The organism is Blattabacterium punctulatus (genome assembly GCF_003226695.1).
Taxonomy (GTDB): domain Bacteria; phylum Bacteroidota; class Bacteroidia; order Flavobacteriales; family Blattabacteriaceae; genus Blattabacterium; species Blattabacterium punctulatus.
On record NZ_CP029808.1, the window covers coordinates 230,686 to 288,356 of the forward strand.

61 protein-coding genes, 4 tRNA genes and 3 rRNA genes (2 of these 68 only partly in view) are annotated in these 57,671 nt (G+C 25.4%); 52 read left to right on the forward strand and 16 right to left on the reverse strand.

The genetic code is table 11. From position 1 onward, the window contains the following. The 32 genes in view from rpsG to DM780_RS01290 are tightly spaced (at most 60 nt apart) and all read left to right on the forward strand, a layout consistent with a single transcriptional unit that may run on beyond the window. On the forward strand, positions 1-126 hold the final stretch of the coding sequence (rpsG, locus tag DM780_RS01135) for a 30S ribosomal protein S7 (protein ID WP_110548649.1). Its footprint begins 351 nt before the window's first position; 126 of the gene's 477 nt are visible here — the last part of the coding sequence; its start codon lies off the left edge, out of view; the stop codon is at positions 124-126. 4 nt (positions 127-130) lie between these two features. Continuing rightward, the gene (fusA, locus tag DM780_RS01140; protein ID WP_110548650.1) at positions 131-2,257 is read left to right on the forward strand and encodes an elongation factor G; all 2,127 of its coding nucleotides are present in this window, start codon (positions 131-133) and stop codon (positions 2,255-2,257) included. A 10-nt stretch (positions 2,258-2,267) separates the two neighbouring features. Next, entirely contained in the window at positions 2,268-2,573 is a 306-nt protein-coding gene (gene rpsJ / locus DM780_RS01145; RefSeq protein WP_110495206.1) for a 30S ribosomal protein S10, read from the forward strand. A 5-nt stretch (positions 2,574-2,578) separates the two neighbouring features. Next, on the forward strand, positions 2,579-3,220 hold the full coding sequence (gene rplC, locus DM780_RS01150) for a 50S ribosomal protein L3 (protein ID WP_110548651.1): 642 nt from the start codon (positions 2,579-2,581) through the stop codon (positions 3,218-3,220). Next, positions 3,211-3,840, forward strand: coding sequence for a 50S ribosomal protein L4 (gene rplD, locus DM780_RS01155; protein WP_110548652.1), 630 nt, complete (start codon positions 3,211-3,213; stop codon positions 3,838-3,840). The genes rplC and rplD overlap by 10 nt, the downstream gene beginning before the upstream one ends. A gap of 8 nt (positions 3,841-3,848) precedes the next feature. Beyond that, on the forward strand, positions 3,849-4,139 hold the full coding sequence (gene rplW, locus DM780_RS01160) for a 50S ribosomal protein L23 (RefSeq protein WP_110548653.1): 291 nt from the start codon (positions 3,849-3,851) through the stop codon (positions 4,137-4,139). Continuing rightward, positions 4,140-4,964, forward strand: coding sequence for a 50S ribosomal protein L2 (gene rplB / locus DM780_RS01165; protein ID WP_110548654.1), 825 nt, complete (start codon positions 4,140-4,142; stop codon positions 4,962-4,964). 12 nt (positions 4,965-4,976) lie between these two features. Further along, positions 4,977-5,261, forward strand: a complete 285-nt coding sequence (gene rpsS / locus DM780_RS01170; protein WP_110548655.1) for a 30S ribosomal protein S19 — start codon at positions 4,977-4,979, stop codon at positions 5,259-5,261. A gap of 16 nt (positions 5,262-5,277) precedes the next feature. After that, positions 5,278-5,643, forward strand: a complete 366-nt coding sequence (gene rplV, locus DM780_RS01175) for a 50S ribosomal protein L22 (protein WP_110548656.1) — start codon at positions 5,278-5,280, stop codon at positions 5,641-5,643. An 11-nt stretch (positions 5,644-5,654) separates the two neighbouring features. After that, positions 5,655-6,368 (forward strand): 30S ribosomal protein S3, encoded by a 714-nt coding sequence (gene rpsC / locus DM780_RS01180; RefSeq protein WP_110548657.1) that lies wholly within the window; start codon positions 5,655-5,657, stop codon positions 6,366-6,368. A gap of 50 nt (positions 6,369-6,418) precedes the next feature. Next, a complete protein-coding gene (gene rplP, locus DM780_RS01185) occupies positions 6,419-6,838 on the forward strand; it encodes a 50S ribosomal protein L16 (protein WP_110548658.1) in 420 nt (139 codons plus the stop codon). Continuing rightward, a complete protein-coding gene (locus tag DM780_RS01190; protein ID WP_110548659.1) occupies positions 6,835-7,035 on the forward strand; it encodes a 50S ribosomal protein L29 in 201 nt (66 codons plus the stop codon). The genes rplP and DM780_RS01190 overlap by 4 nt, the downstream gene beginning before the upstream one ends. Next, entirely contained in the window at positions 7,022-7,315 is a 294-nt protein-coding gene (gene rpsQ / locus DM780_RS01195) for a 30S ribosomal protein S17 (RefSeq protein ID WP_110548660.1), read from the forward strand. Before DM780_RS01190 ends, rpsQ begins: the two co-directional genes overlap by 14 nt. Position 7,316: 1 nt before the next feature. After that, the gene (gene rplN, locus DM780_RS01200; RefSeq protein ID WP_110548661.1) at positions 7,317-7,688 is read left to right on the forward strand and encodes a 50S ribosomal protein L14; all 372 of its coding nucleotides are present in this window, start codon (positions 7,317-7,319) and stop codon (positions 7,686-7,688) included. A gap of 28 nt (positions 7,689-7,716) precedes the next feature. After that, complete coding sequence (gene rplX / locus DM780_RS01205; RefSeq protein ID WP_110548662.1) at positions 7,717-7,962, forward strand: 50S ribosomal protein L24; 246 nt, start codon at positions 7,717-7,719, stop codon at positions 7,960-7,962. Then, positions 7,943-8,503, forward strand: a complete 561-nt coding sequence (gene rplE / locus DM780_RS01210) for a 50S ribosomal protein L5 (protein ID WP_172540211.1) — start codon at positions 7,943-7,945, stop codon at positions 8,501-8,503. The genes rplX and rplE overlap by 20 nt, the downstream gene beginning before the upstream one ends. After that, on the forward strand, positions 8,504-8,773 hold the full coding sequence (gene rpsN, locus DM780_RS01215; protein ID WP_110478041.1) for a 30S ribosomal protein S14: 270 nt from the start codon (positions 8,504-8,506) through the stop codon (positions 8,771-8,773). 26 nt (positions 8,774-8,799) lie between these two features. Then, a complete protein-coding gene (rpsH, locus tag DM780_RS01220; protein ID WP_110548663.1) occupies positions 8,800-9,189 on the forward strand; it encodes a 30S ribosomal protein S8 in 390 nt (129 codons plus the stop codon). Positions 9,190-9,203: 14 nt separating this feature from the next. Further along, positions 9,204-9,749 (forward strand): 50S ribosomal protein L6, encoded by a 546-nt coding sequence (rplF, locus tag DM780_RS01225; RefSeq protein WP_110548952.1) that lies wholly within the window; start codon positions 9,204-9,206, stop codon positions 9,747-9,749. A gap of 5 nt (positions 9,750-9,754) precedes the next feature. Beyond that, on the forward strand, positions 9,755-10,093 hold the full coding sequence (rplR, locus tag DM780_RS01230) for a 50S ribosomal protein L18 (RefSeq protein ID WP_110548664.1): 339 nt from the start codon (positions 9,755-9,757) through the stop codon (positions 10,091-10,093). Between the two features lie 7 nt (positions 10,094-10,100). Further along, positions 10,101-10,634, forward strand: coding sequence for a 30S ribosomal protein S5 (rpsE, locus tag DM780_RS01235; protein ID WP_110548665.1), 534 nt, complete (start codon positions 10,101-10,103; stop codon positions 10,632-10,634). Positions 10,635-10,660: 26 nt separating this feature from the next. Then, positions 10,661-11,116 carry a 50S ribosomal protein L15 gene (gene rplO / locus DM780_RS01240; protein ID WP_110548666.1) on the forward strand — a complete coding sequence of 152 codons (456 nt, stop codon included), beginning with the start codon at positions 10,661-10,663 and terminating at the stop codon, positions 11,114-11,116. Between the two features lie 19 nt (positions 11,117-11,135). Continuing rightward, complete coding sequence (gene secY / locus DM780_RS01245; RefSeq protein WP_110548667.1) at positions 11,136-12,548, forward strand: preprotein translocase subunit SecY; 1,413 nt, start codon at positions 11,136-11,138, stop codon at positions 12,546-12,548. 60 nt (positions 12,549-12,608) lie between these two features. Next, a complete protein-coding gene (gene infA, locus DM780_RS01250; RefSeq protein ID WP_014246190.1) occupies positions 12,609-12,824 on the forward strand; it encodes a translation initiation factor IF-1 in 216 nt (71 codons plus the stop codon). A 26-nt stretch (positions 12,825-12,850) separates the two neighbouring features. Further along, complete coding sequence (gene rpmJ, locus DM780_RS01255) at positions 12,851-12,967, forward strand: 50S ribosomal protein L36 (RefSeq protein WP_014246191.1); 117 nt, start codon at positions 12,851-12,853, stop codon at positions 12,965-12,967. 30 nt (positions 12,968-12,997) lie between these two features. Beyond that, positions 12,998-13,375, forward strand: coding sequence for a 30S ribosomal protein S13 (rpsM, locus tag DM780_RS01260; protein ID WP_110548668.1), 378 nt, complete (start codon positions 12,998-13,000; stop codon positions 13,373-13,375). Between the two features lie 20 nt (positions 13,376-13,395). Then, positions 13,396-13,782 carry a 30S ribosomal protein S11 gene (rpsK, locus tag DM780_RS01265; RefSeq protein WP_110548669.1) on the forward strand — a complete coding sequence of 129 codons (387 nt, stop codon included), beginning with the start codon at positions 13,396-13,398 and terminating at the stop codon, positions 13,780-13,782. 13 nt (positions 13,783-13,795) lie between these two features. Further along, the gene (gene rpsD / locus DM780_RS01270) at positions 13,796-14,404 is read left to right on the forward strand and encodes a 30S ribosomal protein S4 (protein WP_110548670.1); all 609 of its coding nucleotides are present in this window, start codon (positions 13,796-13,798) and stop codon (positions 14,402-14,404) included. Positions 14,405-14,415: 11 nt separating this feature from the next. Further along, positions 14,416-15,420 carry a DNA-directed RNA polymerase subunit alpha gene (locus DM780_RS01275; protein ID WP_110548671.1) on the forward strand — a complete coding sequence of 335 codons (1,005 nt, stop codon included), beginning with the start codon at positions 14,416-14,418 and terminating at the stop codon, positions 15,418-15,420. Positions 15,421-15,433: 13 nt separating this feature from the next. After that, positions 15,434-15,868, forward strand: a complete 435-nt coding sequence (gene rplQ / locus DM780_RS01280) for a 50S ribosomal protein L17 (RefSeq protein WP_110548672.1) — start codon at positions 15,434-15,436, stop codon at positions 15,866-15,868. Next, positions 15,868-17,160: a phosphopyruvate hydratase gene (eno, locus tag DM780_RS01285; RefSeq protein ID WP_110548673.1), complete on the forward strand. Its 1,293-nt coding sequence runs from the start codon at positions 15,868-15,870 to the stop codon at positions 17,158-17,160. The genes rplQ and eno overlap by 1 nt, the downstream gene beginning before the upstream one ends. Before the next feature lie 36 nt (positions 17,161-17,196). Beyond that, a complete protein-coding gene (locus DM780_RS01290; protein WP_110548674.1) occupies positions 17,197-18,471 on the forward strand; it encodes an SLC13 family permease in 1,275 nt (424 codons plus the stop codon). Here the strand turns inward: DM780_RS01290 and DM780_RS01295 are convergent. Next, entirely contained in the window at positions 18,445-18,855 is a 411-nt protein-coding gene (locus tag DM780_RS01295; protein ID WP_110548675.1) for a hypothetical protein, read from the reverse strand. The genes DM780_RS01290 and DM780_RS01295 overlap by 27 nt on opposite strands. Positions 18,856-18,918: 63 nt before the next feature. On the opposite strand from DM780_RS01295, the gene menB reads away from it, so the two are divergent. From menB to DM780_RS01320, 5 genes are read left to right on the forward strand one after another with little or no spacing between them, the layout of a single operon-like run. Next, entirely contained in the window at positions 18,919-19,743 is an 825-nt protein-coding gene (gene menB, locus DM780_RS01300; protein WP_110548953.1) for a 1,4-dihydroxy-2-naphthoyl-CoA synthase, read from the forward strand. Next, entirely contained in the window at positions 19,740-20,654 is a 915-nt protein-coding gene (gene menA, locus DM780_RS01305) for a 1,4-dihydroxy-2-naphthoate octaprenyltransferase (RefSeq protein WP_110548676.1), read from the forward strand. The genes menB and menA overlap by 4 nt, the downstream gene beginning before the upstream one ends. Positions 20,655-20,696: 42 nt before the next feature. Beyond that, the gene (locus tag DM780_RS01310) at positions 20,697-21,395 is read left to right on the forward strand and encodes a metal-dependent hydrolase (RefSeq protein ID WP_110548677.1); all 699 of its coding nucleotides are present in this window, start codon (positions 20,697-20,699) and stop codon (positions 21,393-21,395) included. A 59-nt stretch (positions 21,396-21,454) separates the two neighbouring features. Continuing rightward, a complete protein-coding gene (locus DM780_RS01315; protein ID WP_110548678.1) occupies positions 21,455-22,528 on the forward strand; it encodes an enolase C-terminal domain-like protein in 1,074 nt (357 codons plus the stop codon). Next, entirely contained in the window at positions 22,504-23,592 is a 1,089-nt protein-coding gene (locus DM780_RS01320) for an AMP-binding protein (protein ID WP_110548679.1), read from the forward strand. The genes DM780_RS01315 and DM780_RS01320 overlap by 25 nt, the downstream gene beginning before the upstream one ends. Here the strand turns inward: DM780_RS01320 and DM780_RS01325 are convergent. After that, positions 23,584-24,831: an NADP-dependent isocitrate dehydrogenase gene (locus DM780_RS01325; RefSeq protein ID WP_110548680.1), complete on the reverse strand. Its 1,248-nt coding sequence runs from the start codon at positions 24,829-24,831 to the stop codon at positions 23,584-23,586. The genes DM780_RS01320 and DM780_RS01325 overlap by 9 nt on opposite strands. A 1,227-nt stretch (positions 24,832-26,058) precedes the next feature. Between DM780_RS01325 and DM780_RS01330 the strand changes: the two genes are divergently transcribed. From DM780_RS01330 to DM780_RS01340, 3 genes are all read left to right on the forward strand, one after another. Beyond that, the gene (locus DM780_RS01330) at positions 26,059-26,862 is read left to right on the forward strand and encodes a serine O-acetyltransferase (protein ID WP_110548681.1); all 804 of its coding nucleotides are present in this window, start codon (positions 26,059-26,061) and stop codon (positions 26,860-26,862) included. Positions 26,863-26,924: 62 nt separating this feature from the next. Next, the gene (gene cysK, locus DM780_RS01335) at positions 26,925-27,836 is read left to right on the forward strand and encodes a cysteine synthase A (RefSeq protein ID WP_110548682.1); all 912 of its coding nucleotides are present in this window, start codon (positions 26,925-26,927) and stop codon (positions 27,834-27,836) included. 233 nt (positions 27,837-28,069) lie between these two features. Beyond that, complete coding sequence (locus DM780_RS01340; RefSeq protein WP_110548683.1) at positions 28,070-29,755, forward strand: diflavin oxidoreductase; 1,686 nt, start codon at positions 28,070-28,072, stop codon at positions 29,753-29,755. 1,387 nt (positions 29,756-31,142) lie between these two features. Here the strand turns inward: DM780_RS01340 and DM780_RS01350 are convergent. The 3 genes from DM780_RS01350 to DM780_RS01360 form a co-directional block, all read right to left on the reverse strand. Next, complete coding sequence (locus DM780_RS01350) at positions 31,143-32,114, reverse strand: NAD(P)-dependent oxidoreductase (RefSeq protein ID WP_110548684.1); 972 nt, start codon at positions 32,112-32,114, stop codon at positions 31,143-31,145. A gap of 25 nt (positions 32,115-32,139) precedes the next feature. Continuing rightward, a complete protein-coding gene (locus DM780_RS01355) occupies positions 32,140-34,413 on the reverse strand; it encodes a transglycosylase domain-containing protein (RefSeq protein WP_110548685.1) in 2,274 nt (757 codons plus the stop codon). 68 nt (positions 34,414-34,481) lie between these two features. Next, positions 34,482-35,537, reverse strand: coding sequence for a PSP1 domain-containing protein (locus DM780_RS01360; RefSeq protein ID WP_110548686.1), 1,056 nt, complete (start codon positions 35,535-35,537; stop codon positions 34,482-34,484). An 86-nt stretch (positions 35,538-35,623) separates the two neighbouring features. On the opposite strand from DM780_RS01360, the gene coaD reads away from it, so the two are divergent. Further along, positions 35,624-36,106, forward strand: coding sequence for a pantetheine-phosphate adenylyltransferase (gene coaD, locus DM780_RS01365; RefSeq protein ID WP_110548687.1), 483 nt, complete (start codon positions 35,624-35,626; stop codon positions 36,104-36,106). Here coaD and rnr read toward each other — a convergent pair. Next, positions 36,103-38,040, reverse strand: a complete 1,938-nt coding sequence (rnr, locus tag DM780_RS01370; protein WP_110548688.1) for a ribonuclease R — start codon at positions 38,038-38,040, stop codon at positions 36,103-36,105. The genes coaD and rnr overlap by 4 nt on opposite strands. Positions 38,041-38,319: 279 nt before the next feature. On the opposite strand from rnr, the gene DM780_RS01375 reads away from it, so the two are divergent. Together DM780_RS01375 and glmS are read left to right on the forward strand one after the other, a co-directional pair. Further along, a complete protein-coding gene (locus DM780_RS01375) occupies positions 38,320-39,138 on the forward strand; it encodes a glycogen/starch synthase (protein ID WP_110548689.1) in 819 nt (272 codons plus the stop codon). A gap of 45 nt (positions 39,139-39,183) precedes the next feature. Beyond that, positions 39,184-41,022: a glutamine--fructose-6-phosphate transaminase (isomerizing) gene (gene glmS / locus DM780_RS01380; protein ID WP_110548690.1), complete on the forward strand. Its 1,839-nt coding sequence runs from the start codon at positions 39,184-39,186 to the stop codon at positions 41,020-41,022. Between the two features lie 6 nt (positions 41,023-41,028). Here the strand turns inward: glmS and DM780_RS01385 are convergent, their stop codons facing one another. From DM780_RS01385 to DM780_RS01405, 5 genes are all read right to left on the reverse strand, one after another. Continuing rightward, complete coding sequence (locus tag DM780_RS01385) at positions 41,029-41,769, reverse strand: uroporphyrinogen-III synthase (RefSeq protein ID WP_110548955.1); 741 nt, start codon at positions 41,767-41,769, stop codon at positions 41,029-41,031. Between the two features lie 397 nt (positions 41,770-42,166). Beyond that, positions 42,167-42,237: transfer RNA gene (locus DM780_RS01390), tRNA-Cys, on the reverse strand. Between the two features lie 4 nt (positions 42,238-42,241). Next, positions 42,242-42,601 carry a dihydroneopterin aldolase gene (folB, locus tag DM780_RS01395; RefSeq protein WP_110548691.1) on the reverse strand — a complete coding sequence of 120 codons (360 nt, stop codon included), beginning with the start codon at positions 42,599-42,601 and terminating at the stop codon, positions 42,242-42,244. A 4-nt stretch (positions 42,602-42,605) separates the two neighbouring features. Further along, a complete protein-coding gene (locus DM780_RS01400) occupies positions 42,606-43,223 on the reverse strand; it encodes a superoxide dismutase (RefSeq protein ID WP_110548956.1) in 618 nt (205 codons plus the stop codon). Between the two features lie 83 nt (positions 43,224-43,306). Then, a complete protein-coding gene (locus DM780_RS01405) occupies positions 43,307-44,527 on the reverse strand; it encodes a phosphoglycerate kinase (protein WP_110548692.1) in 1,221 nt (406 codons plus the stop codon). 114 nt (positions 44,528-44,641) lie between these two features. Between DM780_RS01405 and DM780_RS01410 the strand changes: the two genes are divergently transcribed. Beyond that, positions 44,642-45,094: an RpiB/LacA/LacB family sugar-phosphate isomerase gene (locus tag DM780_RS01410; protein ID WP_110548957.1), complete on the forward strand. Its 453-nt coding sequence runs from the start codon at positions 44,642-44,644 to the stop codon at positions 45,092-45,094. After that, a tRNA-Asn gene (locus DM780_RS01415) sits at positions 45,085-45,158 on the forward strand. The genes DM780_RS01410 and DM780_RS01415 overlap by 10 nt, the downstream gene beginning before the upstream one ends. A 51-nt stretch (positions 45,159-45,209) precedes the next feature. On the opposite strand, the gene gmk is transcribed toward DM780_RS01415, so the two are convergent. Continuing rightward, a complete protein-coding gene (gmk, locus tag DM780_RS01420; protein WP_110548693.1) occupies positions 45,210-45,794 on the reverse strand; it encodes a guanylate kinase in 585 nt (194 codons plus the stop codon). Positions 45,795-45,936: 142 nt separating this feature from the next. Here gmk and DM780_RS01425 point away from each other — a divergent pair, with 142 nt between their 5' ends. After that, positions 45,937-46,929, forward strand: coding sequence for an aspartate-semialdehyde dehydrogenase (locus DM780_RS01425; RefSeq protein ID WP_110548694.1), 993 nt, complete (start codon positions 45,937-45,939; stop codon positions 46,927-46,929). 5 nt (positions 46,930-46,934) lie between these two features. Here DM780_RS01425 and rsmI read toward each other — a convergent pair whose 3' ends face one another. Then, positions 46,935-47,600, reverse strand: coding sequence for a 16S rRNA (cytidine(1402)-2'-O)-methyltransferase (gene rsmI, locus DM780_RS01430; RefSeq protein ID WP_110548695.1), 666 nt, complete (start codon positions 47,598-47,600; stop codon positions 46,935-46,937). 261 nt (positions 47,601-47,861) lie between these two features. Here rsmI and DM780_RS01435 point away from each other — a divergent pair, with 261 nt between their 5' ends. Then, on the forward strand, positions 47,862-48,284 hold the full coding sequence (locus tag DM780_RS01435; RefSeq protein ID WP_110548696.1) for a hypothetical protein: 423 nt from the start codon (positions 47,862-47,864) through the stop codon (positions 48,282-48,284). On the opposite strand, the gene topA is transcribed toward DM780_RS01435, so the two are convergent. From topA to queA, 3 genes are read right to left on the reverse strand one after another with little or no spacing between them, the layout of a single operon-like run. Then, positions 48,281-50,386: a type I DNA topoisomerase gene (gene topA, locus DM780_RS01440; RefSeq protein ID WP_110548697.1), complete on the reverse strand. Its 2,106-nt coding sequence runs from the start codon at positions 50,384-50,386 to the stop codon at positions 48,281-48,283. The genes DM780_RS01435 and topA overlap by 4 nt on opposite strands. Before the next feature lie 24 nt (positions 50,387-50,410). Next, positions 50,411-51,391, reverse strand: coding sequence for a polyprenyl synthetase family protein (locus DM780_RS01445; protein ID WP_110548698.1), 981 nt, complete (start codon positions 51,389-51,391; stop codon positions 50,411-50,413). A 57-nt stretch (positions 51,392-51,448) separates the two neighbouring features. Next, entirely contained in the window at positions 51,449-52,492 is a 1,044-nt protein-coding gene (gene queA, locus DM780_RS01450; protein ID WP_110548699.1) for a tRNA preQ1(34) S-adenosylmethionine ribosyltransferase-isomerase QueA, read from the reverse strand. 249 nt (positions 52,493-52,741) lie between these two features. Here queA and DM780_RS01455 point away from each other — a divergent pair. The 5 genes from DM780_RS01455 to rrf form a co-directional block, all read left to right on the forward strand. Next, positions 52,742-54,279, forward strand: a 16S ribosomal RNA gene (locus tag DM780_RS01455). A gap of 140 nt (positions 54,280-54,419) precedes the next feature. After that, positions 54,420-54,493: transfer RNA gene (locus DM780_RS01460), tRNA-Ile, on the forward strand. A gap of 30 nt (positions 54,494-54,523) precedes the next feature. Beyond that, a tRNA-Ala gene (locus tag DM780_RS01465) sits at positions 54,524-54,597 on the forward strand. A gap of 54 nt (positions 54,598-54,651) precedes the next feature. After that, positions 54,652-57,549: ribosomal RNA gene (locus tag DM780_RS01470) — 23S ribosomal RNA — on the forward strand. Positions 57,550-57,602: 53 nt separating this feature from the next. Then, positions 57,603-57,671 (forward strand): 5S ribosomal RNA (gene rrf / locus DM780_RS01475); it runs 43 nt beyond the window's last position. The 16S, 23S and 5S rRNA genes sit together here with 2 tRNA genes alongside, the layout of an rRNA operon.

The window sequence follows — 57,671 nt, forward strand, 5'->3', positions numbered from 1 at the left end:
ATGTCAAGTAAATTAGCTTTTGAAATATTAGATGCACATAAAGAACAAGGAGAAGCAGTAAAAAGAAAAGAAAATATCCATAAAATGGCCGAAGCTAATAAAGCTTTTTCTCATTTTAGATTTTAGAAAAATGGAAAGAAACTTAAAATATACAAGAAATATAGGAATTGCGGCACATATTGATGCAGGAAAAACTACAACTACAGAAAGAATTTTATTTTATACTGGAATAAATCATAAAATAGGTGAAGTACATGATGGTGCTGCAACAATGGATTGGATGTTACAAGAACAAGAACGTGGAATTACTATTACTTCTGCTGCTACATTTTGTGAATGGATTTACAAAAATAAAAAATACCAAATTAATATTATTGATACTCCAGGTCATGTTGATTTTACGGTAGAAGTAGAAAGATCATTGAGAATATTAGATGGAATGGTAGTTTTATTTAGTGCAGTAGATGGCGTAGAACCTCAATCAGAAACAATATGGAGGCAAGCAGATAAATACAATATTCCTAGAATAGCTTTTGTAAATAAAATGGATCGTCAAGGATCAGATTTTTTTAATGTTTGTTTACAAATGAAAAAAATGTTGGGGGCTAATTCGATTCCATTACAAATCCCTATTGGATATGGAGATAATTTTATTGGAGTTGTAGATTTAATATCTAATAAAGCTATTATATGGGATGAAAATAATTATGGTATTACTTATCAAGAAGGTCCTATCCCATTTGAAATGAAGAATATTGTAAAAAAATATCAAAATAAGATTATTGAATCTTTATCGGAGTATGATGATGTTATTATGGAAAAATTTTTGTATAATTCTTCTTCTATTTCTGAAGAAGAAATTATAAATTCTTTGCAAAAGAATACAATAAATATGAGAATAATTCCTGTATTTTGCGGTTCTTCTTTTAAAAATAAAGGAGTACAAGCAATGTTAGATGGTGTATGTCGTTACCTACCTTCTCCTCTTGAAGTTAAAGATATTGTAGGAGTTAATCCTATTAATCAAAAAATAGAAACGAGAAAAGCTAGTGAAAAAGAGCCCTTTTCTGCTTTAGCGTTTAAAATATCTAGTGATCCATTTGTAGGGCGATTAGCTTTTTTTAGAGTATATTCTGGTAAAGTTCATGCTGGCTCATATAGTTTAAATACAAGATCTGGAAATAAAGAACGTATTTCTAGAATATATCAAATGCATGCTAATAAACAAAATCCTATTTGTAGTATAGAAGCAGGAGATATTGCTGCTATAGTTGGATTTAAAGATATTAAAACAGGGGATACATTATGTGATGAAAAATTTCCAATACTTTTAGAAAGTATATCTTTTCCAGATCCGGTTATTGGTATAGCTATTGAACCTAAATTTAAGTCAGATATAGATAAAATGAGTTTTGCACTATCTAAATTAATGGAAGAGGATCCAACTTTTCAAGTACGAACGGATAATTATACTGGACAAACTATTATTTCTGGTATGGGGGAATTACATTTAGAAATTCTTGTAGACCGTATGAAAAGAGAATTTAAAGTAGAAGTAAATCAGGGTAAACCACAAGTAGAATATAAAGAAGCTTTAACAGATTTAGTAAAACATAGAGAAATTTATAAAAAACAAACAGGGGGTAGAGGAAAATATGCAGATATATTATTTCAAGTAGAGCCAGGTAATATAGGTACATCTGGATTAGAATTTATTAATAAAATAAAAGGTGGAAATATACCTAAAGAATATATTCCTTCTATAGAAAAAGGATGTAAAGAAATGATGAAAAATGGACCTTTATTAGGATATGAAATTGACAGTGCAAAAGTTACAGTATTAGATGGATCTTATCATTCTGTGGATTCTGATCAGTTATCTTTTGAAATAGCGGGTAAACTTGGTTTTAGAGCTGCCGTAAAAAAATCTAATCCTGTTTTATTAGAACCAATTATGAAGTTAGAAGTAATAATTCCAGAAGAAAATATGGGAGATATTATAGGAGATTTAAATCGAAGAAGAGGTATGATTAGAAATATGGATAATCGAAAAAATATAAAAGTGATTCAAGCATTAGTTCCTTTATCTGAAATGTTTGGATATGTTACTATATTACGTACACTTTCTTCTGGAAGGGGAAATTCAGTTATGGAATTTTCTCATTATAATATAGTTCCAAAAAATATTACGGATAATATTATTATGGGAAATAATTGTGTAACTAATAAAGAAAAAAAAATAATAAAAAATAAATAGTATTGACAATATGGGTCATAATATAAAAATTAAATTAAAGTCTTACGATTATAATTTATTAGATAAATCTGCTGAAAAAATTGTAAACTCTGTTCTACCAACAGGAGTTATTTTGAATGGGCCAGTACCATTACCTACTGAAAAAAAAATATTTACAGTTTTACGTTCCCCCCATGTAAATAAAAAATCTAGAGAACAGTTTATGCTACCAACTCATAAAAGACTGTTACAAATTCATAATGCATCGTCTAAAACAGTAGATGCTTTGATGAAATTAGAATTACCAAGTGGAGTTGAAGCTGAAATTAAAGTATAAATAAAATGAATGGATTAATAGGTATCCATCTTGGTATGAGTAGTATTTTTTCCAAAGATGGAAAAAATATTCCATGTACTATTATCAAAATTGGTCCATGTTATATAGTACAGATAAAAACTATAAAAAAAGATGGTTATTCATCTATTCAATTAGGAATAGAAGATAAAAAGAAAAAACATACGACTAATTCTTTAAAAGGACATTTTAAAAAAGCTGGGATTACCCCTAAAAAAAAACTTATAGAAATTAGAAATATTTTTTTTATAGATAAAAAATCTTTTAAATTAGGTAGTAAAATAAATCCAGATTTCCTTATAGAAGGAGAATTAGTTGACGTACAAGGAATTTCTAAAGGTAAGGGATTTCAAGGTGTAGTAAAAAGACATAAATTTTCAGGAGTTGGAGAAAGAACTCATGGTCAACATAATCGTTTAAGATCACCTGGATCTGTTGGAGCTGGATCTGATCCCTCACGTATTTTTAAAGGAAAAAAAATGGCTGGAAGAATGGGGGGAGTAAATATAACTATTCAAAATTTGAAAATATTAAAAATAGATATATCTCAAAATATTTTAATATTAAAGGGGTCTGTTCCAGGAAATAAAAATTCATATTTAAGGATAAAGAAAAAAAAATGGAATTAAAAATTTTGGATATTAAAGGAAATTATACAGATCGAAAAATTGAATTTAATGAAAAATTTTTTGGTAAAAAGTCTTATGATCATTCTATTTATTTAGAAATAAAAAGATATTTATCTGCACAGCGTCAAGGAACACATAAATCTAAAGAAAGAGGAGATTTATCTGGAAGTACTAGAAAATTACATAGGCAAAAAGGGACTGGTGGGTCTAGAAAAGGTGATATTAAAAATCCTCTATTTAGAGGAGGTGGAAGAATTTTTGGACCACGTCCTAGACATTATTTTGAAAAAATAAATAAATTAACAAAAAATTTAGTAAAAAAAACAATTATAGGATATAAACTAAAGGAAAATAAAGTAAAAATTATAGAAGATTTTCAATTGAAAATTCCAAAAACTAAATTTATATTAAAAATATTAAAATTTTTGAAATTAGAAAATAAAAAATCATTAATGATAATTGGAAAACCAAATAAAAATTTATATTTATCATCTAGAAATTTAAAAAATTTTAAATTATTAAATGTCAATGAAATAAATAGTTATTCTTTATTAAATTCTTTATATATTATTTTTTCCGAAAATTCAATGAAAAAAATTTATGAAATATTGAATAATTAGTTATATATATGATTTTAATCAAACCTGTTATTACGGATAAATCTTCTATGAATGAAGAGCATGCTTGTTATACTTTTTTTGTATGTATAAAAAGTAATAAAAATCAAATAAAAAAAGAAATAAATAAAGTATTTGGTGTTACTATAAAAAAAATTCGAACTATGATTTATCCTAGAAAAGATAAATCTAAATATACTAAAAAAGGATTTTTATATGGAAAAACAATTAGATTGAAAAAGGCTATTATTCAATTAAAAGAAAATCAAAAAATTGATTTTTTTAATCAAAAAAAAATTTGAATGTCAATAAAAAAAATAAAACCTACAACACCTAGTCAACGATTTAAAATTATTAATAATTTTGATGAAATTACAAATTTTAATCCTGAAAAGTCTTTAACAAAAGGAAAATGTAAATCTGGAGGTAGAAATAATTTTGGAAGAATGACTATGCGTTATTTCGGAGGTGGGCATAAAAAAAAATATAGAATAATTGATTTCAAAAGAAGAAAATTTGGAATCTCAGCTATTATAAAATCTATAGAATATGACCCAAATCGATCTTCTTTTATTTCTCTTTTACATTATAAAGATGGAGAAAAAAATTATATTTTAGCTATAAATGGATTTAAAATAGGACAAAAAGTTATATCTGGAAAAGAAGTGCCTTTTAATATAGGAAATTCAACTTTTTTAAGTGAAATTCCATTAGGATTAAATATTTCTTGTATAGAATTAATTCCTGGACAAGGGGCTAAAATAGCTAGAAGTGCAGGATCTTATGCACAATTATTTGCAAAAGAAGGAAAATATGCAACTATAAAATTTCCTTCTGGAGAATTAAGAATAGTTTTAGTTTCTTGTATGGCTACTATTGGTATAGTTTCTAACTTAGATCATCAATTAGAAATATATGGAAAAGCAGGTAAAAATCGACATCTTGGAAGAAGACCTAGAACTAGAGGAGTGGCTATGAATCCAGTGGATCATCCTATGGGAGGAGGAGAAGGAAAAGCTTCTGGAGGGATACCTAGAAGTAGAAAAGGAATACCTTCTAAAGGATTTAGAACACGGATTAAAAATAAATATTCAGATAAATATATTTTGCAAAGAAGAAAAAAATAAATTTTTTATATTATGGCAAGATCTTTAAAAAAAGGACCATTTGTTTCTCAAAAATTGTATAAAAAAGTTTTGAAAAATATTAAACTTGAAAAAAAATCTATTATTAAAACATGGTCTAGACCATCTACAATTATTCCAGATTTTGTAGGACAAACTTTTGCAGTTCATAATGGAAGACAATTTATTAATGTGTATATTACAGAAAATATGATTGGTCATAAATTAGGTGAATTTTCTCCTACTCGTACTTTTAGAGGACATACTGGTTCTAAAAATAAATTAAAAATAAAAAGTTAGAATTTTCTTAAAACAAATGAATTTTAAAGAAAAAACTATTGTTTCAGGATCTTTAAATAAAATTCGAAGTTCTCCCAGAAAAATAAGATTAGTAGTTGATATTATTCGTAATAAAGAAATTAAAAATGCTTTGGATATATTAAAATATAGTAAAAAACATAGAATTTCTATTTCATTAAGAAAATTATTAATTTCTTTATTATCTAATTATAAAAAAAAATATATAGAAGATAATATTGATGAAAAATCTTTATATATAAAGGAAATTAGAGTTGATCAAGGAAAAACTTTAAAAAGATTACGTCCTGTACCTCAAGGTAGAGGTCATAGAATTAGAAAAAGATCAAGTAATGTAGTAGTTACTTTAGGAAAGAGAAAATAAATGTAATATATATGGGACAAAAAACTAATCCAATTGTCAATCGTTTAGGAATTGTGATGGGCTGGCAATCTAGTTGGTGTAATAATTATAAGGATAGAATACAAGAGGATTTTAAAGTTAGAAGGTATATAGAAACTCGTTTACTTAAAGGAATTGTTTCTCGAATTTTTATAGATAGAACTCTGAAATTTATAACGATAACTATTAGAACATCGAGACCGGCTCTTGTTATAGGAAAAAGAGGAGAAGAAGTGGATACTATTAGAAAAAAATTAAGAAAATTTACTAAAAAAGAAGTTCAAATTAATATATCTGAAGTAAGAAGACCAGAGTTAGATGCACCTTTAGTAGCTAAAGGATTGGTTAGACAATTGGAAAATAGAATATCTTATAAAAAAGTAATTAAATTATCTATTATTTCAGCTATGAGAATGAATGCTCAAGGTATAAAAATTCAGATTTCTGGAAGATTGAATGGATCTGAAATGGCGAGACGAGAATCTTATAAAGAAGGTCGAATTTCTCTTGGAACTTTTCGGGCAGATGTTGATTATCATATGGCAGTTGCTCATACAGTTTATGGAAGTATTGGGGTAAAAGTTTGGATTATGAAAGGAGAAATATATGGAAAAAAAGAATTATCTCCATTATTTGGATTACAACAAAAAAAATCACGTTTTTATAATAATAAATTTTCTTCTTTTAATAAAAAGAAAAAAGTATAATTTTTTTTATAATATAATATCTAGTTAATATTTAGTTATTATTTTTATGTATGTTACAACCAAAAAAAACAAAATATAAAAAAAATCAAAAAGGTAGAATCCGTGGGAATGCTTCAAAAGGACTTATTCTTTCAAGAGGATTATATGGAATAAAAGCGATGGAAGGTGCGTGGATTACATCTAGACAATTAGAAGCTGCTCGTGTAGCTGCTACTAGATATATGAAAAGAGAGGGAAGATTGTGGATAAATATTTTTCCAGATAAACCAATCACAAAAAAACCACAAGAAGTTCGTATGGGAAAAGGAAAAGGCCCTGTAGAATTTTGGGTATCTATTGTTAAACCTGGAAGAATATTATTTGAAATAGATGGTGTAGAAATGATAATTGCTAAGGAAGCATTAAGATTAGCTTCTCAAAAATTTCCTATAAAGATGAAATTTATTTTTTCAAAAGAATTTGTAAAATGAAAAAATATTCGGAAATTCAAATTTTATCTATTAATGATATTAAAATAAATATAAAAATTCAAAAAAAAAATTATCAAAAAATGAAATTTGATCAAGTTTTGAATTTTAAAAAAAAATTTGTAAAAATTAGGATTTTGAGAAGATATATCGCTAAATTAAAAACTGAATTAAATAAAAAAATAAATGATAATAAATAAGGAAAGTAGTAGAAGTATTACTGTTCCTAGAAAAAATAGTAGAAAACAAAGAATAGGAATAGTAGTTAGTAATAAAATGAATAAAACAATTATTGTTTCTGAAACCAAAAAAGTAAAACATAAATATTACGGAAAAAGTATTATAAAAAAGAAAAAATATATGGTTCATGATGAAAAAAATATATCCAAAAATGGCGATCAAGTAAAGATTATGGAAACAAAACCTATTAGTAAAAATAAATGTTGGAGATTAATTTCAGTTTTAGATAAAATAGGATAATATGTTACAACAAGAATCTAGATGTAGAGTTTCTGATAATTCAGGAGCAAAAGAAGCTTTAATTATTCGTGTTTTAGGAGGATCTAAAAAAAGATATGCTTTTTTAGGTGATTCAATAGTTGTTACAATAAAATCTGCTATTTCTAGTGGTGGTATAGTAAAAAAAGGACAAATTGTTAAAGCAATAATAATTAGAACAAAAAAAAGAACGAGAAGAAAAGATGGATCTTATATAAGTTTTGATGATAATGCTTGTGTTTTGATTAATCCTTCTGGAGAAATAATGGGAACTCGAGTTTTTGGACCAGTAGCAAGAGAATTAAGAGATTTAGAATATATGAAAATTATTTCTTTAGCTCAAGAAGTTTTATAGAGTTATATATAATAAAAGTTTATTTAAAATGATAAAAAAAGGAGATAAAATTTCGATTTTATCAGGAAATTATAAGGGGTTAAAAGGAGTAATTTCAAAAGTTTTTCCTAAAAAGAAAAAAGTTATTGTATTTGGAATAAATATGATTCAAAAACATATTAAACCTAATGCAAAAAATCCTAAAGGAGGAATTATAAAAAAAGAAGTTCCTATACATATATCTAATTTAAAAAAAGAAGAAAAAAAGAAAATAGATGATTCCTTATCAGTCTAGATTAAAAAAATTATATAAAGAAAATATAGTTCCAAAATTAATAAAAAAATTTGATTATAGTTCTATTATGGAAGTGCCTAGACTTAATAAAATAATTGTACATCAAGGTATTGGAAAAGCAACATTAGATAAAAAACTCATAGATTTTTCTATGAATGAAATAACATCTATTGTAGGGCAAAAAGCAGTTTTTTGTTATTCAAAACATGATGAATCTGGATTTAAATTAAGAAAAGGTATGCCAATAGGAGTAAAGGTTACCTTACGAAGGACAAAAATGTATGAATTTTTGGAAAGATTAATTACGGTTTCTTTACCTAGAGTAAGAGATTTTAATGGAGTAAAAATAAATAGTTTTGATAGATTTGGAAATTATAATATGGGGATTAGGGAACAAGTAATTTATCCAGAAATTAATATTGATAAAATTAAAAAAAATATGGGGATGAATATTTCATTTGTTACTTCCGCAAAAAGTAATTTAGAAGCTAAATCTCTTTTATTTTATTTTGGAATACCATTTCAAAAAAATGATAAATAAATGGCTAAAGAATCTGTAAAAGCAAGACAAATAAAAAGAGAAAAAATTGTATTAAAATATGCAAAAAAAAGAGAAAGTTTAAAAAAATCTAAAAGTTATGAATTATTGCAAAAACTTCCCCGAAATGCATCCCCGGTACGTTTAAGAAATAGATGTTCAATAAGTGGAAGAAGTAGAGGATATATGAGATTATTTGGAATTTCTCGTATTGTTTTTAGAAATATGGTTTCTCAAGGTCTTATTCCTGGAGTAAAAAAAGCAAGTTGGTAACTGATATTATTATAAAAAAATAAAATATGAATACTGATCCTATTGCAGATTTTTTAACTAGAATTAGAAATGCTTGTTTTGCAAAACATAAAATATTGAAAATTCCCTCTTCTAAATTAAAAAAAGAACTTTCTAAAGTGCTATTAGAAAATGGTTATATTTTAGATTATAAATTGGAAAAAAAGGATAAGGAAATAATTAAAATTGCTTTAAAATATTTTAAAAATAATTCCGTAATTCAACGATTAATTAGAATAAGTAAACCAGGATTAAGGAAATATACTAAATATAAAAATTTACCTCGGGTTTTAAATGGATTAGGAATTGCAATTATTTCTACTTCTTATGGTGTAATAACAGATAAACAGGCAAGAAAAAAAAGATTAGGAGGTGAAATTTTATGTTATGTCTATTAAAAACTTTTTTGATTATGTCTAGAATTGGAAGAATCCCTATATCTATACCTAAGAATGTTAATATAAATATTATTGATAATAAAATAATTATAAAAGGAAAATTAGGAATTTTAAGTCAAAAATTTTCCGAAAAAATAAAAATTATTTTTAAAAATGATAAATTATTTTTAAGTAGAATACAAGAAGATAAAAAAACTAAATCTTTACATGGATTATATCGTGTATTAATTGATAATATGGTAAAAGGAGTTACTAATGGATTTCAAAAAGAATTAGAATTAGTTGGAATTGGATATAGAGTATCTTATTATGAAGAAATATTAGAATTTAATTTAGGTTTTTCTCATAAAATTATGATGAAAATTCCTAAAGAAATTCGTGCAGAAATAAAAATAAATAAAGGTAAAAATCCAATTCTTATATTAAAATCTTACGATAAACAACTTTTAGGTATGATAGCTTCTAAAATTCGTTCATTAAGAGTACCAGAACCATATAAGGGAAAAGGAATAAAATATTTAAAAGAATCTATTCGTAAAAAAACTGGAAAATCTGTTTAAATATTATGAAGGGAAATAAAAAAAAAATTAAAAAATTTTTAGGAACTAAAAAAAAACCTAGAATTACCGTTTTTAGAAGTAATAGAGCTATTTATGCACAAATAATTGATGATTTATCGGGAAAAACTTTAGTATCTTCTTCTTCTAGAGAAAAAATATTTAGAAATAATATGAAAATAAAGCAAACAAAAATAAAATTATCTAATGAAGTTGGAAAATTATTAGGAGAAAGAGCAAGTTTATTAAAAATAAAAAAGGTAATTTTTGATAGAGGAAGGTATTTATATCATGGTAGGATAAAATCCTTAGCAGAAGGGGTAAGAGAAATGGGTTTAGATTTTTAATTAAATTATGGTAATATTTTTAGAAAAAAAAGGGAAACATTCAGGATTAGAACTAAAAGAAAAATTAGTTGGAGTTACAAGAGTGTGTAAAGTTACTAAAGGAAGAAGATATTTTAGTTTTAGTGCTATTGTTATTAAAGGAAATGAAGATGGAATGGTAGGATATGGATTTGGAAAATCTAAAGAAGCTGCTGATGCTATTCGTAAAGCTGGAGAACATGCTAAACGAAATTTATGTAAAGTTTGTATTTATAATGGAACTATACCGCATGAACAAGAAGCTAGATATGGTGGTGCTCATATTCTTATTAAGCCAGCATCTGAAGGAACTGGTATTATAGCAGGGGGGCCTTTAAGAGCAGTTCTTGAAACTGTAGGATTGAGAGATGTTTTATCAAAATCTAAAGGATCATCCAATCCCCATAATATAATTAAAGCAACAATTAAAGCTTTAAAATATATGAGAGATGTTCAGATAATTTCTAAAGAAAGGGGAATTTCTATTGAAAGAGTATATAATGGAGTGGAATATGTAAAGTAGATAAAAAAATATAAATAAATTTTATTATGAAGTTAAATTTTTTGATTCCAAGAAAAGGATCTAAAAAAAAAAAATTAAGATTAGGTAGAGGACAAGGTTCTGGAAAAGGGGGGACTTGTGGTAGAGGACATAAAGGATCAAAATCTCGTTCTGGATATTCTAAAAAATTAGGGTTTGAAGGTGGCCAAATGCCAATTCAAAGAAGAATTCCTAAATTTGGATTTAAAAATCCTAATAGAAAAAAATATTTTATAATTAATTTAGATTCTTTACAAGAATTAGTAGATAAGGGAAAAATATCGGATATTATTAATCAACAAACATTATTAAATAATCGGTTAATAAATAAAAAAAATGGATTAATAAAAATTTTAGCAGGAAGAAAAATATTAAAAATTTCATTAAAAATTACTGCATCTAAATTTAGTAAAAAAGCTATTTTTCATATAGAGAGAGCAGGCGGAAAGGTTTTTTATATATGATATATATAGATTATTATTTATGAATAATTTTTTAATTATATTTCATAATATTTGGAATGCAAAAGAATTACGGAAAAAAATAATAATAACTTTAAGTTTTTTATTAGTATATCGTTTTGGTGCATATATTCCTATTCCTGGAATTAATCCTTTAGGAATTGTTGATTTTATGAAGTCAATGAATTCAGGATCTAAAGGATTAATGCAAATTCTTTCTTCTTTTACGGGAGGTGCTTTTAATCGTGCTTCTATTTTGGCTTTAGGAATTATGCCATATATATCTGCTTCTATTATAATACAATTAATGTGTATTGTAATTCCTTATTTACAAAAAGTACAAAGAGATGGAGAAAGTGGAAAAAGACATATCAATTTTATAACAAGATGGTTAACTGTTGGAATATGTTTAATTCAAGCTCCTTTATATCTTATTTCTTTAACTAAACAATTTAATCCTATTAATGATTCATCATCTTCTTTTTTATCCAATACTTATCTTTTAAATATAAATACTTTTCATGGAAAAATTTTATTTTGGACAATTGGAATAATCATATTAACTTCAGGTACAATGTTTACTATGTGGTTAGGAGATAAAATAACGGATGAAGGGATAGGAAATGGAATTTCTTTAATAATTATGTCTGGAATTATAGTTCGTTTTCCAGATTCTATTGTAAAAGAAATTTATAATAAATTAAATATTAAAAATGGAGGAATGATTATTTTGTTTTTTGAATTTTTATTATGGTTAATAGTAATTCTTTTTTGTATTGTAATTATTCAATCTATTAGAAAAATACCCATCCAATATGTTTCTCATTATAAATCTTTAGGATTAAGTTCTAAATTGATTCATAAAAAACATCAGTATATCCCATTAAAAATGACTTCTGCAGGGGTAATGCCAATTATTTTTTCTCAAGCAATTATGCTTTTTCCATTAACTTTTTTTAATTACGTAAATAATGAAAAAATTAAAAATTTTTTTTATTTATTTCAAGATATTTATGGTTTATGGTATAATTTAGCTTTTTCTATATTGGTGATGATATTTACTTTTTTTTATACAGCAATTACTATTCCAGTAAATCAAATAGCTGATGATTTAAAAAGAAATGGAGGACATATCCCGAAAATAAAACCAGGGAAAGAAACTGTAGAATATATAGATTCTATCTTATCAAAGATAACACTACCTGGGGCAATATTATTAGCTATAATTGCAATACTTCCATCTATAGTTTTTCGTATAGGGATCACTCAAAATTTTTCTTTATTTTATGGGGGGACTTCTTTATTAATAGTTGTAGGAGTTACGTTAGATCTTATACAACAAGTAGATATATATTTATTAAATTATTATTATGACGATTTAATGATGATAAAAAATCGTAATAATAATAGATATATTTCTAATAATAAAATATAGTAATTTTATGTTTATTTTTTATGTATATTATATTTATTATTATGTAATATTTGTATTTTTATGTCTAAACAAAAGCATATCGAAGTAGATGGTATAATTATAGAATCTTCTCCAAATGCTATGTTCCGTGTTGAATTGGAAAATGGTTGTATTGTTAAGGCTCATATTTCAGGAAAAATGAGAATGCATTATATAAAAATTTTACCTGGTGATAAGGTAAGATTAGAAATGTCTTCATATGATTTAAATAGAGGTAGGATTACCTATAGATATTAAAAAATAATTTAAAAATTATTATATATATGAAAGTAAGGACTTCTTTAAAAAAACGAACAGATAATTGTAAATTTATTAGAAGAAAAGGACGTTTACGTATTATTAATAAAAAAAATCCTAGATTTAAACAAAGACAAGGTTAATTTTAATATTAAAAAAATGTATATTATTCTATGGCTAGAATTTCAGGAATAGATATTCCAAAATATAAAAGAGGAATTATTGGTCTTATGTATTTATATGGAATAAGTAAAAGTTTATCAAGTCAAATTTTATTTCATGTTGGAATTGATGAAAATGTAAAAGTAGAAAGTTGGTCTGATGAAGATATTAGTAATATAAGAAAGTATATATCAGATAATATAAAAATTGAAGGTGAATTAAGATCTGAAATTCAATTGAGTATTAAAAGATTAATGGATATTGGATGTTATAGAGGTACTAGACATAGAAAAGGTCTTCCTTTGAGAGGTCAAAAAACTAAAAATAATTGTAGAACTAGAAAAGGAAGAAAAAAAACTGTAGCAAATAAGAAAAAAATAACAAAATAGAATTTTTTCATATAAAAAATATGGCAAAGTTATCATCGGGGAAAAAAAAATCAGTTGTAGTTGATCCATTAGGAGAAGCTCATATTCAATCTACATTTAATAATATTATTATTACATTAACAAATAAAAAAGGAGAGGTAATAGCATGGTCTTCAGCTGGAAAAATGAATTTTAAAGGTTCTAAAAAAAATACTCCTTATGCTGCTCAAATGACTGCAGAAAACGTAGCAAAAGAGGGGTTAAATGCAGGAATTAAAAAAATTGAAGTAAAAGTAAAAGGTCCTGGAGCAGGTAGAGATGCTGCAATACGAGCTTTAAGTAATTCTGGAATTTTAGTAACTTTAATAAAAGATATTACCCCTTTACCTCATAATGGTTGTCGACCACCAAAAAGAAGAAGAGTTTAATTTTTTATAAATTATGGGAAGATATATAGGGCCAAAAACGAAAATTTCTCGTAAATTTGGGGAATGTATATATGGAGAAGATAAATATTTTGAAAGAAGAAAATATCCATCTGGAGAACATGGAAATAATCGCCGTAGAGGTAAACGATCAGAATATTTTATACAATTGATAGAAAAACAAAAAGCAAAATATACTTATGGTATATTAGAGCATCAATTTAAAAAATTATTTATCGAATCTTCAAGAAAAAAAGGAATTACTGGAGAATTGTTATTACAATTCTGTGAATCTCGTCTTGATAATATTGTTTTTAGATTAAAATTTGCTCCATCTAGATCTTCAGCACGTCAGATAATTTCTCATAAGCATATTATGGTGAATAATTCTATTGTTAATATTCCTTCTTTTAGATTAAAACCTGGGGATAAAATTGGAATAAGAGAAAAGTCAAAAAAACATCCAGTTATATTAGAATCTATAAATAAAAAAATAAGAATTATAGTAGAATGGTTAATTTTGGATGAAAAAAATATGTTTGGGATATTTAGAATTATGCCAAAAAGAATACAAATACCAGAAAATATTAAAGAACAATTAATCGTTGAATTTTATTCAAAATAAGAATCAATATTATGAATATTCTAGATTTTGTTAAACCTAATAAAATTACAGTATCTGAATTTTCAGATTGTAAGGGAATTTTTCATTTAAAACCTTTAGAACCTGGTTATGGTATTACATTAGGAAATTCTTTGAGAAGAGTATTATTAAGTTCATTAAAAGGATTTGCGATAACTTCTATTAGAATTAAGGGTGTTAAATATGAATTTTCTACTATAGAAGGTGTAATTGAAGATGTTACTGAAATTATCCTAAATCTAAAAAAAATTCGTTTTAAACAGAAAGTATATGGAGTAACTAAAGAAATAGTTAATACTTTTTTGAATAAAGATGAAAAAGTTACCGGAAAAATTTTTAATAAATTTATTTCTAATTTTCAAATTATAAATACAGATTTATTAATTTGTAATAAAAATAAATCCATTCCATTAGAAATAAGTTTTACTATTGAAGAAGGAAGAGGCTATGTTCCAGCAGAAGAAAATAAAAAAAATAATAATGATTTAATTGGAAATATTCCTATAGATTCTATTTATACTCCTATTAAAAATGTGAAATATACAATAGAAAATTGTCGTGTTGGACAGAAAACAGATTTTGAAACCCTTTTATTAGAAATTAAAACGGATGGATCTATATGTCCTAAAATTGCATTAATGGAAGCTTCTAATATTTTAATTCAATATTTTTCTATTTTTTCTAATGAAAAAATTGGAAAAGAGGAACCTGAAAAAATTGGAAAAGAAAATAAATATGATGAAGATTTTTTACGTATGCGAACATTATTAAAATCTAAATTAAATGAAATGGATCTATCTGTACGTACAAAAAATTGTTTAAAATCTGCTTCTATAGAAACTATAGCTGATTTAGTAATTTGTAATAAAACTAATATGTTAAATATGAGAAATTTTGGAAAAAAATCATTGGAAGAATTGGAAATTAAAATGAAAAATAAAGGTTTATATTTTGGAATGAATATATCTGAATATGAAATAAATAATAAAAATAAATAGATTTTTTATTTTTATGAATCATAGAAAAAAAAATAATCATTTAAGTAGAAAATATGGACATAGAAAATCTATTTTATCTAATATGTCTTCATCTTTGATTAAAAATAAAAAAATTTTTACTACTCTTGCTAAAGCTAAAGCTTTAAAAAAATATATAGAACCTATTATAACAAAATCTAAAATAAATACAACTCATTCTAAAAGAAATATTTTTTCTTTGTTAAGAGATAAAATTGCGGTATCGGAACTTTTTAATGAATCTTTTAAAAAAGTTCGTGAACGTCCTGGAGGATATACAAGAATTATAAAAATTGGATTTCGTTACGGAGATATGGCAAAAGAATCTCTTATTGAATTGGTAGATTTTAATAATATTTATCATTCTAAAAAAAATTTAAAATCGGTAAGACGTAGTGGAAAAAAGAAAAGGGTTAATCCAATAGAATAATGAGAAAAATAAAAATTATTAAAGCAAGACAAATATTAGATTCTAGGGGCAATCCTACTGTAGAAGTAGATGTTATTACAAATAATAATATATTAGGACGTGCCTCAGTCCCATCTGGATCTTCAAAAGGTGAAAATGAAGCCATTGAATTAAGAGATGGAAATACAGAATTTTTAGGTAATGGAGTTTTAAAAGCCGTTCATAATGTGAATAATATTATTGCTCCTGAATTAATAGGAAAATCTGTAATGGATCAATTATATATAGATAGATTAATTTTAAATTTAGATGGAACAAAAAATAAAAGAAGATTAGGAGCTAATGCAATTTTAGGTGTTTCTTTAGCGGTAACAAAAGCGGCATCTAAAGAATTAAATATTCCTATTTATAAATATATAGGAGGAGTATATGCACATTCACTACCAGTCCCCTTAATAAATATTATAAATGGAGGTAAACATTCTGATAGTTCTATAGTATTTCAAGAATTTATGATAGTTCCTGTAGGTGCAAATACTTTTTTTGAAGCTATTCAAATGGGATATAAAGTTTATTATAAATTAAAAGAAATTTTATCTAAAAAAGGATTATCTACAAATATTGGTGATGAAGGTGGTTTTTCTTCTAATTTTAATAATATTGAAGATGTATTAGATAATATTTTAGAATCTATACATTTATCAGGTTATGAACCTTTTGATCAAATAGGGATCGCATTAGATTGTGCTGCTTCTGAATTTTATAAAAAAGAAAAATATAATTATTCTAAATTTGAAAAAATTCAAAATAATAAAGAAAAAATAAAAAAATCTAAAAAAGAACATGTTAATTATTTATCGTTTTTAACAAAACGTTATCCAATTATATCTATAGAAGATGGAATGGATCAAAATGATTGGGATGGATGGAAATTATTAACTAATGAATTAGGTAAAGAAATTCAATTGGTTGGAGATGATCTTTTTGTTACACAAGTTGATAAATTAAATAAAGGAATAAAAGAAAAAATTGCAAATTCTATTCTAATAAAAGTTAATCAAGTAGGAACACTTACAGAAACTATAGAGACTATAAGTCTAGCAAAAAAAAATAAATATAATAATATTATTTCTCATCGTTCTGGAGATACAGAAGATTCTTTTATAGCAGATCTTTCTGTTGCATTTAATATTGAACAAATTAAAACCGGTTCTATTTGTCGTTCTGAACGTACTTCAAAATATAATCAATTATTACGTATTGAAGAATTACTTGGAAAAAATTCTTATTATCCCGGATTATTTTTAAACTAAAAAAAATCGTTAACGATTTTTTTTAGTTTAAAAATAATGGAATTAGTAATCATATCAGTTTTTATTATAGGATATTTATTTATTACTATTGAGAATTTTATATCCTTAAACAAGGTAATTCCATCTATTCTTATGGCAACTATTTGTTGGTCATTAATTATGTTTTGTAATTTACCAGTTTTTGAATTAGATAATGCTTTAATTAAATGGAAAGATCCTAATTATTTATTATCACATCATTTAGGAAATGCTTCTGAAATTATTTTTTTTCTTATTGGATCCATGTCAATAGTTTCCATTATTGATATATATTCTGGTTTTGAAGTTTTAGTAAATTTTTTTTATTCCAATACAAAACGTAATTTTTTATGGATAATAAATTTATTGTCTTTTTTTTTATCTGCAATTATAGATAATCTTACAGCGACTATAATTTTAATTACTATTTTAAAAAAAATTATAGTTAATTATAAAGAACGATTACATTATTTAGGATTAATCATTATATCTGCTAATGCAGGTGGTGTATGGTCTCCAATAGGGGATATAACTACTACTATGTTATGGATTTCTAATAAAGTAACAACTATAAATCTTATAAAAAAAATATTTATACCATCTGCTTTATGTATGTGTGTATCTACTTTTATAGGTTCATTAATGCCTATTTTTAATGGATCAATTCAAATAAAAAAAAATAAATTGTCAAAATCAGATTTTCAAAGAGGATTTTGGGTATTAAAATTTGGTTTAGGTCTTATATTATTTGTTCCTATTTTAAAAAATATAACTGGTATTCCACCATATATGGGGATGATGTTTTCTTTTGGAATTCTTTGTTTAATAACCAATATTTATTATAAAAATCATTTTTCTATGGATAGAATATTGAAAAAGTTAGATTTTTCTAGTATATTATTTTTTTTAGGAATTTTACTTTCTATTTCTTCCTTAGAATCTTTAGGAAAATTATATGATTTATCTAATTGGATTAGTAATATAGTCTATTCATGGAAAATAAAAACTTTTATATTAGGATTAATATCTTCTTTTATAGATAATGTTCCTTTAGTAGCAGCTATTATATCTATGTTTAATTATTCTATAGATCATGAATTTTGGCATTTTATAGCTTATATGTCTGGAACAGGAGGGAGTATTTTACTAATAGGATCAGCTTCTGGAATAACAGCTATGGGAATGGAAAAAATAGATTTTTTTTGGTATTTAAAAAATATTAGTTGGTTAGCTTTTATAGGATTTTTATCTGGTTTTTTATATTTATTAATTTATCCATTTTTTTCTTTGTAATAATTCTATAAATGCACCTCCAAGATATGAAAAATGAAAAAATATAGGAAGAATTACAATTTCAAACCATAATGGAAGTGTATATAAAAAAATATGAATAAAGGCAATAATAAATAAAATAATTCCAGTTAATCCTGCATAAGCTTTTTTAGCATTTTGTACAAAAAAAGCTGTTGTAATTCCTCCTAATAAAGCACTAAAAGCATAGAAAAAAAATAAAGTTATGAAAAAACTAGAAGGAGCATGAATAAATACATATTGTATATTTTTCAATGGAATGAATTGTATATTGATAAACCAGTTTTTTATTAATTTAATGGAATAAATTATTTCAGTGATACTAACTAATATTCCTATGAATACTGCAAAAAAATTTCTATACATATAACATTATTAAAAAAAGTATTTTTTTTGTTATTTTGTAAAAATAAAATAATTTATTTTGTTATGTATCCTAAAATAAATTGGAATTCTATAAAGAAATATGAGGATATTAATTTCTATTTTTGGAAAGGAATTTCCAAAATAGAAATTAATAGACCTAAATGTCATAATGCTTTTCGTGTAGAAACAGTAAAAGAAATGATAGATGCTATAGATATATGTCGGGATCGAAGAGATGTAGATATATTAATTATAACTGGATCTGGAAAAAAATCTTTTTGTTCTGGTGGGGATCAGAATCAAAGGGGATTAGGTGGTTATTTAGGAAAAGATGGAATTCCAAGATTAAATATTTTAGATTTTTATAAAAAAATTCGAGAAATCCCTAAACCAGTTATTGCTATGGTAAATGGATTTTCTATAGGTGGGGGGCATGTTTTACATGTAGTTTGTGATTTAACTATTTCATCTAATAATGCTATTTTTAGTCAAGTAGGTCCAAAAGTAGGATCTTTTGATGGAGGATTTGGAGCTTCTTATTTAGCCCGTCATATTGGTCAAAAAAAAACACGAGAAATGTGGTTTTTATGTAAAAAATATTCTGCTAATGAGGCATTAAAAATGGGATTAATTAACAAAGTAGTTCCTCTAAATAAATTAGAAAAAACTACTATAAAATGGTGTCAATTAATTCAAAAACGGAGTCCAATGTCTTTGAGGATGATTAAACGTTGTTTAAATGCAGAATTAGATGGTCAACATGGATTGATGCAATTAGCTGGAGATGCTACTTTAATGTTTTATTTAATGGAAGAATCTCAAGAAGGAAAAAAAGCTTTTTTAGAAAAAAGAGAACCCAATTTTAGAAAATTTACAAAATTTTTATGAATTTAAAATATTGGATTTATGCAATTCGTTTACATACTTTACTTCTTTCTTTTTCTGGAATTACTTTAAGTTTTTTAATATCTAAATCTAGAGGATATGGAGATTATTGTACTTATTTTTTGTGTCTTATAACTGGTATATTTTTGCAAATATTAGCCAATATTTCAAATGATTATGGAGATAGTATAAAAGGAGTAGATAATTTTCGAAGAATTGGTCCAAATAGAACTGTTCAAAGTGGATTTATTTCATTAATTTCAATGAAAAAAGCAATAAATATATTTTCTATTTTATCTTTTATTTTTGGATTTTTATTAATTTATAAATCTATTAGATTACAAAATATTTTTCTTTTTTTATTTTATTTTATAGGAATTTTGATTTGTATATATAGTTCTATTAAATATAGTATTGGTACTTATCCTTATGGATATTTAGGAATGGGAGATTTATCTGTTTTAATATTTTTTGGTTTTATTTCTATAGGAGGAAGTTATTTTTTATATACAAAATTTTATTCTTTAGATATATTTTTTTTATCTTTATCAATAGGGTTATTGAATATTTCTGTTTTAAATATTAATAATATGAGAGATATAGATAATGATTATAAAAATGGAAAATATACTTTAGCAGGAATATTAGGAATTAAATATGCAAAAATATATCATATTTTATCTATTATATTATCTATATTTTTAGGTTTTTTATTTAATTATTTAAATTATAAAAATTTATACCAATGGATTTTTTTTATGTTCAATATACCTTTTTTAATACAACATTTAAAGAAAATTATTTATATAAATAATCCAAAAGATTTCAATGATGAACTTAAAAAATTAGTTTTAATTACTTTTTTTTATTCTATGAGTATAGGAATAGGTATTCAATATTCTTCTTATTATTAAGAAATTAATAAATTAATAAATTAATAAATTAATAAAAATAAAATGAAAATAACTTTTTTTACTCATAGTACATATATGTTAGAAATCCATGAAAATTTTTTATTGGTAGATCCTTTTTTTTCTGAAAATCCTATTTTTAATAATAGTACATTATTATTAAATAAATATATCCAATTTTTTAAAAAAATTGATTATATTTTGTTAACTCATGCTCATTATGATCATGTATGTGATGTAGAAATTTTTGCAAAAAAATTTAATTCTTTAATTATATCAAATTATGAAATATCTAATTTTTTTAATAAAAAAGGATTAAAAACATATGGGATAAATTATGGATCTTTTATTAATTTTCCATTTGGAAAATTAAAATATGTTTGGGCTACTCATTCTAGTGTTTTTAAAGATGGAACTTATGGAGGAAATCCTGGAGGATTTCTTTTACATACAGATAAAGGAAATATTTATTTATCAGGAGATACTTCTTTAACATATGAAATGACACTTATTCCTAAATTTGGAAAGTTAAAAATATCTATTCTTCCTATAGGAGGAATTTATACTATGGATGTTGAAGAAGCTATTATTGCTTCCAATTTTTTACAATGTGATAAAATATTAGGAGTACATTACGATACTTTTGAATCCATAAAAATTAATCGAGAAAAAGCAAAAAAAAATTTTTTTGATAATCAAAAACAACTTCTTTTATTAGAAATGGGGGAATCAATATGGATTTAAATCTATTTTTTTAATAAATTAATTTTTTATAATATCTTAAATATAAATAGTTATTAAATATGATAATAAATTCTTTTTTGAAAAAAAAATTTTTTTTTAAAGAAAAAATAAAAAATTCTAAAAGAACATTCCATTATAATATAATTTGGTACTTAATTTTAAAAAAAAATAATAAGATAGGAATTGGAGAATGTAATCCATTATTGGATAATAATGCATTTAAAAATTTAAATGTTTATGAAAAAGAATTGTTATATCTTTCTGAAAAGATAAATATTATCCAAAAAAATGAATCTTATTATTATCATTCCTATATTTCTTATTCCTCAATTTTATTTGGATTAGAACAAGCTATTTTAGGGTTAAAAAATAGATATCCCATATTGTATGATTCTAAATTTACTATTGGTAAATCAGGTATTTCTATAAATAGTTTAATATGGTTGTTTTCATTATCTAATATGAATATAGAGAATGAAGTAAAAAAAATAGAAAAAGAAATTAATAAAGGTTTTTCATTTATTAAAATGAAAATAAGTCCAAAATTATTTTCTTATCAACTTATAATTTTAAAAAAAATAAAAAAAAAGTATCCATATATAAAAATACGTATCGATGCAAATGGATCTTTTAAAAATAGTAAAGAAGCTATATATTATATTAATCAACTTTATGACATAAATATTGTTTATTCAGTAGAGCAACCTATAAAAATTGGAAATTGGAAAGATTTATCAAAAATATGTAAAAAATCAAAATTACCTATAGCATTAGATGAAGAATTAATAGGAATTAATAATTTAAAATTTAAAAAAAGATTATTAGATATTATATCTCCTAAATATATAATATTAAAACCTAGTATATGCGGAGGATTTTTCGGATCTAAGGAATGGATAATAGAAGCATATAAAAGAAAAATAAAATGGTGTATAAGTTCTTCTTTAGAGAGTAAAATAGGAATTAATGCAATAGCACAATGGACTTTTAAAATGGAAGAAAAATATAATAAGGGTGTTCATGGATTAAATATAGGATATTTTCATAATGATTTTTATTCTCCTTTACATATAAAAAAAGGTTATATTTGGTATAATCCATTAAAAATATGGAAGTTCAAGAATCTTATTTAAAAATAAGAATTAATTTTTCTTCAAAAAAAAAATCAAATTATTTCATTTTTAAAGGTGATCCTTTATACCAATGGAAAAAATCTATTTTTTCTTTTTTAGAAAATTGGAATAATCGGAATCAATCGGTATTGATGAGTTTTACCTCTGGAACAACGGGAATCTCTAAAAAAGTTTTTTTTAATAAAAAATATATGTATGAATATGCAAAAAAAACGGTAGATTTTTTAAATTTAAAAGATAAAAAAATTCGAGGACTTTTATGTTTATCTCCAAATACAATAGCAGCCCAAATGTTTTTAGTTCGTTCTATTATATTTCATTGGGATATTGATTGTATTCCTCCATCATCTAATCCTTTAAAAAATATAAATGAATCTTTTGATATTGTATCTATGGTTCCAATGCAAGTTTATTCTAGTTTAAAAAGTTTGAAAAAAATAAGGATTCTTTTGATAGGTGGGTCACCCATTTCCATTGATTTAGAAAAAAAATTACAAAAGGTTTCTACTATTTGTTATGCAACTTATGGAATGACAGAAACATTAGGGCATATAGCTTTAAAAAAAATTAATGGATTATATAAAACTAGTTATTATCAAACATTAAAAAATATTTCTATTAATATAGATAAAAGAAATTGTTTAGGAATATTTTCTCCATATTGTATAAATTCTTTCATTCAAACTAATGATATTGTTCATATGATTTCTAGATATAAATTTAATTGGATAGGTAGATATGATAATATTATTAATAGTGGAGGAATAAAAATTATTCCTGAATTAGTCGAAAAAATAATATATCCTTTTATACCTTTTTATAAAAGATTTTTTATTTCTTCAATTCCAGATCAAATATTGGGAGAAAAAGTAATACTAATTATTGAAGGATCTATTTTTTCTATTAAAATTCCAAAATCCATTTTCATAGGAAAAAAAAGATTTTATAAGCCAAAAAATATTTTTTTTATACAAAATTTTATAGAAAATTCTTTGGGTAAATTGAAAAGAAAAGAAATTAAAAATAAATTAATGGAAAATATTATAAATAAAAATTTATTTTAATTTTAGTATTTTTTTTTCGAAATGTGATTTTAATATAATAAAAAAAGATTCTGTATCTAAGTAGTTATTATTTTTATTTTCATAAGTATTATTTCCGTATATAAGTTTGTATAAATCTTTAGTCATTATTCCTGATTGGATTAATTCTATGCAAGTTTCTTCCATTTTTTCTGAAAATTTTTTTAAACTAGAATTTTTATCCAAAAAAGCTCTATGTTTTAAACCACGAGTCCAAGCAAAAATAGAAGCTACAGGATTTGTAGATGTTTTTATTCCTTTTTGATGTAATCTATAATGTCTAGTTATTGTACCATGAGCAGCTTCCGCTTCTATTGTTTTTCCATCTGGAGTAAGTAAAATTGAAGTCATCATTCCTAATGAACCGAATCCTTGAGCTATAGTATCCGAATGAACATCTCCATCATAATTTTTGCAAGCCCATATAAATCCTCCCTTAGATTTTATTGCATAAGCTACCATATCATCAATCAAACGATGTTCGTAAGTAATTTTAATTTTTTCAAAAATTGATAAAAATTCTTTTTGATATATTTTATGAAAAATATCTTTGTATTTTCCATCATAATTTTTTAAAATAGTATTCTTTGTAGAAAGAAAAAGAGAACTTTTTTTATAAACCGAATAATTAAAACAAGAACGGGCGAATCCATAGATAGATTGATCTGTATTATACATTGCCATGGAAATTCCTGGAGTTATAAAATGATGTATTTCAAAATTTTTAATTTTTTGTTTTTTATTATCTGGTATAAATTGAAGGTATAATTTTCCTTTTTCTTTAATAAGAATATCTATTGCATTATATTGATCTCCATATGCATGACGAGCAATACATATTGGATTTTTCCAATTTGGAATTGGACGAGGTATATTTTCTACTATAATAGGTTCTCTAAAAATAGTTCCATTAAGAATATTTCTTATTGTCCCATTTGGAGAGTTCCACTTTTTTTTTAAATGAAATTCTTTCATTCTTTCTTCATCAGGTGTAATTGTAGCACATTTAATTCCAACATTATATTTTTTTATTGCATGACCAGCTTCTATAGTAATTTTATCCTCTGTAAAGTTTCTATTATCTATTCCTAGATCAAAATAGATAATTTTGATATCTAAATAAGGAATAATTAAATATTTTTTAATATACTTCCATATAATTCTGGCCATCTCATCTCCATTGATTTCTACTATAGGATTAGTCACTTTTATTTTTTTCATATTATAATTTATTTTATAAAAATATTACATTTATTTTAATAAAATAAATTATTATATTTATTTTTTTTAAGACTATTTATTTATTATAATATTCCATTTTATTAAATTTTTATTCTATATTCATCATACTTTTATAAAAAAAAATAGATTTTTGTTTAAAAGGTTCGGTAACTTTTATATTCATAATAGTTAATAATGATATAATGAATATACAACAATATGAAACTGAAAAACCAATAAAAAAAATTAAGAATTTTTTCATAAATATTTCCATCAAAAATAGTTTTTTCTACAAATTTTAATAATATTGAAGATAAACTGATATCTCATTTTATTATTAATAGAAAAATTACTATCATAAAAATATTTTCATTAGATACAGGTAGAATTTTAAAAAAAACCTATAAAATTTAACAATTTTAGTCATATATAAATATGTTTTATAATTATTCTATATTCGCCTATTTTATAAAAATATAAATAGATTAGAAAAGTTTTTATCATAAAATAGTACTAATTATTTTTATGAAAATGTTCAAAATAAAAAAAAATATTTTTTTTTATGAAAAGTAGAATCATTAAAAAATATAATATTTCTTATAATCATTTATATAAATAAAGGATATTTGAGTATAAAAGGTATTCCATTTACTCGATCTATTATTAGATAAAAAATAATATAGATGAAGAAAAATAATATTATCGTAGGGGACGTTGATGTTGGAAATTTAACTATGTAAAAAAAAAATGTGGATTGTATTTTACAAGATTAAAAATTAAAAAAATAATGATATAAAGTGGATTTGAATACGAAAAATTATCATTTAACTTATTTGGAATAATTAGAATCAGAAACTATCCATATTTATAGAAAAGTAGTAGGACAATTTGGATTTTAAAAAAATTTTATACCAGTAAAAATTACATTTTGATTGGGATACATTGATACTGGATATAATTTTACTGAAATTTTAAAAATTAGAAATTTTTTTTAAAAAAAAATATCATTTACCGTATAAATGTGAATACTTTATAAAAATAGAGAAATGTCTAAAATATGCAAGATTAAATAATTTGGTAAAAAAGTTAGAATAAAATCATCTAATCCTATTCCATAGAATACTTATAAAAAAAAATTAAATAAAATGGATATTCCATTTTAATAAATGATATAAGTTATTTTACAATATTATCTTGTATGATTCAATAATGCAAAAAGTTAAAAAAATGTCTAATCCAAATTTTTTAAAAAAATTATTCGAAAATAATAAAAAAAAATGGAAGTATCCATTTCTTAATAAAAATACATATAAACAATTTGTAGAAGATTTATTTCATTTTCTTTTTACTCCGGATCAATATCTTTTAGAAGGAATTAATTCCTTAAAAAAAAATTACCAAAAATTAAAACATAAATTATATTCTATTTTCATGGAATTTAATTTTGAAGAAAAAAAATCAAAAAAATATGTTCAATATTTTTTTGAAAATATTCCTAATATTTATCAAATATTGATTACGGACGCTAATGCTATATTAAATTTCGATCCTGCCGCAACAGTTATAGAGGAAATTTTTCTATCTTATCCTGGTTTTTTTGCTACTGCATTATACCGAATAGCTCATCAATTATGGATTTTAAAAATTCCCATCCTTCCAAGAATGATAACTGAATATGCTCATAGAGAAACTGGAGTGGATATTCATGCTTCTGCAGAAATAGGAAAATCTTTTGTTATTGATCATGGTACTGGAATAGTAATTGGATCTAGTACTAAAATAGGAAATAGTGTTAAAATATATCAAGGAGTTACTTTAGGAGCTATTTATGTAAATAAAAAATTGGCAAATCAAAAACGTCATCCAACTATAGAAGATCAAGTTACTATTTATTCTGGAGCTACAATTTTGGGAGGGGATACAGTGATTGGTCATGATAGTATACTTGGAGGAAATGTATGGATTACAAATAGCATACCACCTTTTTCCATAGTTTATCAAAAAAGTGAAATAAAAATGCGTACTAAATAATAGTACTTTTTCTAATTTTATTAATTATAAAATATAAAAAAAAAGGTTAACCAATAAAAAAAATGAAAGTAGAAAATATCTTGCAAACTATTGGAAATACCCCTCATATACGTCTTCGTCGTTTATATCCATATCATCAAGTTTGGATGAAATTGGAAAAAAATAATCCTGGAGGAAGTATTAAAGATAGAATTGCATTATCAATGATAGAAGATGCAGAAAAAAAAGGAATTATTAAAAAAGGGAATGTCATTATTGAACCAACTTCTGGAAATACTGGAATAGGTTTATCCATGGTAGCAGCTGTAAAAGGATATCGGATTATTCTAGTAATGCCTGATTCTATGAGTATAGAAAGAAGAAAACTTTTTTCTATTTTTGGATCTAAATTTTTTCTTACTCCGAGAGAGAAAGGAATGAAAGGAGCTATAAAAAAAGCAGAAGAATTAAATCGTAAAATTCCTAATTCTTGGATCCCAAAACAATTTGATAATATATCAAATACAAATATTCATAAATATACCACTGCAAAGGAAATTATAAAATCATTTCCTGATGGAATAGATTATTTTATTACGGGGGTTGGAACTGGTGGACATATTACTGGAGTAGGAGAAGTATTAAAAAAAAAATTTCCAATGATAAAAATATTTTCTGTAGAACCTATAGAGTCTTCAGTTATATTTGGAGGTAAGCCTAATCCTCATGAATTACAAGGAATTGGAGCTGGTTTTATTCCAACTATTTTAAATAAAAATATATTGGATGGATCCTTTTTAGTTTCTAAAAAAGAAGCATTTAGTTATGTTCGAAAAATAGCAAGAAAAGAAGGAATTTTGGTTGGTATTTCTACTGGAGCTTCCTTGTCAGCTATTGCAAAAAAATTACCTGATTTTTCTGAAAATTCAAGGATACTTACATTTAATTATGATACTGGAGAAAGATATATTTCAGTGAATAATCTTTTTTTATGATTATATATATTATTCAATATGAAAAAAGTAATTTTTATTTTTAAACTGAACGGGGAATCCTTATTTAATTAACATTAAAGCTATTAATCACTTGAAAAAATCTGAAGTAATATTATTCGATTATCTTATAAGTCCTTAAATAGTAAATAAATATTTAAATTTTGGAAAAAAAATTATTTTATATATTAAAATCCTATTTTTTTTATTTATGTTTTTTTTTAAACTAGAATAAAATGTTATCTGAATCAAAAAATAAAATATTTGTAGAATTAATAAAAAATTCTTCTAAAGAAGAAATTATTTGGATGTATGGATATATATCTGGAATATTACCTTTTTTTCAAAAAAATTCAAAAGAATTTAAAAAAAATAAAGATACAATTACACTTGTATATGGAACAGAAACCGGAAATGCTAAAAATTTAGCTTTTTCTATTGTAGAAAAAGCTAAAAAAGAAAAAATTCAAATTAGATTAATAAGTTTCGATCAATATCGTTTTATAGATTTAAAAAGCGAAAATTATTTTTTCATAATTATTAGCACACATGGAACAGGAGAACCTCCTTCATCCGCAAAATCTTTTTTTAATTTTCTTTTTCAAGAAAAAAATCTTCGTTTAGAGAATATAAAATATGGTGTATTAGCATTAGGAGATCGTTCTTATTCTTTTTTTTGTAAAGCTGGAGAGGATTTAGATAAACGTTTATATGAAATGGGTGCAGATAGAAAGATACCATTATATAAATGTGATGTTGATTTTGAATCAAAATCAGAAAGTTGGTTTTTAAATTTTTTAAAAATATTTCAAATAAAAAAATTGGAAAAAAATATTTTTAAAAAAAATGGGATAAAAAAAAAGATTCATGGAAAAATTTTGACTAATATACTTTTAAATGATAAAGAAAGAGGATCTAATAAAGAAATTCATCATATTGAAATTTTAATGAAAAATAATGAATCGGATAAAAATGATTATTCTCCAGGAGATTATATAGCTATAATAGCAGAAAATTATGAATATGAAGTAAAAAAAATTATAAATATTATACAAAATAAAGATATTTTAGATAATTCAAATGAATTAAAACTGCTTTTTGATTTATTGAAAAAAAAATTAAATATTTTTTCTTTATCGATAAATATGTTAAAAAAATATTCTATTTTGGTAGGAGAAAATATTCCTAATAATAAAGAATGGAATTTTTTTGATCTTTTAAAAGAATTTCCTATAAAAAATAAAATTCTGTTAAAAGATTTAATTAAAATAATGGATCCTATAAAACCTAGATTATATTCTATTTCTTCTTCTCCTAAAGTTCATCATTCTGAAATACATATTACAGTATCACGTCATCGTTTTCAAAAAAATGGTAGAATTAGATATGGATTTTGTTCTAATTTTCTTTCTAAATTAAAAGTAGAAGATGATTTATTTTTTTATATACACAAAAATCATTTATTTAAGTTACCAGAATCCAATAAGGATATTATCCTTATTGGACCAGGCACTGGAATAGCACCTTTTCGTTCTTTTTTATATGAAAGAGAATTTATAGGAGCAACCGGTAGAAATTGGCTTTTTTTTGGAGACCAATATTTTTACACGGATTTTTTATATCAAAAGGAAATACAAAATTGGAAAAAAAAGGGAATACTACATCATGTAAGTCTTTCTTTTTCTAGAGATCAAAAAGATAAAATATATGTACATAATAAAATATGGGAAAATAGGAAAGAATTTTTTTCATGGATAGAAAATGGGGCTTATATATATATTTGTGGAAAAAAAAAACCTATGAGTATAGATGTTGAAAAAACTATATTTCGTATAATAAAAGAAGTTGGTGGATATTCTTCAACAGAATTTTTTGTAAAAAAAATGATAGATAATGGACGTTATTTAAAAGATGTATACTAATTTTATTTAAAAAATAAATTATTTGTATGGCTTGATGATAAGGATAAAATTATAGTTAAATTTCATGGTTTTTATCACAATATAATAGAGATATAAAAGAATAAAGATCTCAAACAAAATTAGATATTTTTTTTCTTATGATTTGATTACGAATATTACTAGTAGAATCCGTTTTATTAATTCTAAAAAATGTATAGCTATACATAAAATTTCGTAAAAAAAAATTCAACTGTAATGATCAAAGTTACAAATAGAAAAACTATTCAATTACATAAATTAATAAAATATAAAATAAAATTTACTATTAAATTTTTTAATTTATAAAAATATTACTTCCAAAAATAAGAGACTATTATGAAATATGATTAGATGAAAAAACACCTCTTTATAGAGAGATTTTTTTACCTAAAAAATTTAAAATAACAATTTCTATACCTATAAATAACGATATAGATATGTATTTTAAAATGATATTAGGTGGTGGATTTAATAGTTATTTTATATATAGTAGTAAGTAACCAATTTAAAGTATTTAATCTATTTATTTGGGTAGGATTATCTATTAAACATGGAAATTTACAAAATATTATTCTAGATTATAGATAGTTAGTATAATTAGATTTTAGGATTATGATAAAAAAAATACTAAAAATAATATACGAAATTGTAACAATTCAACGTGATTATGGAAATATAAAGTAGATTAGAAATTATCTCGTTTAAGTTTAAAATATAATATAGATAATTATGGAATCGACTTATTTTTAAAAAAATTAGAAAAAAAAATGTGATTATTCGGATGACTAAATGTCCAAATAGGTATTCTCATCCTTATTTATCCCAAAAATAGGATGGATAGGTGTTTTTATATAAAAAATAATCTTTATTGGAGTTGGATCAAGAAGGGCAACTTTTGAATAAATTTTATAAAAAAAATAGTGATTAATTTTTCATTTTAAAGAAACTTTATTTTATTTTTGGTATTTCTATTTTAGAAAAAAGTGGATTGTATGATATAATGATAAAAAAAATAATCGATTTTTTCCGATTTTTCTACAGTTATAGAACTGAACGATTTTAATTATTAGAGGTGTAAAAATATCTATAAAAAAAATTAAATACTATATTACGAAATAATCCTGATACAAAAATTAATTTGATAGTTTATCATATTGATCAAATAATTTTATGAATTATCTAAATTATTTAATTCCATAAAATTAATTAAAAAAAATATGGAATATCCAATTTTTATAAAAAATAGATATTATTATATTTTGGCTGTGAATAATCTTATTTTAAAGAAAAAAATTAAATAAATTAACTAATCAATGATTAAAAGTTTTTTTTTAAAAAAAAATAAGTAAAAAATAATTTTTATAAAATTTTAATTTTTATTTGAAGAAATGTATAAACTTTTTTTTAAGTAAAGAATTTTTTCTACTATTTTTTTTTCCATCTTATATTTTGATTCTTTAGTCCATCCAGCTATATGAGGGGTTAAAATTACCTTATCGGAATGAATAAGATAAAAAAAAGCTTTTGGAAGTTTACGGTGATAAAAAAAATGTTCAAAAGAATATTTTTCATATTCTAATACATCTAAACAGGCTCCATATATTTTTCCATTTTTTAAGGCAATTACTAAATGTTCGATAATTACACATCCTCCACGAGAGGTATTAATAAAATAAAAAGGGTTATAAAAATTTTTTATAAATCTTTCGTTAACCATTCCCTTAGTATTTTTTGTATAAGGAACATGTAAACTAATTATATCCGATTTCATAAAAATTGTTTGCATATTTACTTGCTTTGCATAAATATCTCCTACTTTAGGAAGGATATCATAACAAAATATTTTAGTTTCAAAACCAGAAAGTTTTTTAGCAAATGCCTTGCCTGTATTCCCATATCCAATAATTCCTATAGTTTTTCCCATTATTTCTGTTCCTCTATTATTTTCTCTATTCCATTTTCCTTTTTTAATTTCTTGATTAGAACGAATGATATGATTCATCATAGATAAAAGCATAGCTATAGCATGTTCTGCAACTGCATCCTTATTACCTTCTGGAGAAGAAATTATAGTAATCCCTTTTTTGAAAGCATAATCTTGATCTATATTTTCTATTCCAGATCCTATACGAGCTATAAATTTTATATTTATAGCTTTTTTAATCAATTTTTTATCTATTTTTAATCTACTTCTTAAAATAATTCCATCATATATAGATATAATTTTTAAAATTTTTTCTATAGGATCATAGTAATTTTCATCACAAATAAATCCTTCTTTTTTTAATTTATATATGATAAAAGGATGATTTTTATCTAAAATTAAAATTTTTTTTATCATATATTGATCAATAATCAGCTACTATTTAGTTATTGAAATTTATAGTTTTTTCAGTATTGATGCTTTCATCAAGTTCTAGAATATTTTTTAAATTATTTTCATTTTCATTATTTTTTTCTTCACATTCTTCCCAATTATATTTGGAATTTTTTGGTTTATGAAAAATTAATTTTTCATGATATACAAGATTTGGATCATTATATAGACTTTTCATATAATAAGCCCATATAGGCAATGCCATATTTGCTCCTTGTCCTAATTTTATATTTTCAAAATGAGCAAATCTATCTTCCCAACCTACCCAAACTCCAGTAGTTAAATTAGGAATCATTCCTATAAACCATCCATCCGAATTTTCATTAGTAGTCCCCGTTTTTCCTGCAATATTCTCTAAAAAAAAATTATACTTATGTAATCTTTTAGCCGTCCCATACTTTACTACTCCTTCCATTAATTTTAACATCATATATGCCACTTCTTCACTAAATACTTGTCTTTTAATAAGATCTATTCGTTCTTTAATTAGTTTTCCATATTTATCCTCTATTTTTACTAAAATACTGGGTTTTATATAAAAACCATAATTAGTAAACGTATTAAAAGCTCCGGTCATTTCATATAAGGTTAAATCAGAAGACCCAAGAGCTATAGATGGATGTTCAGGTATCATGGATTCTATCCCCATATTTTTTGCCAAATCTATTACTGGACCTGGAGTAATTTGTGCTATAAGCCTAGCAGAAATAGTATTAACGGAGAATGCTAATCCATCTTTTAAAGTAATATCCCCACCATATTTCCCATTTGAATTTCTAGGACTCCATTTTCCTAAATGAAATTTTTCATTTGATATTTTTGTGCAAGGGTTATAATGTAATTCCTTAATTGCGGAAGCATATAAAATCGGCTTGAATATAGAACCAACTTGACGTTTTGTTTTAGCAACATGATCATATTGAAAATAATTAAAATCTATACCACCGACCCATGCTTTTATATATCCTGTATAAGGTTCTATAGATAACATACCGGCTTGAATAATACTCTTTTGATAACGAATAAAATCCCATGTTGATATCAATACTTTTTTGGATCCATTCCAGGTAAATATTTTTGTAAGTTTTGGTTTTTTTAATTCTTTTATAATTTTTTCCTCTTTCATCCCTTTTTGTTTAAGATCTTGATAAAGTTGTGTTCTATGTATGGCAGATAAGAAAATTCTATTTGTTTTTTCTGGAGTAATATTTAAAAATGGAGCATTTTTATTTTTTTTTTGAGAATTATTAAATAAAATTTGTAATTTACTAAGATGTTTTTTTACCGATTTTTCTGCATAATATTGCATTTTAGAATCAATTGATGTATATATTTTCAATCCACTAGAATAAAGATTTAGTTTTTCTCCAGTTTCTTTTTCATGGTCATTTAATGATTCTTGAATTTCTTTTTTCAAAAATTCACCATAATAAGTTAACAATTCGAAATCTTTTTTTTGCATTTTAAAATTTATTTTTAAAGATTTTTTCAATTCTTTTTGATATTTATCTTCATTTAATAAATCATATTTTCTCATTTGAGATAAAACTAAATTTCTTTGTTTTTTTGCTCTATAAGGATAGATTTTTGGATTATATAATGAAGGATTTTCTAACATACCTACTAACGTAGCACATTCCCCCAAATTAAGTTCAGAAGCAGTTTTATTAAAGTAAGTATGAGCTGCGGTTTCAATTCCTTTTGCATTATATAAAAAATCAAATTTATTATAATACATAGTAATAATTTCTTCTTTTGTATAACGTTTTTCTAATTCAATAGCCATCACCCATTCTAAAATTTTTTGATGCATTCTTTGTAACTTATTTTTTGCAGATGGACCTGTAAAAAGAAGTTTAGCTAATTGTTGAGAAATGGTACTTCCTCCCCCTTTTTTACCTAAAGAAATAATAGCTCTAAGAATAGATTTAGCATCAATTCCAGAATGATATTTAAAACGAATATCTTCCTTGGCTATGAGAGCATTAATAAGATTTTTTGGGAGTTTTTTATAAGTAATTAGAGTTCTATTTTCTGAAAAAAATTTTCCTAATAAAATTCCATTGGAATCATATATTTCCGATCCTATTTCCATGGTAGGATTTTCTATGTCTTTAGTACTTGGTAAAGGCCCTAAATAACCTTTAGAAGCTGCATAAAATATCAAAAAAATAGAAAAAATTCCTAAAAAAAAGAAAAACCAAAAATAAAAAATAAATTTACGAAAATAAAAACTAATTTTTTTTCTTTTTTTAGTATACACTTAAAAGAATTCTTTTTTTTATTTGCATAATCTAAATTTTAGAATCATCTATTTATTTTTTTTATAGATTAATCTTTAAACGTTAATTCTTTTTTTTTAATGACATTAATTGTGGATAATTCCTCTAAAGAAGCCACTTTTGGATTTTTTCTATTTTTTTCTAAAATTTCTTTAATTTTTTTTATTTCTATTCTGAACCAAGTATTTGGATTTTTAATATAAGAAAACCACATTTGTTTTTTGAATACGTCAATTTTCATACATTGTGCAATTCCTTTCTCTGTATGTATTTTACTATTAATATCTGGAAAATCTTTTATCGCTGATAAATAAGCGTCTAATTCATAATTTAAACAACATTTCAGTTTACTGCATTGTCCAGTTAATTTTTCTATATTGATAGAAAGTTGTTGATATCTAGCTGAATTTGTCGTAACACTTTTAAAATTTTTTAACCAAGTAGAACAACATAGTTCTCGACCACAAGTGCCTATCCCTCCAATTTTTGCAGATTCTTGTCTATATCCTATTTGTTTCATTTCTATACGAATACGAAATGATAAAGCCAATCTTTTAATTAATTTTCTAAAATCAATTCTATTTTCCGAGGTATAATAAAAAATAGCTTTTTCACCATCTCCTTGATATTCTACATCACAAATCTTCATAGAAAGGTTCAAATTTTTTGCAATTTTTTTAGATTTTGAAAGATATATAGATTCTTTTTTTTTTAGAGATTTCCAAAGATTGATTTCTATATTCGTAGATTTCCTATATATTTTTTTTATTTTTAAAGAACTCAAATCAATATTTTTATTTCGTATCTGTAATTTTACCAATTCTCCAGTTAAAGTAACTATTCCAATATCATATCCAATAGATTTAGATTCTACAGTGACAAAATCCCCTTTACAAAGGGCTATTTTATCTTTATTATGAAAAAATTCTTTTCTATCATTTTTAAATTGAACTTCCACAATATCATATTCATCTCCAAAAGGAGATTTTATATTAGATAACCAATCTACTACATTAAGTTTTAAACATTTTTTTTTATTGGAAATATTATTTTCCTTGTTAATAAAACATTTATTTGTTAAACAACCGGAACATAATTTTTCCATTATTAAAATAATTTTAAAAACAAAAATAAAACTTTTATTCCTTTTTTTATTTTTTTTGATATAAATTCATAAATACATGAATAAATATGAATAATAGAATAGCTGTATTTCCTGGTACTTTTGATCCAATTACTATAGGTCATTACGACATCATTATTAGATCTTTAAATTTATTTGATAAAATTATTATAGCTATTGGAAATAACTCGGAAAAAAATAATATGTTTTCTATTCAAAAAAGAAAAGAATGGATCCAAAAAACTTTTTTTCAGTTTCCTAAAATAGAAATAGAATTATTTAAAGGTTTAACTATTTCTTTTTGTAAAAAAAAAGAGGCTCAATTTGTATTGAGAGGAATTAGAAATCAATTAGATTTTGAATTTGAAAAGAATATTTATTATGCGAATAAAAAATTATATAATAATAGTTGTATTGAAACAATATTTATTCTTTCTTCTTATGATAAATCTTATATTAGTTCTTGTATGGTAAGAGATATTATAAAAAATGGAGGAAATTATACCATATTTGTTCCTAAATATGTCCGAATTAATAAAAAATTTTTCTAAGTATCTAACCATTCAAGAATAATTTGTTTTTTTTCTATATTTGCGTCTAAAAGTTTTACTTTTACTTTATCTCCTAAATGATAAATTTTTCGTTTTTTTTTACCAATTATACTGTAATTATTGGAATTTAGAGTGTAAATGTCTCCTCCAATATCACGTAATCGTACCATACCTTCTGTTTGAAATGACAATAGATCAATGAAAACACTCCAGTCTGTAAATCCTGTAATAATTCCATCAAATTCTTTTCCTAAAAATTTTTTTATATATTTAACTTGTATGTATTTCGAAAATTCTCTTTCTGCATCTATTGATAAACGCTCTTTATAACTACAATGGACAGCCTGTTTTTCATAAAAATCTAGAGATTTTAATTTAGATTCATTATTATTAGTTAAATAATAATTTAATAAACGGTGTGCAATAATATCTGAATATCTCCTTATAGGAGAAGTAAAATGAGAATAATAAATAAAAGATAAGCCATAATGGCCTATGTTATTTGTGGAATATTTAGCTTTACTCATAGAACGAAGAATCAAATTTTCGATCATATTTTGTTCTGATTTACCTTGAATATTTTTTAATAAACCATTAAGAGATTTTTTTAGATTTTTTAAATCTAAGGAATAACCTAAGGGTTCTATTATTTTTTTTAAAATGAAAATCTTCTGAAAATCTGGTTTATCGTGTATTCTGTAAATATACGTTTTGTTAGAAGGATCTCCATCTAAATTTTGACTAACAAATTCTGAAATTTTTCTGTTCGCTAGTAACATAAATTCTTCTATTAAACGATGGGCTTCGTTATTTCTTTCTAAATTAAATTTAGAAGGATTTTTTTTTTCATCTAAATGGATTTTTATTTCTACCTTATCCAAGTAAATAGATCCATTTTTTAATCTATTTTTAGTAAAAATTTTAGAAAAAGTAAACAAGGTATAAAGGTCTTTGTGAAAATCTCCTCTTTTTTTTTCTATAATTTTTTGAACTTCTTCATATGTAAATCTTCTATTAGATCGTATAATTGTTTTTCCAAACCAACTTTTTAATATTTGGCCTTTACTATCTACATTAAAAATGGAAGAAAAACTTAATTTATCTTTTTCTGGATGTAAAGAACAAATATCATTGGACAATATTTTTGGAAGCATAGGAATGGATTTTCCAATAAAATAAATGGAATTTGCACGTTTATATGCTTCTTTATCTAATAAACTTCCTTCTTTTATATAATAAGTAACGTCTGCTATATGAATTCCAATTTCCCAAGTATTAGAATTTAATTTTCTAATAGAAAGGGCATCATCAAAATCTTTTGCATCAAAAGGATCTATAGTAAATGTATTAATGTTTCGCATATCCCTTCTAAGATTGTTATCTAAATTTTTTTTAAATACAATTTTTTTTGCTTCTTTTTCCACTTCTTTAGAAAATTCATAAGATAGGCCATATTCTTCCAACAAAGAATAAACCTCTGTTGTATATTCTCCAGATTGTCCAAATACTTTAATGATTTCTCCTAAAGGATTTTTTAAATTTTTTGGCCATGTAATTATTCTAACTAATACTTTTTCATTAGGATGATATCCTTTTAATTTTTTTTTAGGAATATATATATTGACATGAATAGTCTTGTTATAAACTATGACTAATCCATATTTGGAATTAGATTTAATTTTTAATACTCCAATAAAATTTTCTCTATTTCTTTTGATTATTTTTATAACTTCACCTTCCATTTTTTTTCCTAATTTTTTATTTTTGATTTTTATTCGAACTAAATCTCCTTCTATAGATCGATTAGTTTTTTTTTTAGGAATAAAAATTACTTTTTGAAATCCTTCTACATTTACAAATGCATACCCATAATTAGTTATAGTAATTAATCCAGTGACAGTAACCAAATTTCTATACTTATTTTTTTTTTTCAATGGAATATTTTTTTTTCTTTTTTTCCAAATAAAATGGAATTTTAATTATTAACGGTTAAAATAAAAAATATACAATCTACGAGGTTTTCTCTACAACCTAAAAAAAAATGCTAGAGAATTTTTATCTCTATAACCTCTGTCTGTATGTAACTAACTATATATATAACTAACTAAGTAGTATTGAATATTATTCCTTATCTTTGTAAAAGTTTTTTAAGGATTGATTCGTTTTTTTTATTATACTATTATATATTTCAAATATAAAAAAATTTCTCTAAGATGAAAGGTAAACGTATATTATATGTTTCTTCAGATTTATCTCCTTTTTCTTCAGAGACTCCTATTTCTTTATCGGTTTTAAAAGCTACTAAGTTTATGCAATCAATGGGAAATGATATTCGTATATTTATGCCCCGTTTTGGAATGATAAATGAACGAAGACATCAGTTACACGAAGTGATTCGTCTTTCAGGAATGAACTTAATGATCAATGACATAGATCACCCTTTATTGATTAAGGTTGCATCTATTCCAGATGCAAGACTACAAGTTTATTTTATAGATAATGAAGATTATTTTAAAAGAAAAGCTATGTATGAAGATGAAAATGGAATTTTTTTTCCTGATAATGACGAAAGAGCTTTATTTTTTACAAAAGGGGTTTTAGAAGCCGTAAAAAAATTGAATTGGAGTCCTGATATTATTCATATATATGGTTGGATTAGTTCTTTTATTCCACTATATATTAAGAATTTTTATCAAAAAAATCCTATATATAGAAATACAAAAATTATTTCATCTATATATAATAAACCATTTAAAGGATCTCTTAATAAAGATATTATTAAGAAAATAAAAATAGATGGAATAAAATCTAGAAAATTAAAATTATTAGAAAATCCTAATTATTTTAATATAATCAAGTTATGCATGTACTTTTCTGATGCAATAATAAAAGGAGATCTTTCATTTCCAAAAGATATAGATGATTATATAGAAAAAAACAAATTATTGGTGTTAAAATATTATCCTGTAGAAAAAATAGAAACTTTTTATCAACAATTTTATAAAAAAACTGTTTTAGAGAAAATTAATTAATCTATATATAAAAAAAAATGAAAAATTCTAATTCTATAGGTTAGAATGTGTGGAATAATTGGTTATTTGGGATATAGAGAAGCTTATCCCATTATTATTAATGGATTAAAAAAATTGGAATATCGTGGATATGATAGTTCTGGAATAGCTGTTTTTTATAATGGAAAATATAGTCTATATAAAACAAAAGGAAGAGTTTCTGAATTAGAAAAAAAAATTTTTTCAATAAAAGGAACAACAGGCATAGGACATACAAGATGGGCAACGCATGGAATTCCAGATGATATTAATGCACATCCTCATGTTTCTAATTCTAAAGAACTTGTTTTGATTCATAATGGAATCATAGAAAATTATCATGCAATTAAAATTATTCTACTTAAAAATGGTTTCACTTTTCAAAGTGAAACAGATACTGAAGTTCTTGTCAATTTGATTGAATATATTCAAAAAAAAAACCAACTATCTTTAGAAGAAGCGGTACGAATTTCTTTGAATGAAGTAATTGGAGCTTATTCTATAGCTGTAATAGAAAAATCTGATCCAGATAGAATTGTTATTGCTAAATTAGGAAGTCCCCTTACATTGGGAATTAATGAAAAAGAATTTTTTATAGCATCTGATCCTATACCATTCATTGATTATACTAAAAATGCTATTTATTTAAAAGATGGAGAAATGGCTATCCTTAGAAAGGATAAAGAGTTAGATTTACGAAAAATTATCGATAATCATAAACTAAATCCAATAATTAAAGAACTAAAAATTAATCTCAAAGAGATTGAAAAAGGAGAATATAAACATTTTATGTTAAAAGAAATTTATGAACAACCAAAAACAATTTTGGATACTCTACGTGGTAGATTATTGATTTCTGATGAATTAATATGTATTGATGGAATTGAATCTAATAAGGATATTTTTATTAATGCAAAATGTATAACTATTGTTGCATGTGGCACTTCCTGGCATTCAAGTTTAATTGGAGAATATTTATTGGAAGAATTAGCGAGGATTCCAGTAAAAGTAGAGTATGCTTCGGAATTTAGATATAGAAATCCAATTATAGAAGAACAAAATATTGTTATAGTTATTTCTCAATCAGGAGAAACTGCAGATACTATAGCTGCCTTAAAATTAGCAAAAAAAAAAGGAGCTTTTGTTTTTGGTATTTGTAATGTTGCAGGATCTTATATTGCACGAAATGTAGATGCAGGAGCTTATACACATGCAGGACCTGAAATTGGAGTTGCTTCTACAAAATCTTTTACATCTCAGATCACAGTTCTTTTTTTATTAGCTTTGAAAATAGGAAAATATCGATCCACTATCACAAATATTCGTTATGAATTTCTATGTAAAGAACTTATATCTGCCCCAGAAAAAATGAATGTTACGTTAAAAATAGATAATACTATCCAAAAAATATCTAAATTATATCATCATGTAAATAATTTTCTCTATTTAGGTAGAGGAATTAATTTTCCAGTATCTTTAGAAGGAGCATTAAAATTAAAAGAAATTTCTTATATTCATGCAGAAGGTTATCCTGCAGGAGAGATGAAACATGGACCTATTGCTTTAATAGATGAAAATATGCCTGTAGTATTTATAGCTACTAAAAAAGGATATTATGAAAAAATAATAGGAAATATTCAAGAAATTAAAGCTAGAAAAGGAAAAATTATAGCTATCGTCAATGAAGGGGATATTCAAGCAAGTAAATTAGCCGATCATGTAATAGAAATTCCAATTATTTCGGAGGAACTAAGTCCTTTAATTACAATTATCCCTCTTCAATTATTAGCATATCAAATTGCTTACCTAAGAGGAGAAAACGTAGATAGACCAAGAAATTTAGCAAAATCTGTAACTGTAGAATAATTTTTTTTATATATTTTTATATATTTTTATATATTTTTCTAAAGCTTTAGCCATAGAAGGAAATTCAGGAGTTGGAACTCTAATAGCAATTTTTAATCCAGCTTTATAAGCTGCATCTAAAGTATTTTTTCCAAAAGTAGCAATTTTTATATTATTTTGATCAAAATTAGGAAAATTTTCAAATAAAGACTTTATACATGCGGGGCTAAAAAATACCAATATATCATAATATCTTATTTTCTTTAAATCAGATAAATCACTAGAAGTCGTTTTATATAAAATTGCTCTTTTCCATGAAATATTTAGTTTATTTAACATTTTTGGTATTTCTAGTTTTAATATATCTGAAGATGGTAAAAGAAATCTTTCGTTTGTATTTTTTTTGATAAAAGGTAATATATCTTTAAAAGATTTTTTTCCAATATATATTTTTCTTTTTCTATATACGATATATTTTTGTAAATAATAAGCTATAGATTCTGTTTGACAAATATATTTCATGGAAATTGGAACTTTGAATCGCATAGATTCTGCTAATCTAAAATAATGATCAACAGAGTTTTTACTTATGAAAAGAACTACCGTAAAATCAGAAAAATTAATTTTTTGTTTTCTTACATCAATCGAAGACGCACCTTTTACTTCTATAAAGGATCTAAAATCTATTTTCACATTTTTACTTAATTCTAAATATGGAGAATTTGAACCTTTTAGAGATTGTGAAATGAGAATATTATTAATCTTCATCATTGTTTTTGTATATCATTGATTTATACAGAATAAAAATTTCTAATTATGATTCAAATTCGCAAATTTACAAAAAAAGAAAGAATAAGAAAACAATTATTAATTAATATAAAAAAATTATTTTTTTACTATTTTTTTTCATTTATTCAGATAATAGTATATCTATAAATATTTTTATTTATAAAAAAAAAATATGATAAATATACTAACAGAAATTTTTTTTTCATAAAAAATCTGAAGTAGATTTAATTTATAAAAAATATAATCTTACAGAGAAAAAATTTATCTACAATTACCATTTTTACACAAAAAAAATTGACAATCATATCGATATTTTAAAAAAAGTACAATATAATTTATAAATATTTTTTTAAAAAAAGTTTATTGAAAAATATAAAGGCACAGAGCGGAATCGAACCGCTATAAGAGGTTTTGCAGACCCCTGCCTTTCCAATCGGCCACCATGCCAAAATTAGTTTATATCATCTAAAATAATACAAAATCTATCCACACTACTTTCCATAGGTGGATTTTCTTTACAAATTTTTATTTTTGTTTTTTTAATTAAATCTATCCTATATTTTTTGATTCTTTGTATTATTCTATAGGCTAAATTTTCCAATAATTTAGAATTAATGGCCATTTCTTCTTTTACAACACGGAACAAATATACATAATCAATAGTTTTTGATAAATCGTCACTAATAGAAGCTTTATGAAAATCTAATTCTACTTCTATATTGACTGTATAATAAGATCCTAAAAAGGATTCCTCCGGAATACAACCGTGAAATCCAAATAATTTTATATTTTCTAGAATAATTTTTCCCATTCAATTATTCTACTATGGAACAGTTATAATTTTCTTCTACTTTTTTCCAATTAATAATATTCCAAAATGAATAAATATAATCGATTCTACGATTTTGATATTGTAGATAATATGCATGTTCCCAAACATCTAATCCTAATATAGGAATACCTTCTTCATAACCTATCCCTAACATTAATGGATTATCTTGATTTTCTGTAGAACAAATAGTCAATTCTTTTTCTTTTACACATAGCCATACCCATCCAGAACCAAAACGATTCATTGCTACAGTAGTAAATTTTTCTTTGAAAAGATCGAATGTTTTAAATTTTTTTTTAAAAACTTCATTTAGATATTTACTTGGAGGAATACTTTTTGAATGAGGTATTAATATTTCCCAAAATAAATTATGATTATAAAAACCTCCACTATTATTTCGTATTATTGGATTTTCAATATTAGCTCTTCTTAAAATTTCTTTTATAGATAAGTTTTCCATATCGGTTCCATTAATAACTTGGTTTAGATTATTGGTATATCCAGCATGATGTTTTAGATAATGGATTTTCATAGTTTTTTGATCTATATAAGGTTCAAAATCCTTGTATGAATAAGATAATTTAGGAAGTTTGAATGACATATTTTTTTGATTTAAAAAACAAATATAATTAAAAAGATCCAATATTAGGATTTGTTAAATTCTTTATTATTTACAAATATAAACTATGAAATTATAGATTTTATTCCAGGAAGTATTTTATTTTTTAAACTTTCTAACATAGCACCTCCTCCAGTAGATAAATAACTAATTTTTTTTTCACACTGTTCCATTTTTAATGAAGCAATAGAATCTCCACCACCTATTAAAGAAAAAGCTCCATTTTTAGTTGCATTAACAATAGCTCTTGCTATAGATTTAGTTCCTAAAGAAAAATTGGAGAATTCAAATACTCCTAATGGTCCATTCCAAAGAATAGTTTGGGAATTTTTGATGATTTTGCAAAAATAATTTATAGATTTAGGACCTAAATCTAAACCTTTCCATCCATTAGGGATAGAATAAATGGAAGAAATCTTAGTATTAGCATTATTTTTAAAAGAATCTGCTATTACTACATCTTTTGGAAAGGATATATTTGTTTTATCTTGTTTTTTATATTTATCAAAAATATTTTTTAATATTTTTTCAAGTTCATTATATTTATATTTATCTACAATAGAGTCCCCAACCTTACCTCCTTGTATTTTGATAAAAGGATAGGCCATACCACCTCCTATTAGGATATGATCAACTAAATTAATAAGGTTTTCTATAATAGATATTTTAGAATATATTTTTGCTCCTCCTAATAAAATTGTAATGGGTTTTTTACCTTTTCCAAAAATTTTTTTTAAAGAATGGATTTCTTTTTTCATGAGAAATCCAATACATTTATTTTTTCCAAAAAATTTGGGGATAATAGTAATAGAAGCATGTAAACGATGAGATACTGAAAATGCGTCGTTAACATAAATATCTCCTAACTTTGATAACTGAAAAGCAAAATTTTCATCTCCCTCTTCCTCTTCTTTGTAAAATCGAATATTTTCCAACAGTAAAATTTCTCCATTTTTTAATTCATTAACACGTTTTTCTACAGTTTCTCCTATACAATATTCTGAAAATTTTATAGGAATTTGTAATTTTTTAGATAAATTAGAAACTATAAATTTCAAAGAATAAGTTTTAGAACGTTTCCCTTTTGGTCTTCCAAAATGAGATATTAATACTACTTTTCCATATTCATTAATTATTTTTTTAATGGTAGGAATACTATATTTAATCCGTGTATCATCTAGTATTTTTTTAGATTTATTGTTGATAGGAACATTAAAATCAACTCTTACTATAGCGGTTTTATTTTTAAAATTAAAATCATTAACAGTTTTTATATCCTTTTTCATATAAATAATAAATAAAAATTAAAATATACAAACTTAATGTGAAGTATTGAATCTTTATTATTATGAAAAAAAAAATCCAAATTTTTAATGTATTTTTATAAAATTTTAGGAAAAATGATAATTTCTATAGGATCTGATCATACAGGAATAAATTATAAAAAATTAATAATTAATTATTTGATTAAAAAAGGAGATCGGGTAAAAGATTTTGGATTATTTCGTTATGGAGAAAAGGTTGACTATCCGGATTATATTCATCCTACAGCAGAATTTGTAGAAAAAGGAAAAGCTGATTTGGGAATTGTAATTTGCGGAAGTGGAAATGGTGCGGCTATGATTGCTAATAAATATCCAAAAATTCGTGCTGCATTAGTATGGAAAAAAGAAATTGCTTTTTTAGCAAAAAGGCATAATAATGCCAATATTATTAGTTTACCAGCTCGTTTTATAGAAAATAAAAAAGAGGTTTTAGAAATAATAAAAATATTTATTCAAACAGATTTTGAAGGAGGAAGACATAAAATAAGAATAAAAAAAATTCCAATTAAAATAAATAATCCTCAGTAGCTCAGCTGGTCAGAGCACCTGACTGTTAATCAGGGTGTCGCTGGTTCGAATCCAGCCTGGGGAGCGAATTTAAAATGATTTATTATCATATTGATAATGACGTATTTTTGATATTTTAAATACAATAACTTTGATTTTTTGTAAAATTATAAACTAATTGGATTACTTTTTTTTTTGTTTGATCTAAATTTAGATTTAGTAATCTAATATCGAATAATCTTGCATATTCCCATTCCATTTTTGCTTTATTTAAACGGATCTTAATTTGAGATAAATCCTCATAATTTCTTGAAAAAAGTCTTTGTTTTAGTATTTTTAAGGAATTTACCATAATAAATATGGATAAAGTATCGTATGGATATCTTTTTTTCAAAGATAATCCCCCTTTTACATCTACATCAAATAAAACATGTTGACATTTATTCCAAATTTTGGATATTTCATTTTTTAGGGTCCCATAATATATGTTAGGATAAACTTCTTCCCATTCTAAAAAATGATTTTTTTCTATTTTAGAAAAAAATTTATTTGTAGAAATAAAATAATAATCTTTTCCATTTTTTTCATTATTCCGTATAGTACGTGTAGTACATGATATAGATAATTTTAATTTTGGGATTTTTGAAAGTAAATATTTTGATATAGTTGTTTTTCCAGATCCTGATGGACCAGATAAAATAATTATTTTTCCTTTTTTCATTTTTCTATGATATCTATTTCATTTAAGAATGAAAATAAAAATATACTGTAATATTTTTTATTTATTATTTTTTAACTTTATCTGTATTAAGTAAAATAAAAATCCAAATAATATCACCATAATAATCTGAATTAAATTGAATATGAAAATAGGAATAGTAGGAGTCACCGGAATGGTAGGACGTGTAATGGTAGATCTCTTAAAATGTAGGAATTTTCCAATAGAAAAATTATATCTTTCCGCTTCTGAAAAATCAATAGGAAAAGAATTTATTCATAATAATAAAAAATATAAAATCATTCGTATTAGAGAATTATTTTCAAAAAAACCTAATATTGTTTTATTTTCATCTGGATCAGATGTATCTAAAAAATGGGCCCCTCAATTTGCAAAAATTGGGGCAACAGTAATAGATAATTCTTCTGCATGGAGAATGGACCCTAAAATAAAACTGATAGTTCCTGAAATAAATGCTTCTTCTTTATCTAAAGATGATAAAATTATTGCAAATCCTAATTGTTCTACTATTCAATTAGTCATGATATTATATCCATTACATTTAGAATATGGCATCGATCGTGTTATTGTATCTACATATCAATCGGTTACTGGGACAGGAAAAAAAGGTTTGAATCAAATGAACAAGGAAAAAGATGGTTTTTTTTCTTATGAAAAAATCTATCCATATCCTATTTATCAAAATGTGTTACCACATTGTGATGTTTTTGTAAAAAATGGTTATACAATGGAAGAAATAAAATTGATGAAGGAAACTAAAAAAATTATAAATGATAACAATATAGCTATTACAGCTACTGCTGTACGCGTTCCGGTTATAGGAGGTCATTCAGAAAGTGTAAATATAACATTTAAAAAAAAACCTAATATTGATCATATATATAAAATTTTTTTTAAAAAAAAAGGAATTATTGTTCAAGATAATCCAAAACAAAATATTTATCCTATGCCATTATTTTCTCATGGAAAAGATGAAGTATTCGTAGGACGAATTCGTAAAGATTATTCATGTTTAAATTCTTTAAATCTTTGGATTGTAGCAGATAATTTACGTAAAGGTGCAGCTACAAATGCAATACAAATTGCAGAATTATTGATAAAAAAAAAATATATTTAATATTTTTATTTCTTTTTATCAAGAATAAGAATATATTCTCCCAATATTTTTTTTATATTTTTATAATATAAAATCATCTCCTTAATATTCCCTCTTAATGTTTCTTGGAAAATTTTAGATATTTCTTTGCATATAACGATATTTCTTTCCAATCCAAAAAAATATTTTAAATCGTTTAAAGTACGTAGTAATCTATGAGGAGATTCATATAATAAAAGAGTCCTATTTTCTATCGACAATTTTTCGAGTTTTATTTTTCTTTTTTTTTTTGGTAAAAATCCAATAAATGTAAATTCATTAATAGAAAGACCTGAAATGACTAATGCTGGAATAATTGAAGTTGGACCTGGTAAACATTCTATAGAAATTGAATTTTTAATACAAGATCTAATCAATAAAAAACCGGGGTCAGATATACTGGGGGTACCAGCATTAGAAATTAATGCTAATTTTTTTCCCTCTTTTATTTTTTCTAAAATTGAAGGAATTATTTTATGTTCATTATAAATATGATAATTTTTTATAGGCGTTTTAATATTATAAAAATTTAACAATTTTTTTGAAACTTTATAATTTTCTACCAAAATAAAATCTACTTCATTTAATATTCGTAAACTTCTGAAAGTAAAATCTTCTAAATTTCCTATAGGAGTAGGGACGATATACAACATTTAATCGAATAAAAAAAAGGTTAATATATGAAAAAAATATCATAATTTATTTTTTTTGATTTATTTTTTATAGAATAAAAATCTATAATTTTTATCATTTTATCTATGATATTTTTTGGAATTATTTTTTATTTTTAGATTACAATAAAAATAGATTTAGATTATGTAAAATATTTTTTTCAGTTTTTTTTAATTTTCATTATCAAATAAATATATTATAGTTAATAATTTTATTCATAAATGATAATGAAATAAAAAAAAATGAAAGGTAAAGAATATATATTTAGAAGCCGTTTAGTATCTGGAGAGATTATTTTTAAGTATGATCTTAATGGTTTTTTAAGGGAAGTGATCTTTCCCGAAAAACTTTCTTTATCACATTATATATGGATAGGAAAATATATCCCTTATAATGAATCTATTATAAATAAAATGAAAAAAACAAAAGCGGACTTTTCTATAGAGGAAATTCCTTCAGATTTATCTTTTAACCGTTTTTGGATAGATTATAGATATAAAGTAGGTAAAAAAAGAATGGCAGAAAATCTATGGAATAGAATGTCTTTATCTGATAGAATAAAAGCTTTATCCTATATTCCTCAATATTTAGATCATGTTAGACGTACAGGACATGATCAAGCATATCCTACAACATATTTAAATCAAAGATATTTTGATAGTTAACTATTTTTTTTTCTACTTATTAATATAATATTAATAGCTTTTTCTAAATTCAATGAATCAAAAAAAATTTTTTCTTCAATAGGAATTGATTGATTTTTATGTTTAATATAAATATTATATTTATTCACTTTTAAAAGTATTTCATATTCTTCAAATAATCCTAAAGATTTAGGTAGTTCTAAAAGTTTTAAAGCATCCTGTAAAGATATTGTATCAATTTTTTGATGAATTAATAAAGGAGAAAATTTTGGTTTTTCTTTATCTTTAAATTCTCCCATTTGAACAATAGGACCAAAACGAGCTATTTTAGAAAAAACTTTCTTATTAGATATTGGATCCATACCTAGAAAACGAATTTTATGAATTTTATCTACATTTTTTTTTACATGTTCTATTTTTTTGTGAAATTCATCATAAAAATTTTTAATAATTTTATTCCAGGATACTTCTCCTTTTGCAATATTATCAAATTGTTTTTCTAAACTTGCTGTAAAATTGTAATCTACGATTTCTTGAAAATTTTTTTTTAAAAAATCAGTTATTATAATTCCCATTTCTGTAGGAATGAATTTATTTTTTTCTATTTCAATAATTTCATCTTTTTTTTTAATAATAACATTTTTTTTTAAAATAAAAGATTCACGAATCTCCGTTTTTTTAATAATTTTTTGTGTATTTATATAATCTCTTTTTTGTATATTAGAAATAATAGGAACATAAGTAGATGGTCTTCCTATTCCTAATTTTTCTAATTTTTTTACTAAAGTAGCTTCATTATATCTTGGTAAATGTTTTGTAAAAATTTGTTTCGCTATGATTTCTTTTTTCTGTAAAAAAATTCCTTCTTTCAATATTTCTAATAATTTTTTTTTATTATTTTCGTGAGAAATATTTTTTTTATTTATTTTCATAAAACCTTCGAATTTAATGGTTTTTTTTTTGTAAATAAAATAATTGTCTAAATTCGAAGATTGAATATAAAAATTTTTTATATAAAATTGACAATCAGTCATTTGACCAATTATAGTTCGTTCCCATATAAGTTGATAAAGACGTTTTTGAGATAAGTCTAAAGTTTCTAAAGATATTTTTTTAATTTCTGTAGGATGTATTGCTTCGTGAGCTTCTTGAGAAAATCTATTAGATAAAAATTTTTTTTGAGATAAATATTTTTCTCCATAAAAAAAAAGAATATAATTCTTTATTTTGGATAAAATTTCTTTGGATAAATTGGTACTATCAGTACGAATATATGTTATGTATCCTTTTTCATATAATTTTTGAGCTAAAAACATAGTTTTAGATATAGAATAATTTAATCTTTGACAAGATTCTTGTTGTAAAGTAGATGTTGTAAATGGAGGTGGAGGACTTTTTTTTTCTTGTTTAAGAATAATTTTTTTTATTAAAAAACTTGCATTAACACATGATAGTAGAATATTTTTCATTTTTTTTTCTCCTTCTATTTTCTTTTCCAATTTAGCATGAAGAATCATTTTTTTTTCGTAAGTAAAAATTCCAGATATTTGATATCCAGGAATAGGAATAAAATTTTGAATATTTTGTTCTCGTTCTACTATCAATCTAACTGCTGCAGATTGTACTCTTCCTGCTGAAAGACCAGAATTAACTTTTTTCCATAGAATAGGAGATAATTGAAATCCTACTAATCTATCTAAAATCCGTCTTGCTTGTTGTGCATAAACTAGATTATAATTAATAAATCTAGGATTATTTATCGCATCAAAAATAGCTTTTTTTGTTATTTCATGAAAAACAATTCTTCGAATTTTTTCATTTGGAATATTTAATATTTTATAAATTTGATAAGCTATAGCTTCACCTTCACGATCCTCATCAGAAGCTAACCATATTATATTATAATCTTTAATTAATTCTTTAAGATTTTGAACTATTTTTCTTTTTTTAGATAAAATCACATAATCAGGTTGAAAATTTTTTTTTACATTAACTCCTATCTTTTTTTCTGGAAGATCTATAAGATGGCCATAACTAGATACTACATAAAAATCTTTTCCAAGAAACATTTGTATAGTATTAGCTTTAGTAGGAGACTCTACAATTACTAAATTTTTGTTCATTTTATTGTTAATACTTATTTTTTTCTATATATTTCTTTCAATAATAAAATTAACCATTGTTTTTAATGCTTTTTTAATTGTACTTTTTGGATAATGATCTAATATTTTTAATGCATTATTACGAAATTTTATCATTTTTTTTTTAGCATATTCTATCCCACCATTTTCCTTAACATAATCAATAATTTGATTTCTTTTTTTTTCATCATAATTATTTATAGAATTTAATATCCATTCTTGATTTTTTTGAGAAGATTTTTGAATAGCATAAATCAGTGGAAGTGTAATTTTTCTTTCTTTTAAATCCATTCCAATAGGTTTTCCAATTAAATTTTCATTAGATTCTTCATAATCAAATAAATCATCTTTTATTTGAAAAGCGATTCCAGTAAATTCTCCAAATTTTTTCATTTTTAAAGCTGTTTTTTCATCTGCATTTACTGAACGTGCTCCTCCTTCACAAGATGCTGCAATTAGACTAGCTGTTTTATGATAAATAATTTGATTATAATTTTTTTCGTTAATGTCTAATTTTTTAGTTTTCTCCATTTGTAATAATTCTCCTTCACTCATATCTTTAATAGTTCTACAAATAATTTTAAGAAGATCATGATAATTATTATTTATAGCTAATAAAAGACTTTTAGAAAGTAAATAATCTCCTATTAAAACAGCTATTTTATTTTTCCATATAGCATTGATAGAAAAAGTTCCACGACGAAGATTGCTATTATCTATAACATCATCATGGACAAGAGTAGCTGTATGGATCAACTCTATTAAAGATGCAGTATGGTAGGTTTTTTTTTGTATGTTTCCTAACATTTTTGCAATTAAAAAAACAAACATAGGACGAATTTGTTTCCCTTTTCTATTAGTAATATAATGTGTAATTCTATTAACAATAGATACCTTGCTGCTTTGTATAATATTAATGAATTGTTTTTCGAAAATTTTCATTTCTTTTTTTATGGAAATTTTCACCTTTTCAAGGATTTTTTTCATAATATTAAATATTTCATTTTTTAATATTATGGTTTTTTTAAGATTTATATTATAATATTATAAAATTAACATAGCATCTCCGTAAGAATAAAATCTGTATTTTTTTTTTATAGCTATTTTATAAGCTTTCATGATCAATTCATATCCAGAAAAAGCTGCTGTCATCATAAGTAATGTAGATTTTGGCATATGAAAATTGGTAATCATAGAATTAGCTATACTAAAATTATAAGGAGGAAATATAAATTTATTTGTCCATCCTGAAAAAGGATTTAAATATTTACTAGAAGAAACCGAGCTTTCAATAGCGCGCATAGATGAAGTCCCTACAACACATACACGTTTTTTTTGTTTCATAGTTTTATTAATAATACTACATACATTTTTTTCTATAAAACATTTTTCAGAATCCATCTTATGTTTGGATATATCTTCTACTTCGACTGGTAAAAAACTACCTAATCCAAGATGTAAAGTAATTTCTACTAAATTTATTCCTTTTATTTCTAATATTTTTAATAAATGTTTTGAAAAATGAAATCCAGCTGTAGGAGCAGATACAGACCCTTCAATTTTTGCATAAATAGTTTGATAGCGTTTTTCATCATTTTTTTCTGGTAATCTTTTAATATATTTTGGTAAAGGTGTTTTTCCTAATTCTTTTATTTTTTTTATTAATTCTTCATGTGATCCATTAAAATGAAGTTGTAAAATTCTTCCTCTAGAAGTGGTATTATCTATTACTTCTCCTGTTAATCCACTTCCAAAATTTAATTTATTTCCTACTCTTACTTTTCTTGCAGGATCAACTAAGACGTCCCAAGTTCGATCTATAATATCCAATTCTCTGAGTAAAAAAACTTCTATTTTTGCTTCTGTTTTTTCTTTATTTCCAAATAATCTTGCTGGAAATACCTTTGTATTGTTGAGAATGATAGTATCTCCTTCTTCAAAATATTGATATAAATCTTTGAATAACTTATGTTCAATATTCTTATTTTTTCTATGAATAATCATTAATCTAGATTCGTCTCTTTCTTGGGTAGGTTGATAGGATAAAAGATTTAATGGAAATTCGAAATTAAAATCTGAAGTTCTCATAATTAAAATTAGAAAAAAAACAAATATACAAGGTATTATTCTTGATTAAGAATAAAATTAAATTATTTTTTTTATCAAAAAAAAATATATATATATTTGTAATATTATTTTTACATAAAAATAATACGAATTTTCAAAAAATTGTTCTTTATTTTTTAATTTGAAAAAAAAGTAGCTTCTAGACCTGATTTTAATTAAAGAATATTTAAAAAATTAATTAAGATTTTTACGTATTTGATATTTTTTTTTACAACGAAGAGTTTGATCCTGGCTCAGGATGAACGCTAGCGGCGGGCTTAACACATGCAAGTCGAGGGGCAGCATGAAATTTATTTATTTAGATTTTGATGGCGACCGGCGGACGGGTGCGTAACACGTATGTAACCTACCTTTTTCTAGAAAATAGCCTGAGGAAACTCGGATTAATGTTCTATAATACAGTATTTTCGCATGAAAATATTATTAAAGCAGAAATGCGGAAAAAGATGGGCATGCGCCCGATTAGTTAGTTGGTGGGGTAAAAGCCTACCAAGACGATGATCGGTAGGGGGCCTGAGAGGGTGATCCCCCACACTGGTACTGAGATACGGACCAGACTCCTACGGGAGGCAGCAGTGAGGAATATTGGTCAATGGAGGAAACTCTGAACCAGCCACGCCGCGTGCAGGAAGAATGCCTTATGGGTTGTAAACTGCTTTTGTTTAGGAATAAAAATTTCTACGTGATAGAAATTCTGAAGGTACTAGACGAATAAGTGTCGGCAAACTCCGTGCCAGCAGCCGCGGTAATACGGAGGACACAAGCGTTATCCGGATTTATTGGGTTTAAAGAGTGCGTAGGCGGTTTATTAAGTCAGTAGTGAAATGTTACAGCTTAACTGTTAAAATGGCTAATGATACTGATAGACTTGAGTTAGATTGGAGTAACTGGAATGTGTGGTGTAGCGGTGAAATGCATAGAGATCACACAGAACACCGATCGCGAAAGCAGGTTACTAAATTTATACTGACGCTGAGGCACGAAAGCGTGGGGAGCAAACAGGATTAGATACCCTGGTAGTCCACGCCGTAAACGATGATCACTAGTCGTTGGATTTTATTATTCAGTGGCTAAGCGAAAGTGATAAGTGATCCACCTGGGGAGTACGACCGCAAGGTTGAAACTCAAAGGAATTGACGGGGGCCCGCACAAGCGGTGGAGCATGTGGTTTAATTCGATGATACGCGAGGAACCTTACCAAGGTTTAAATGTACTACGAATAAGCTAGAAATAGTTTAGTCTTCGGACGGAGTACAAGATGCTGCATGGTTGTCGTCAGCTCGTGCCGTGAGGTGTTGGGTTAAGTCCCTCAACGAGCGCAACCCTCATTGTTAGTTGCCAACGAATAATGTCGGGGACTCTAGCAAGACTGCCGACGTAAGTCGAGAGGAAGGTGGGGACGACGTCAAATCATCACGGCTCTTATATCTTGGGCTACACACGTGCTACAATGGTCGGTACAAAGGGTTGCTACTGAGCAATCAGAAGCTAATCTCTAAAAACCGATCTCAGTTCGGATTGGAGTCTGCAACTCGACTCTATGAAGTTGGAATCGCTAGTAATCGCATATCAGCCATGATGCGGTGAATACGTTCCCGGGCCTTGTACACACCGCCCGTCAAGCCATGGAAGTCGGGGGGACCTGAAATCGGTGACCATAAAAGGAACTGATTAAGGTAAAATCGATAACTGGGGCTAAGTCGTAACAAGGTAGCCGTACCGGAAGGTGTGGCTGGAACATCTCTTTTTTTAGAGTAATTTGTAATATATCTTAATTAAGATATTTTTAAAAAAATTTTAAGGAATCAGGCTAGAAGTTTCTTCTATTGATAGATAAAAAAAATAAGTGTAGTAAAGAGAGAGATTGATGATAAATAATAATTGTATCAGTCTCGTAGCTCAGACGGTTAGAGCGCTACACTGATAATGTAGAGGTCCGCGGTTCAATTCCGCGCGAGACTACTTTCCCAAAGACCCAAAAAAAAAGGGGGGGGGGGATTAGCTCAGCTGGCTAGAGCACCTGTTTTGCACGCAGGAGGTCATCGGTTCGACTCCGATATTCTCCATTTTTAAGATATATATAAAGTTCTTTGAAATAACATACTATAATGAGGAAAGAAAAAAAAGCTAAGTTAGGGCGTATGGTGGATGCCTTGGCTCTGAGAGGCGAAGAAGGACGTGATAAGCTGCGATAAGCTGCGGGTATTGGCACATACAAATTAATCCGCAGATTTCCGAATGGGGCAACCTATCATATTAACTATATGATATTACTTTTTTAAAGTAATGCTAACCTAGAGAACTGAAACATCTAAGTATCTAGAGGAAAAGAAAACAAAAGTGATTCCGTTAGTAGTGGCGAGCGAAATCGGAAAAGCCCAAACCATTATGGTTTAGGCCATAGTGGGGTTGTAGGTCTACAATAAAGGATTATTTTTATATAGTAGAATGATTTGGAAAAATCAATCATAGAAGGTGATATTCCTGTATACGAAATAGAAAAATAACCTAGTAGTAACCTGATTAGGACGGGACACGGGAAATCTTGTCTGAATCTACCGGGACCATCCGGTAAGGCTAAATACTACTCAGAGACCGATAGTGAACTAGTACCGTGAGGGAAAGGTGAAAAGTACTTCGAATAGAAGGGTGAAATAGATCCTGAAACCATACGCTTACAAGCTGTCGGAGCCCTCTTAATTTTATTAGGAGTAGGGTGACGACGTGCCTTTTGCATAATGAACCTACGAGTTAATTTTTCCGGCAAGGTTAAGTAGTTCAGCTATGGAGCCGTAGCGAAAGCGAGTCTGAATAGGGCATTTAGTCGGAAGAATTAGACGCGAAACCGAGTGATCTACCCATGAGCAGGTTGAAGCTGTGGTAACACATAGTGGAGGACCGAACCGGTTGACGTTGAAAAGTCTTCGGATGACTTGTGGGTAGGGGTGAAAGGCTAATCAAACTCGGAGATAGCTCGTACTCCCCGAAATGCATTTAGGTGCAGCATCGTGTTAAATATGACAGAGGTAGAGCTACTGATTGGATGAAGGGGTTTCATCACCTACTAATTCCTGATAAACTCCGAATGCTGTTATTATGTTTCACGGTAGTGAGGGCATGGGTGCTAAGATCCATGTCCAAGAGGGAAACAACCCAGACCATCAGTTAAGGTCCCTAAGTATATATTAAGTTGTATAAACAAAGTTTAATTACACAGACAGCTAGGATGTTAGCTTGGAAGCAGCTATTCATTTAAAGAGTGCGTAACAGCTCACTAGTCGAGTGATTGAGCGTGGATAATAATCGGGCATAAATATATCACCGAAACTATGGGATTGAAAAATCGGTAGGGGAGCATTGTAATAGCGTTGAAGTTATATTGTAAAATATAGTGGAGTAATTACAAAAGAAAATGTAGGTATAAGTAACGATAATGCGGGAGAGAAAACCGCACACCGAAAAACTAAGGGTTCCTCAGCTATGTTAATCAACTGAGGGTTAGTCGGGTCCTAAGATGTAATCGAAAGGTGTAATCGATGGGTAACCGGTTAATATTCCGGTACTTGCTTTTATTGCGATGAGAAGACGGAGTTATGAAACTGTCGCGTACGGACGGAAGTGTACGTTGAAATAGTTAGGTATAAAATATATAGGAAAATCCGTATATTTTGCTAAGCTATGATAGTACCATAAACCTTCGGGCGAGTGGATAGTACAGGTAAGAGCTTCCAAGAAAATCCTCTAAGCTTCAGATAAAAGTGATCCGTACCAAAACCGACACAGGTAGTTAAGGAGAGAATCCTAAGGTGCTCGAGTGATTCACGGCTAAGGAACTAGGCAAAATTAACCTGTAACTTCGGGATAAAGGTTGCCTTCCTTAAAAAAGAAGGTCGCAGTGAAGATATCCAGACGACTGTTTATCAAAAACATAGGACTCTGCTAAATTGAAAAATGATGTATAGGGTCTGACACCTGCCCAGTACTGGAAGGTTAAAGAAAAAGGTTAGCTTCGGCGAAGCTTTTAACTGAAGCCCCAGTAAACGGCGGCCGTAACTATAACGGTCCTAAGGTAGCGAAATTCCTTGTCGGGTAAGTTCCGACCTGCACGAATGGTGTAACGATCTGGAAACTGTCTCAGCCGTGAGCTCGGTGAAATTGTAATATCGGTGAAGATGCCGATTACTCGCAATGGGACGAAAAGACCCTGTGAACCTTTACTATAGCTTCGTATTGGTTTTGATTAAAAAATGTGTAGGATAGGTGGGAGACTTTGAAGTACTGTCGTCAGATAGTATGGAGTCAACCTTGAAATACCACCCTTTTTTTAATTGAAATCTAACTTAATTATTGATTGAGGACATTGCGTGGTGGGTAGTTTGACTGGGGTGGTCGCCTCCAAAAAGGTAACGGAGGCTCCCAAAGGTACCCTCAACACGTTTGGTAATCGTGTGTAGAGTGTAATGGCATAAGGGTGCTTGACTGTGAGACCTACAAGTCGATCAGGTACGAAAGTAGGGCATAGTGATCCGGTGGTTCCGCATGGAAGGGCCATCGCTCAAAGAATAAAAGGTACTCCGGGGATAACAGGCTAGTCTCCCCCAAGAGCTCATATCGACGGGGAGGTTCGGCACCTCGATGTCGGCTCGTCACATCCTGGGGCTGAAGAAGGTCCCAAGGGTTGGGCTGTTCGCCCATTAAAGTGGCACGCGAGCTGGGTTCAGAACGTCGTGAGACAGTTCGGTCTCTATCTATTGTGAGCGTTAGAAGCTTGAGTGGAGCTGATTCTAGTACGAGAGGACCGAATTGGACGAACCTCTGGTGTATCAGTTGTATCGCCAGGTGCATCGCTGAGTAGCTACGTTCGGAAGAGATAAGCACTGAAAGCATATAAGTGCGAAACTCACCACAAGATTAGGCTTCTTTTAAGGGTCGTTGAAGACTACAACGTTGATAGGCTATAAGTGTAAAGACAGTAATGTCATAGCTAAGTAGTACTAATTACCCATAGGCTTATATTTCTTTCCTTATGTATGTTATTTTTATATTTATATTTATTTATGAAATTTTTATAATGGGTGGTTATAGCAATGTGGATCCACCTCTTTACCATTCCGAACAGAGAAGTTAAACACATTAGCGC

Coding starts and splice junctions, on each gene's coding strand:
- fusA (WP_110548650.1), top strand. CDS start 131: ATGGAAAGAAACTTAAAATATACAAGAAATATAGGAATTGCGGCACAT.
- rpsJ (WP_110495206.1), top strand. CDS start 2,268: ATGGGTCATAATATAAAAATTAAATTAAAGTCTTACGATTATAATTTA.
- rplC (WP_110548651.1), top strand. CDS start 2,579: ATGAATGGATTAATAGGTATCCATCTTGGTATGAGTAGTATTTTTTCC.
- rplD (WP_110548652.1), top strand. CDS start 3,211: ATGGAATTAAAAATTTTGGATATTAAAGGAAATTATACAGATCGAAAA.
- rplW (WP_110548653.1), top strand. CDS start 3,849: ATGATTTTAATCAAACCTGTTATTACGGATAAATCTTCTATGAATGAA.
- rplB (WP_110548654.1), top strand. CDS start 4,140: ATGTCAATAAAAAAAATAAAACCTACAACACCTAGTCAACGATTTAAA.
- rpsS (WP_110548655.1), top strand. CDS start 4,977: ATGGCAAGATCTTTAAAAAAAGGACCATTTGTTTCTCAAAAATTGTAT.
- rplV (WP_110548656.1), top strand. CDS start 5,278: ATGAATTTTAAAGAAAAAACTATTGTTTCAGGATCTTTAAATAAAATT.
- rpsC (WP_110548657.1), top strand. CDS start 5,655: ATGGGACAAAAAACTAATCCAATTGTCAATCGTTTAGGAATTGTGATG.
- rplP (WP_110548658.1), top strand. CDS start 6,419: ATGTTACAACCAAAAAAAACAAAATATAAAAAAAATCAAAAAGGTAGA.
- DM780_RS01190 (WP_110548659.1), top strand. CDS start 6,835: ATGAAAAAATATTCGGAAATTCAAATTTTATCTATTAATGATATTAAA.
- rpsQ (WP_110548660.1), top strand. CDS start 7,022: ATGATAATAAATAAGGAAAGTAGTAGAAGTATTACTGTTCCTAGAAAA.
- rplN (WP_110548661.1), top strand. CDS start 7,317: ATGTTACAACAAGAATCTAGATGTAGAGTTTCTGATAATTCAGGAGCA.
- rplX (WP_110548662.1), top strand. CDS start 7,717: ATGATAAAAAAAGGAGATAAAATTTCGATTTTATCAGGAAATTATAAG.
- rplE (WP_172540211.1), top strand. CDS start 7,943: ATGATTCCTTATCAGTCTAGATTAAAAAAATTATATAAAGAAAATATA.
- rpsN (WP_110478041.1), top strand. CDS start 8,504: ATGGCTAAAGAATCTGTAAAAGCAAGACAAATAAAAAGAGAAAAAATT.
- rpsH (WP_110548663.1), top strand. CDS start 8,800: ATGAATACTGATCCTATTGCAGATTTTTTAACTAGAATTAGAAATGCT.
- rplF (WP_110548952.1), top strand. CDS start 9,204: ATGTCTAGAATTGGAAGAATCCCTATATCTATACCTAAGAATGTTAAT.
- rplR (WP_110548664.1), top strand. CDS start 9,755: ATGAAGGGAAATAAAAAAAAAATTAAAAAATTTTTAGGAACTAAAAAA.
- rpsE (WP_110548665.1), top strand. CDS start 10,101: ATGGTAATATTTTTAGAAAAAAAAGGGAAACATTCAGGATTAGAACTA.
- rplO (WP_110548666.1), top strand. CDS start 10,661: ATGAAGTTAAATTTTTTGATTCCAAGAAAAGGATCTAAAAAAAAAAAA.
- secY (WP_110548667.1), top strand. CDS start 11,136: ATGAATAATTTTTTAATTATATTTCATAATATTTGGAATGCAAAAGAA.
- infA (WP_014246190.1), top strand. CDS start 12,609: ATGTCTAAACAAAAGCATATCGAAGTAGATGGTATAATTATAGAATCT.
- rpmJ (WP_014246191.1), top strand. CDS start 12,851: ATGAAAGTAAGGACTTCTTTAAAAAAACGAACAGATAATTGTAAATTT.
- rpsM (WP_110548668.1), top strand. CDS start 12,998: ATGGCTAGAATTTCAGGAATAGATATTCCAAAATATAAAAGAGGAATT.
- rpsK (WP_110548669.1), top strand. CDS start 13,396: ATGGCAAAGTTATCATCGGGGAAAAAAAAATCAGTTGTAGTTGATCCA.
- rpsD (WP_110548670.1), top strand. CDS start 13,796: ATGGGAAGATATATAGGGCCAAAAACGAAAATTTCTCGTAAATTTGGG.
- DM780_RS01275 (WP_110548671.1), top strand. CDS start 14,416: ATGAATATTCTAGATTTTGTTAAACCTAATAAAATTACAGTATCTGAA.
- rplQ (WP_110548672.1), top strand. CDS start 15,434: ATGAATCATAGAAAAAAAAATAATCATTTAAGTAGAAAATATGGACAT.
- eno (WP_110548673.1), top strand. CDS start 15,868: ATGAGAAAAATAAAAATTATTAAAGCAAGACAAATATTAGATTCTAGG.
- DM780_RS01290 (WP_110548674.1), top strand. CDS start 17,197: ATGGAATTAGTAATCATATCAGTTTTTATTATAGGATATTTATTTATT.
- DM780_RS01295 (WP_110548675.1), bottom strand. CDS start 18,855: ATGTATAGAAATTTTTTTGCAGTATTCATAGGAATATTAGTTAGTATC.
- menB (WP_110548953.1), top strand. CDS start 18,919: ATGTATCCTAAAATAAATTGGAATTCTATAAAGAAATATGAGGATATT.
- menA (WP_110548676.1), top strand. CDS start 19,740: ATGAATTTAAAATATTGGATTTATGCAATTCGTTTACATACTTTACTT.
- DM780_RS01310 (WP_110548677.1), top strand. CDS start 20,697: ATGAAAATAACTTTTTTTACTCATAGTACATATATGTTAGAAATCCAT.
- DM780_RS01315 (WP_110548678.1), top strand. CDS start 21,455: ATGATAATAAATTCTTTTTTGAAAAAAAAATTTTTTTTTAAAGAAAAA.
- DM780_RS01320 (WP_110548679.1), top strand. CDS start 22,504: ATGGAAGTTCAAGAATCTTATTTAAAAATAAGAATTAATTTTTCTTCA.
- DM780_RS01325 (WP_110548680.1), bottom strand. CDS start 24,831: ATGAAAAAAATAAAAGTGACTAATCCTATAGTAGAAATCAATGGAGAT.
- DM780_RS01330 (WP_110548681.1), top strand. CDS start 26,059: ATGTCTAATCCAAATTTTTTAAAAAAATTATTCGAAAATAATAAAAAA.
- cysK (WP_110548682.1), top strand. CDS start 26,925: ATGAAAGTAGAAAATATCTTGCAAACTATTGGAAATACCCCTCATATA.
- DM780_RS01340 (WP_110548683.1), top strand. CDS start 28,070: ATGTTATCTGAATCAAAAAATAAAATATTTGTAGAATTAATAAAAAAT.
- DM780_RS01350 (WP_110548684.1), bottom strand. CDS start 32,114: ATGATAAAAAAAATTTTAATTTTAGATAAAAATCATCCTTTTATCATA.
- DM780_RS01360 (WP_110548686.1), bottom strand. CDS start 35,537: ATGGAAAAATTATGTTCCGGTTGTTTAACAAATAAATGTTTTATTAAC.
- coaD (WP_110548687.1), top strand. CDS start 35,624: ATGAATAATAGAATAGCTGTATTTCCTGGTACTTTTGATCCAATTACT.
- DM780_RS01375 (WP_110548689.1), top strand. CDS start 38,320: ATGAAAGGTAAACGTATATTATATGTTTCTTCAGATTTATCTCCTTTT.
- glmS (WP_110548690.1), top strand. CDS start 39,184: ATGTGTGGAATAATTGGTTATTTGGGATATAGAGAAGCTTATCCCATT.
- DM780_RS01385 (WP_110548955.1), bottom strand. CDS start 41,769: ATGAAGATTAATAATATTCTCATTTCACAATCTCTAAAAGGTTCAAAT.
- folB (WP_110548691.1), bottom strand. CDS start 42,601: ATGGGAAAAATTATTCTAGAAAATATAAAATTATTTGGATTTCACGGT.
- DM780_RS01400 (WP_110548956.1), bottom strand. CDS start 43,223: ATGTCATTCAAACTTCCTAAATTATCTTATTCATACAAGGATTTTGAA.
- DM780_RS01405 (WP_110548692.1), bottom strand. CDS start 44,527: ATGAAAAAGGATATAAAAACTGTTAATGATTTTAATTTTAAAAATAAA.
- DM780_RS01410 (WP_110548957.1), top strand. CDS start 44,642: ATGATAATTTCTATAGGATCTGATCATACAGGAATAAATTATAAAAAA.
- gmk (WP_110548693.1), bottom strand. CDS start 45,794: ATGAAAAAAGGAAAAATAATTATTTTATCTGGTCCATCAGGATCTGGA.
- DM780_RS01425 (WP_110548694.1), top strand. CDS start 45,937: ATGAAAATAGGAATAGTAGGAGTCACCGGAATGGTAGGACGTGTAATG.
- rsmI (WP_110548695.1), bottom strand. CDS start 47,600: ATGTTGTATATCGTCCCTACTCCTATAGGAAATTTAGAAGATTTTACT.
- DM780_RS01435 (WP_110548696.1), top strand. CDS start 47,862: ATGAAAGGTAAAGAATATATATTTAGAAGCCGTTTAGTATCTGGAGAG.
- topA (WP_110548697.1), bottom strand. CDS start 50,386: ATGAACAAAAATTTAGTAATTGTAGAGTCTCCTACTAAAGCTAATACT.
- DM780_RS01445 (WP_110548698.1), bottom strand. CDS start 51,391: ATGAAAAAAATCCTTGAAAAGGTGAAAATTTCCATAAAAAAAGAAATG.
- queA (WP_110548699.1), bottom strand. CDS start 52,492: ATGAGAACTTCAGATTTTAATTTCGAATTTCCATTAAATCTTTTATCC.